The organism is Flavobacterium pectinovorum, assembly GCF_900142715.1.
GTDB lineage: Bacteria > Bacteroidota > Bacteroidia > Flavobacteriales > Flavobacteriaceae > Flavobacterium > Flavobacterium pectinovorum.
The window spans coordinates 346,029-403,699 of record NZ_FRBX01000004.1 but is presented as its reverse complement, the minus strand read 5'-3'; the positions used below and the strand labels follow the sequence as shown (position 1 = coordinate 403,699).

The following is a 57,671-nucleotide window of genomic DNA, read 5'->3' as shown; positions in this document are numbered from 1 at the left end:
AAATCGTGCGGTCTTTTAGAAAACACGTAAGACAATAGTATAAAGTAGTAAAGAAATACTCCGACGTTTTTAGCAACTTAAAATAATTGCTCACACGCAGGTTCAGGAATTTAAAATAAATTAAAGCATATGAACAAGACAGAAATTACCAATGAAGACATTGAGCAAATACTGAATAAACATTTGGGACTGGAATATTGGGAGTTTCAACTTGGTGTGGGCTTACAATATGAAAATGTACAGGGCAATATTAAATATTCTGCTCCGTACCCGGAAATGGGAAAAAAATTGTGGAAGGCTTTTAAGTTTGAGCTTTACGAACTTTTATGCGATAAAAAGCAAGGCACACCGCATGAATGGTTAAACGAACTTGTTTCAGGTGAAATAAGAAATCTGGTCGTTGGAATCAGCTCCGCCATTACTGCAAGGTACGAGGTAACTTTGGGTATAGCTGTACCATTAGCTGCGCTGGTAATTAAAAGTAATGTTTTAACCTATTGTAAAAATGCGCCAAAAAAGTCAAAAAAGAGTGTCGCAGAAATATTGAAAGGTAAAAAATAAAAAAACTGATAAGGCGTGCCTGCATTACGTTTGTATTTAGCACGAAGAGGTAATATACTATTGAACTTGTATTTAAAAGATTCGTAAAAAAAAGATATGTAAATATTATTTTGGTATAAATCTCACCAGGAGATTAAACAAAAAATTTGCTGAGATTCCCAGTTATAAAACAACGACCATGACAACCAATCATATTGAAGAAATATTTAGTGATTACATTACTACAGACAAAACACAGTTCGCAATTTTATTGAACGGGAGCTGGGGTTGTGGCAAAACCTATTTTTGGAAATACACATTAGAAAACATTGCTAAACAAAACGATTATAAAACCATTTATGTATCGCTGAACGGGATTAATAAAATAGAGACCCTTGACCATCAACTCTTCATCAAATTATTACCTTTCATCAGCAATCAGGAAAATAAAATAATAAGAAATGCTACTGCTTTTTTTGGCAATGTTTTTAATAAGCTCAGCAGTCACTACTTAAAATCAAGCTTGTCAGAAGTTTTTAAAGGTGTAAGTATTGACACTTTCAACTTTTCAAAATATATAATTTGTTTTGACGACCTGGAGCGTTGTCAGATCCCTGTTAAAGAAGTTTTAGGTTTCATTAACAATTTAGTTGAGCATAAAAACTTAAAGACAATTATTCTTGCTCACGAACCTGAAATTATAAAGGGGGATGGATATGAAAGAATCAAGGAGAAAATTATTGGCCGTGATTTGAAATTTGAGCTTGATATTGCTTCGACGTTGCCTAACCTTTTCGCAAAATACCAAGACAACACAGCATTTTATGATTTTCTATCTGGCCAAACAGCAGTAATTACGGATATTCTTATAGAGTACAAACAGGATAATCTAAGGATTATCAGCTTCTACCTGGATACCTTGTCGAAAATTTACCCTGGATTAAAAAATGCAGATCCAAAATATATTCAGGAAATAATTTTGTTTTCAGCAGTTATAGCTATTGAATATAAGAAAGGTGGTTTGCCTTCTTCGGATTACTCAGATTTTAAAGATCTAGATATTATTGACGAGCATTATTATTCGATCCACATCGCTAATACAAGCAGGAAATCAGGAAAAGAGGACAGCGATAGAGTCAAGAAGTATGCGGAAGTGTTTTACGAAAGATATTTAGAAAAAAATGTAAAAACATACTTTTTCTATCCCTCCATCTATTCGTATGTGCTGTCAGGCTACTTCGATAAAACACAATTTGAAGACGAGCTTAAAAGACGTTATCCTGAAATTATACCAAAAGAAACTCAGGCCTTTAGGGCGCTGCTGAACTATAAGTTTCGGGAACTTTCAGATGAGGATTTTAAAACCCTTACAAAGAATGTCCTTCAATATGCAGAAGAGGGTAAATATTTTATTTATGACTATGTGCAGATTGCAAATTTCTTTTACTATTTCATAAACAATAAACTTATTTCTGAATCCAAAGAAGAAATTGATGATGTGATAAAAAAAGGACTTGATTTAGCAAAAAAACAAAAGGCAATAAACAGCAAAATTCTTGATAACCTATTACACTTTGCTGATGAAAATCCTGATGTTACCGTTATAAAGAAGCTTGTAAAGGAAATTCATTATGAAATCAAAAAAGAAGAATATGTGGCAAATGGTAATGAGCTGATTGAATGTTTGGTCAATAAGGACGAGCTTGAATTGTCTGCTATTTTTAAAAAGCACGAATTATCAAAAGAATTTTTTCAATATGCTGATGACAAATTACTTTTCGAAGCGTTATTAAAAATTCCTAACAAGCAATTATTTAATTTTACGGAACTTTTGCAAAGCAGGTATACAAGCTCAAATATTGGTGAATTTCTTTTTGAAGACGCTGAGTTTCTCTCTAAACTCAATGTAAGCTTATCAACCTACCTGGATGAAAACGAAAATATCGAGCAACCGAGAAAATATTTACTGTCGTCTTTGGAAACGGGACTAATTGTTATAATAGATCATCTAAACAATACGCGGAAAAAGTAAAGCTGTGGAGTGTACAATTATAAGCCAAGGATTTTATTGTATTGTATTATCATTTTTAATACATTTACATCTATTAGTACATTGACTGACTGAAGATTAAATTGATCAGGGAAACAAAGGGCTCCAAGGTAAGTCATTATAAATGAGACCTATTCGGCTACCCTTTTTGGAAGAACACTTGAGAACACCAATAAAATCAACGAATTAAGGAATAGGCAGGTCGTCCTGCCACCCCGACAAAAGTCTTTTCATATTAATTGAAAAGACTTTTTTTTTGCACTAAAATTAAAATTAATCACGGATAGAACGCTTATCGTGTCCCGATTGAAAATCGGGAAGACCGCAGGTTCGAATCCTGCCACCCCGACAAAAGTCTTTTCATATTAATTGGAAAGACTTTTTTTTTGCACTAAAATTAAAATCACAGACAGAACGATTATTGCGTCCCGATTGAAAATCGGGAAGACCACAGGTTCGAATCCTGCCACCCAACAAAAGTCTTTTCATCCTTCCTATACTTTTTTCGTGACTTCTTGTTTTCTCTCTTTTAAACATTCTATTAAATAATAATCAATTATGTCTTTTTATACAATTAATAGAACTTCTTAAATACATCAGATTTTCACCAATTTATTCTCTTTGTGCAAAATTTTAAAAATGAAAAAAATATTCCTATATATTGTTTTCCTTTTTTCTCTCAGCATTTCGGCACAAGAATGTAGGGATTCGATAGAAGAAAAGACAGAAATTAAAAATCTTAAATTGTTCAAAGAAAATGCTCACGCCTCTTATTATCATGATAAATTTGATGGAAGAAAAACAGCAAGCGGCGTAAGATTTGACAATAGCAAATTGACTGCAGCTCATAAAAAACTTCCGTTTGGTACAAAACTAAAAATTACAAACGAAAAAAATAACAAATCAGTTATTGTGGTAGTTACAGATAGAGGTCCATTTATAAACGGAAGAGAAATTGACCTGAGTAAGAAAGCTTTTATGGATATTACCTCAAACAAAAAAAGTGGGGTCGTTTTCGTAAAAATTGAGATTATAGAAAATTAAATTCCATCTTTTTTTGTTATCCATCTAGATCATTTTTTTTCTTCTTAATTCTTTTTAAGCAAAAAAAACTTACCCTATTAAAATGTTATTATATTTACCAAATCATAACATGTTATCAAATACTATATGGAAGTTTTTCTTTTCGTAGTTTTATTTTGTTTTCTAATTTACATTCTCAATACGATAAAAAGTCGGTTTGATCATCTTGAAGACGACATTCAAAAGTTGAATAAAAAATTAGACCTTTTAAAAATAACTGAAAAACCGGCAGAAAATTTTTCGGTAAAACCTATTCCTGTAGTTAAGGAAGATCCAAAAATTATAAAAACAGAAGAACCTATCGATTTTTCTGCGCCTCTTACAACTGTAGAGAAAGAAATTCCGGAAATAAAAGCAGAAAAAGTTGTTTTTTCTATGGAAACAAAAGCTGCTCCGGTTATAGAAAAACCAAAATCTGTTATTCCTGAAGTTCCCGAAAAATCATTCTGGGAAAATTTCAAAGAAAAAAATCCGGATTTAGAGAAGTTTATCGGTGAAAACCTAATCAATAAAATTGGAGTTTTGATTCTGGTTTTAGGAATTAGTTATTTTGTAAAATACGCTATTGATAAAGATTGGATCAACGAGCCGGCGCGAGTTGGAATTGGTGTTTTATGTGGTGTACTCGTTATGGGAATTGCGCATAAACTGCGTAAAAATTATGCTGCCTTTAGTTCTGTAATTGTTGCGGGCGCTATTGCGATATTCTATTTCACGATCGGAATTGCTTTTCACGATTATCACCTATTCAACCAAACCGTTGCTTTTAGTATAATGGTGGTTATTACGGCTTTTAGCGCCTTGATATCATTATCATATAACAGACTGGAACTTGCTGTACTTTCCTTAATTGGCGGATTTGCAGTTCCGTTTATGGTGAGCACCGGTGAAGGAAATTATGTGGTACTTTTTAGTTACATTATTATATTAAATATCGGAATTCTGGCCATCGCCTATTACAAAAAATGGAATCTGGTTAATGTTCTTGCTTATATTTTTACTATTTTATTATACGGCGGATGGCTGTATAAAGATCTTGAATCTATCAAACCGCATTATATAGGCGCTTTGGCATTTGGTTTTGCTTTCTACTTTATTTTTATTTTAATGAATATCATTAATAATATCAGAACAAAAGGAGAATTCTCAAAAACACAATTGACTATTTTAGCCAGCAACACCTTTTTATTTTACGCAGCCGGAATGGCCATTTTAACGAATTTCCATCCGGAGTTCAGAGGTTTATTCACCACTATTATTGCACTATTAAACTTAACATACGCCTGGTTTTTGTACAAAAAATTCGGTCTCGACAAAAAAGCGGTTTATTTATTAATTGGGTTAACGCTAACTTTTATAACACTTGCTATTCCTATTCAGTTTGAAGGCAATTATATCACTTTATTCTGGGCTGCCGAAGCCGTTTTGTTATTATGGCTTTCGCAGAAATCAAAAATTGCAAGTTATCGTTTTGGTTCTGTAATTGTACAGGGGCTAATGATTATCAGCCTAATCATGGATTGGAATTTATTCTACAATAGCGATTTACCTTTAAAAATCGTAATGAATCCGATATTTACAACAGGCATTTTTGCATTTTCTTCTTTATTGGCAGCTTGGTTTTTATTGAAAAATGAAACCGAAAATATCAACTTTTTAAACATTACTTTTAATCCTGAAAAGTATAAACAATATGCTTTTATTTCAGGAATTATTATATTGTATTTAACTGGTTTACTCGAAGTTATTTTCCAGGCAAATACTCATATTGAAAGTACAAAAAGCGCTGTTGCATTGCCTTCAGTGTATCACTTATTATTCTGTGCGATTTTAACTTTCGCATTAATTAAAAAGAAAACAGAATTAAATTATGTATTGGCGACTATAATTGTAATTATCAATATTGTTTTATTTACTTTCGGATTTTCAAACTATGCTTTTTTCGAACACAAAGAAATCCTGACATCAGGCTACGGAAGACCGATAGCTTATTATTTGCATTATATTTCACTGGCCTTAATTGCATATTCTGCTTATCAATTATTCCAAATCAACAGAAACATAAGTTTTGAATTCTTCAAAAACCGTTATTTTGTTTGGGCAACGGCATTTTTCATCATTTATATCGCCAGTTCAGAAGTGATGCTTCATGGTCTTATTTTAATGAATTCTCCAATTACGCTACAAGATTTGCATGCGAGTGAACTTTATGCAACCAATAATAGCAAAGCTGATTTACTCTACCTTCGTTCATCTATTGCTGATGATATAATTAAAATTGCCAGAATTAAAATCATCAAAACCGGGTTTCCTGTTTTATGGGGAGTTTTAGCCTTTGTGTTTTTAATTATCGGAATAAAAAAACAAGTAAAAACACTCCGAATTATTGCGCTGAGTTTACTTGGACTGACTATTGTAAAATTATTTTTCTACGATATCAGCAACATTTCCGAAACCGGAAAAATTATATCCTTTATCCTCTTAGGGATTTTAATTTTGATAATCTCTTTCGTTTATCAAAAAATCAAAGTTTTAGTTATTGATGAAAACAAACATGATGAAACCAATGAAATTAAATAGTTTTTTTATTCTCTTATTGCTAACAAATCTTTCGTTTGCCCAGTTTCAAACAACGGGAAAAATAAAAGAAGTTACCGAAAATGGTTTTCATGAAATTATTTTGTCGCCCGAAATTCGTTCTTATTCAAAACAGGATTTAAGCGATATCAGGATTTTTAACGCTAAAGGAATAGAAGTTCCGTATTTTATTCAAAGCAATTCAGAAGCGTTATTAAGTACTTTTGAAGAATATGAAATTGTTTCAAAAACAGTTTTCCCGAAGAAAAGCACTTCGATTATTGTTGCTATTCCATCTGTTAAAAACAACAACCAGCTTTCGCTTTTTATTGCAAATGCCGACGTTGTAAAAAACTATTCAATATCTGGCAGTAACAATCAGGCAGAATGGTTCGGAATATCCAATTCACAAATTTTAGACAACTTAAACAGTTCTTCAGAAGCAAGCGTTGTTAAGACAATTTCATATCCGCTAAGTACTTATAAATATTTGAAAATTGATTTTGATGATCGAAAAACACTTCCTATTAATATTTTAAAAGTTGGTAATTTTAATACTCAACTTCAAAAAAATATATTGCAGGATATCAAACCGAAAAAAAACATACGATTTGAACTTCTTCTTCCTCAAAAACACACTCAATTACAGGTTGTTTTTGATGCACCACAAATTATCAATCAAATTGATTTTGAGATTTCGAGACCAACTTACTACAAACGCAAAGCTGTTATTTTCAAAAAAGTAAAACGAGAGTCGAAACGAAAAACTGAAATAATAGAGGAAGAAATTGTTTCATTTGAATTAAATTCAAACACAAAAAACAGCTTTACAATACCGGAAATATTCGAAAAAGATTTCTATATAAAAATCGAAAATAAAAACAATCAGCCTCTGACAATTACATCAGTAAAATACAGTCAAAAACCAGTTTCAGCTATTGTCGAATTATATGCAAATGAAAAATACAGCATAAAAACAGGCAATAAAAATTTGAATGAACCTGATTATGACCTTTCTGATTTTAAAAACAATATTTCCGGAAAATTATCTCAAACCAGCATTTACGATATTAAACAAATTTCTTCTTCAAAAAATCAAGTTGAAAACAAATCTTTTTGGCAGCAAGGATGGTTTATGTGGCTGTGTATAATATTGGGCGGAATTACAATTTTATACTTTACAGCGAGTTTAGTAAAAGATTTAAACGAGAAAAATTAAACCGGGCCAAAACTTTATTTTTGCTTCAAAATCAAAAACTGGAGTTTTATTCCATTTTAAAGACAAAACAGAAAGAATTTTCGGAGTCATTTTTTCTTTATTTTAAGAATTAAAATCCCCGAAACACGCACGAAACAACGGTAAATTAAAGTTTATCGAATGTTAACAAAAAGATTTTCAAAAACCATAAATAATTGTATTTTTACGGTTCAAAATTCAGAAAATAAATGGGCAAAATCATTGCGATTGCTAATCAAAAAGGAGGCGTTGGAAAGACTACTACATCTGTAAATCTTGCAGCCTCATTAGGTGTTTTAGAAAAGAAAGTATTATTGATCGATGCTGATCCTCAAGCGAATGCTACGTCTGGCCTAGGGATTGACGTAGAATCTGTTGAAATCGGTACGTATCAAATACTTGAACATAGCCACACCCCAAAAGAAACTGTTGTTAAATGTTCAGCTCCGAATGTTGATGTAATTCCAGCTCACATTGACCTTGTTGCCATCGAAATCGAATTGGTTGATAAAGAAAACAGAGAGTACATGCTTAAAAAAGCACTAGAAAGTGTAAAAGACGAGTATGATTATATCATTATCGACTGCGCACCTTCGTTAGGTTTATTAACACTAAATGCTTTAACAGCTGCTGATTCTGTAGTTATTCCTATTCAGTGTGAATATTTTGCACTTGAAGGATTAGGAAAATTATTGAACACTATAAAAAGTATTCAAAAAATACACAACCCTGATCTTGATATCGAAGGATTACTACTAACCATGTATGATTCAAGATTACGTTTATCAAATCAGGTTGTGGAAGAGGTTCAAAAACACTTTAATGATATGGTTTTTGATACCGTTATTCAGCGAAATGTGAAATTAAGTGAAGCACCTAGTTTTGGTGAAAGCATCATTAATTATGACGCAACCAGCAAAGGAGCAGTTAATTACATTAATTTAGCTCAGGAAATTATAAAGAAAAACAGTAAATAGTTTTTATGACAAAAGCAATTAAAAAACAAGCCTTAGGAAGAGGATTATCAGCATTATTAAAAGATCCGGAAAACGACATTACATCAGTAGAAGACAAAAATGCTGATAAGGTTGTTGGAAATATCATAGAGCTTGAAATAAGTGCTATCGAAATAAATCCGTTTCAGCCTAGAAGCAATTTTAATGAAGAATCATTACGAGAGTTAGCTACTTCTATTAAAGAACTTGGCGTAATTCAACCTATTACTGTTCGAAAATTAGACTTCAACAAATATCAATTAATTTCTGGTGAGCGCCGTTTGCGCGCTTCTACATTAGTTGGTTTAACTACGGTTCCGGCTTACATTCGTATTGCGAATGACAACGAATCTTTGGTTATGGCTTTGGTTGAAAATATTCAGCGTCATGACTTAGATCCAATCGAGATTGCACTTTCATATCAGCGTTTAATTGACGAAATTCAATTAACACAAGAACAAATGAGCGAGAGAGTTGGTAAAAAACGTTCTACAATTGCCAATTATTTACGTCTTTTAAAACTAGATCCGATTATTCAAACGGGTATTCGTGATGGTTTTATTAGTATGGGTCACGGTAGAGCAATTATCAATATCGAAGATCTTGACATTCAAACTGATATTTATCAAAAAATCGTAAGTCAAAATTTATCTGTTCGTGAAACAGAAACTTTGGTAAAAAATTATCACGAAAGTTTAAAACCAAAACCTGAAGGTGAAGAAAAACCAAAATCAGCTTCTTCATTTGTAGTTAAAGAAACGCAAAAGAACACTTTCAACGATTATTTTGGCGCAAAAGTTGATGTAAAAGTAGCAGGCAATGGAAAAGGAAAAATTACAATTCCTTTTAATTCTGAAGCTGACTTTAATCGAATAATAAAATTAATAAACGGATAGTGAATAAAATTGTCCCCATAAGTCTATTGTTCTTTCTCTTAGGAACCGTCTCTCTTTTTGCCCAGGCAAAAGAAGAAACGGTTTTAGTCGCTAAAGACACTACTAAGATGCAGGAAATAGACCCGCTAACACCAGCAAAAGCTGCCTTTTATTCGGCAATTTTACCTGGTTTAGGTCAGGCATACAACAAAAAATACTGGAAAATTCCGTTAGTATACGGAGCAATTGGAACCAGTATGTATTTTTATATAGACAACAACAGAAAATATAAAGATTATCGAGACGAATACAAACGAAGACTCGAAGGTTACGGCCCTGGAACTGGCGGGAAGTACGATTTCCTAGACGACAGCAGACTTATTGCCGGTCAAAAATTCTATCAAAGAAATCGAGATTTATCTCTACTCTTTGTTGTTGGCTTTTATGCCTTAAATATTATCGATGCCAATGTTGATGCAGCGTTAATTCAATTTAACGTAAACGAAAGATTATCGATGAAACCTGAAATCTATCCCAACGATGTAACATTTAAACCAAATGTTGGACTAACTTTTAATTACCGCTTTTAAATAGAACTCATTTCTATTTAATTCAAAAAAATATACATAATGAAAATTGCACTTTTAGGATACGGAAAAATGGGTAAAGTAATCGAAAGAATTGCTTTAGAAAGAGGTCATGAAATTGTTTTAAAGAAAGATGAATCTAATACCTACGACGGACTTTCAACTGCAGATGTTGCCATCGATTTTAGTGTTCCTACCGCTGCTGTAGCTAATATTTCGAGTGCTTTTCACGCAAATGTCCCTGTAGTATCCGGCACAACTGGATGGCTGGAACATTTTGACGAGATGGTTGCACTTTGTAATGAAAAGCAAGGTGGTTTTATTTCTAGTTCTAATTTTAGCCTTGGTGTAAATATTTTCTTTGAACTCAATGAATATTTAGCCAAAATAATGTCTCAGTTCGATTCGTATAAGGTTACGATGGAAGAAATTCATCATACACAAAAACTAGATGCTCCAAGCGGAACAGCTATTTCTTTGGCAAAAGGCGTTATTGAAAATAGCAACTATGCAAATTGGACTATGGATGAGGCAAAAAATAATGAAATTCATATTGAAGCAAAAAGAATTGGTGACGTTCCGGGAACTCACACAGTCACTTATGAATCAATTGTAGATAGCATCGAATTAAAACATACTGCCCACAACCGTGAAGGTTTTGCCCTTGGAGCCGTAATTGCTGCCGAATGGTTAGCCGGTAAAAAGGGAATTTATAGTATGAAAGATGTGTTAAACCTAAAATAAACAGATTTAAACTTAAGGCAAATTGAAACCTTAAACTTGAAACTTTAAACAACATATTATGACTCTATATCTTTGGTTCGTATTTTTCTTAGCTGTACAAATTATCCACTTTATTGGAACATGGAAATTGTATCAGACTGCCGGCAGAAAAAGTTGGGAAGCAGCAATTCCTGTTTACAACTCAATAGTTTTAATGAAAATTATTGGCCGACCTACATGGTGGACAATATTACTTTTTATTCCAATTATTAACTTAATTATGTTTCCGGTTGTTTGGGTTGAAACTTTAAGAACATTTGGCAAAAAATCGACTTTAGATACCATTTTAGGAATTGTAACATTTGGATTCTACATCTATTATGTAAATTATACTCAAAAATTAGAATATAATTCAAATCGTAAATTAACTCCCGAAAATAAAGCTGCCGATACCGTAAGCTCATTGCTTTTTGCAATTATTGTTGCAACATTAGTACATACTTATTTGGTTCAGCCTTATACAATACCTACTTCTTCATTAGAAAAATCATTATTAATTGGAGACTTTTTATTTGTTAGTAAAGTAAATTACGGTCCAAGAGTTCCCATGACAACGGTAGCATTGCCAATGGTACATGATACAATACCATTCATTAAAAGAAAATCATATTTAAGCTGGCCACAATTACCTTATTTCAGATTGCCCGCTTTTGAAAAAATAAAAAGAACAGATATTGTAGTTTTTAACTGGCCAGTCGATACAGTGCATTATTTTTATGAGCCAAAAGGAAGACCCGGAGTTATTAAACCAATCGATAAAAAATCAAATTACGTAAAAAGATGCGTTGGTATTCCTGGTGATAGTTTATCTATTAAAGACGGATTTGTTTTCATTAACGGAAAAAAATTAGTTTTACCAGAAAGAGCAAAACCTCAATATTCTTATTCTGTAGCTTTAGACGGAAAAACGCCTATCGATTTCGAAACTTTAATGAGAGAAATGGATATTACGGATGGTGCTGGTTTCAAAAGCGAAAAAAGAGACACTTTATATTTTAGTGCTTTAACAGAAGCTAGTGCTGAACGCCTGAAAAACACTCCTGGAATTACTGCAGTGACAAGAGTAATAAAAAGAGATAGTGATGATAGAGTGTTCCCACATATCAATAAATGGAACGAAGATAACTACGGCCCAATTTATATTCCGGAAGCTGGAAAAACAGTTACATTAACAAATGAAACACTGCCATTTTACAAAGAAATTATAACAAAATACGAAGGAAACACTCTTGAATTAGATGGTTCTCATTTTATAATTAATGGAAAACAAACCAATAGTTACACCTTCAAACAAAACTACTATTGGATGATGGGAGACAACCGTCATAACTCTGAAGATAGTCGTTATTGGGGTTATGTTCCTGAAGATCACATTGTAGGAAAACCAGTTTTTATCTGGCTAAGCTGGGACACTAATGGTAAGGGAATCAATAAAATTCGTTGGAGCAGAGTTTTCACGACTGTTGACGGTGAAGGACAACCACAATCTTATTTTAAATATTTCCTTATTCTTCTTGCAGTATATTTTGTTGGAGAATATTTCTGGAGAAAAAGAAGAGAAAACAAAGCATAAATAAAAATAGTTATTTTTTGTTTCAGGTTCCAAGTTTCAAGTTTTATACGAACCTGAAACTTGGAACCTGAAACTTTTAAACAAAAAACAATGAATTCTTTATTACTTCCTACCTATTTTCCATCAATTAGCCATTTTGCAGTTATGGCTCAATCTGAAAATATTACTTTTGAGATGGAAGATAATTTTCAAAAACAAACTAACAGAAACCGTACTTACATCTATAGTCCGAACGGAATTCAGTTATTAAATATTCCTGTTAAGCATTGTAAAGAAGCGCATCAAAAAACGAGAGATGTTTTGATCGAGAATGAATTTGACTGGCAAAAACAGCACTTTAAATCTCTGGAAGCTGCATATAGAAGTTCTCCCTTTTTCGAATTTTTTGAAGATGATATTCGTCCAATATTTGAAAAAAAGTATACTCTTCTAATGGATTTAAATATGGAAGTTTTAGATATTGTAACGAAGTGTTTGAGAATGAAACTTGAATTTAGCAAAACAACTGAATACTTTCATGAAGTAAAAAATATATCTGATTTCAGATATTTGGCAAACGGAAAAAAGGACCCAAATTCATTCGAAAAATATCCTCAGGTATTTGATGACAAACACGGGTTTATAAACAATCTAAGCGTATTGGATTTGCTTTTTAACGAAGGCAAATTTGCCATGGATTATCTGAAAAATCAAAAATTAGAAATAAAATAGAAACAATTTTCCTTTTCAACATCAAATTTGGAGTTCGGAATTTGGTCCCGATGCTTCGGTTAAAAATTTGGAATTTCTTAAGTTTATTCCATCGAAAGTCTTGTCATAATTGGATAATGATCTGAATTTTCAAAATCAGAAAAACTTTCAAATTGCTTTACTTTCATTTTACTATCTGAGAAAATATAATCTATTCTGGCGGGATAATAACGGAATTTATAAGTTGCTCCAAAACCCTCACCGGCTTCTTCAAAAGTATCTTTCAATTTTCCTTTTATGCTTCGGTAAACGTATGAAAATGGACTATTATTCATGTCACCACAAATAATGATAGGATTTTTACATTGCTTGATATTTTCTTTAAAAATCTCAGCCTGTTCTTGTTGCTGCCTAAATCCTTTGCTAATTCTGGTGTAAATTTGTTGCGATTTTTGCTGATTTACATTATCAATATCATCTGAAATTTTATCAACATCAGGCGAAATCTTAATTGACTGTAAGTGCATGTTATAAACACGAATAACGTCTTTACCGCGTTTTATATCAGCATAAATAACATTGTTATCTGATTTAGGAAAAATAATATTTCCTTCATTTATAATAGGAAACTTTGAGAAAATCGCCTGTCCTGTTTTTATTTGATTCCCATCAATAAAAATATAGCGATGCGGATACACTTTTAAATCTAAATGCGCTGAGTTTGAATATTCCTGAATACATAAAATATCAGGGTCCTTTTCATCAATAAAAGCTTTTATATTAGACGGAATATCATCACGATCCAACCATTTAAACACATTAAAAAGACGAACATTATAACTCATTACTGAGAAATCTTTTTCATCTTCAATATATTCTTTAGGAGAGAATTTATAAAATTTACTGATAAACGTGATTCCGGTCAACAAAACCAAACCAGACAAAATAAGACGTTTCTTGAACTGAATTGCCCAATAAACGAAGAACAATCCATTTAAAACAAAAAAGGCCGGCATAAAGAGCGTTAGCACCGATAAAAGCGGAAAACTTTTTGGTGCCAGAAATGGCAGAATGTAGATACTAAATGTTATTACAGTTAGCACTATATTCAAAAAGAACATTATTTTATTAAACCACGACAGGTTTTTCATTTTTTCTTTGTTACACGGATTATTTTCCTGCTTTAAACAAAAATTCTTTCTCTTCTTTTGTCAAACAATCATAGCCAGACTGGCTAATTTTATCCAATATTTCATCAATTTGTTGTTGCGTTTTATCTTTCGTAACAATTTTTGACATTGGCTTCTGTGTAGGTTTATTGTAATTTTTATGAACTTTTTTGAAGGGGGTTGATTCCGATTTTCTGAACAGATTTGTGAAAAAATCTAATATTCTGGAAATCACAATACTCAAATCAGTTCCATTTTGAAGCAATTTAATGAAAATAAATCCAAAAACAGCACCAGCTAAATGTGAAATATGCCCGCCCATATTACCAAGGCGAAATTGCATTAAATCTAAAATTAAAATTACAGCCGTAATATGCCATAATTTTACATTTCCAATTAATAGCAAACGAATATTCATTAAAGGCTGATAAGTTGTTGTCGCTACCAAAATTGCCATTATTGCAGCTGAAGCTCCAACTATCGATGCAGAATAGTTTAAAAAATAATAACTTAATGCAAATACTACTCCTGCAAAAACAGCACTTAAAATGTATAAGCCTAAATATTGTTTTTGAGTAAAATACGTTAGAAACAAAGTACTGGAAAAATTTAGCACCATCATATTAAACAACAAATGCCAAAATCCGTCATGAAAAAAAGCATAGGTTAAAAATGTCCAGGGCTTAAACATAAAAACCTGAGGATCTGACGACAATGCAAGCCAATTTGGAAATTCGAACTGACCAATTGAAAAATTATAAAAAACCAGAGAAATAAGGAAACAAGCAACGTTCCAGTATATAACGCGCATTGCAATTCCACCCAACTTATATTGTAATTTTAAATCATCAAGAATATTCATAAAAGCTTCTTTTGGTCCCGAAACTTCGGGATAATTGATTATCTAAAGTTAAAAATTAATTCCAACGATTTTTATTAAACTGATTTTTTTTCCAGTACCACATAATCATAAATCCAAAAAAAGCTCCGCCAATATGCGCATAATGAGCTATACCAGATTCTATTCCCATAAATGAACTGCCAAAAATCCCAAAGAAGCCATCAAATAAAAGCATGTAAATTGGAACAAAATATTTTGCCTTTATCGGAATTGGAATAAACATAATTCCCAATTCTGCATTAGGAAACATAAAGGTAAAGGCAACTAAAAGACCATAAATTGCTCCCGAAGCACCAACTACTGTTCCTAAATAAGCTTCAGTGAAATGTTTAAATTCAGAAACTGTCAATATTTGCTGCCATCTTGTATCTATTTTACCATCGTTTAATAAGCTCAGAATATCAGCTTTATGAAAACCATTGGCAATTAAGATATTTAAGCTGTCCTGATAAAAATAATAATTAACAGCAAAATTTATCAAAGCAGCACCTAATCCGCATGAAATGTAGAAAAACAAAAATTTCTTTCCGCCCCAAAAATGTTCCAGCGTCGAACCAAATGAATATAAGGCAAACATATTGAATGCAATATGAGCAAATCCGCCATGCATAAACATATGAGTAATTGGCTGCCAAACTTTGAAACCAGGATTTTCAGGAAAAAAAAGTGCTAAATATTCATAAGAAACCGGCACTAACTGAGCACCAATAAAAAATATGATATTAATAATCAATAATTGTTTTACTACGGGAGTTATGTTCATCATAAGGCAAACTTTTTATCTATATCTTCCACACGCATTGTGATGAAAGTTGGTTTTTGAAAAGGTGAAATATTTGGATCTTTACAGGCAAACAATCCGTTTACTAAATTATCCTGTTCTTTTTCGGTTAAATAAGATCCGGTTTTAACTGCTAAACTTTTCGCCATCGACTTGGCAATTGTATCATTTTGGCTGTAACTGCTTGCCGGGATTCCGTCTTGCAAATCACTTAATAATTGTTCGATTACCATCGAAACTTCACTTTCTGTAATATTAACCGGAATTCCGGAAATCACGATATGGTCTGTTTGTGCTTGTTCAAAAACAAAACCTGTTGTTTCAAGAGAAGGTTTCAATTCTTCGATTAATGTCATTTCATCTGAAGAATAAAATAAATCTAACGGAAACAACAATTGCTGGCTTGAAGCCTGATTTACGGTCATGTTCAGCAAAAATTGTTCGTACAAAATACGTTGGTGGGCCCGTTGCTGATCAACAATTACCATTCCTGATTTTATTGGCGAAACAATATATTTTTTATGAATTTGATAGGTTTTCTGAGTCGCTTGTTCTACTTCATCGTCGTTAAATAAAGAAGATGTTACTTCTTCATTTTCAAAAGTAAAAGGTGAACTTTCTATACTTTCTACACTTTCTGTATCTAAACCAACATATAAACTTTCCCAACTTGCCGTTGGTTCTACTCTTTTTGAATATCCTGAATAAGAATTGGAACCTGAACCTGAACTATAGCTTGATCCTGAACTATAACTTCCTGATCCCGAGCCAGAACTTGCTTTAGAATAATGCTGATTTGTTTTATCATCTGTAAATGGATTAAAAGTTCCATCGACTTGAATAGTCGGAGTTTCGGCCTCTAAATCTTTATAATGATAAGGTGTATCTAAATTCGAATCGCGATCAAAATCTAAAACAGGCGCCACATTAAACTGACCTAAACTATGTTTAATAGAGGCTCTTAAAATAGCATACAAAGCCTGTTCATCATCAAACTTAATTTCAGTTTTTGTTGGATGAATGTTGATATCAATTGTGTTTGGCGGAACTTGTAAATACAAGAAATAACTTGGCTGCGAACCATCTTTCAAAAGTCCATCATAAGCCGCCATAACTGCATGATGCAGATAACCGCTTTTGATGAAACGATCGTTTACAAAAAAGAATTGCTCTCCCCTGTTTTTCTTGGCGAATTCAGGTTTGCAAACAAATCCCTGAACGTTTATAATTTCTGTATCTTCACTTACAGGAACCAGTTTTTCATTGGTTTTACCAGACATTATCCCAACAATTCGCTGGCGATAACCTGCAGCTGGCAAATTATACATTTCGCTGCCGTTATGATAAAAAGTAAAATGAATATTTGGATGCGCTAATGCTACACGCTGAAATTCATCCATAACATGTCGAAACTCAACTGTATCTGACTTTAAGAAATTACGACGGGCGGGAATATTAAAAAAAAGATTTTTTACTGCAAATGAAGTTCCTTTTGGTAAAACTGCCACTTCCTGAGAGATAAATTTACTTCCTTCGATAATAATATGCGTACCAAGTTCATCCTGATCTTGCTTGGTTTTCATTTCCATATGGGCAATTGCCGCAATAGAAGCCAGAGCTTCTCCGCGAAAACCTTTTGTACATAAGGAGAATAAATCTTCGGCCTGACGAATTTTTGAGGTTGCATGGCGTTCAAAACACAAACGCGCATCGGTCACACTCATACCTTTACCATTATCAATAACCTGAACCAAAGATTTACCAGCATCTTTAATAATTAACTTAATGTCGGTTGCATTGGCATCAACAGCATTTTCGAGCAATTCTTTGACTACCGAAGCGGGTCTTTGAACCACCTCTCCAGCGGCAATTTGATTAGCAACGTGATCAGGAAGTAATTGGATAATACTCGACATTAAAAAATTTGGGTTTAAGGTTTATGCTTTGATTTTAGTTTATTGTATTGTAAAAATCTCAGATTGATACTATTAATTTATTTCTGGTTTTAAAATCCAAGGTCTACAAATTTAATGAATTTCTATTGGGTTTTAGAACTTCATCAGTCATAAAAAAAACAAAAAACCTATACTATTTTTACACAGTATAGGTTTTAATATTTTTAAAACAATTGTGTTTTATTCTTTATCTATTTTTCTAGGAGTTTCTTCTATTTGAATCGCGCCAGAAGTTAACAACGGCTGATTAAATGGATGCGACATAGAAGCTTGTTGACGAATGTAGGCCATTTTTATTGCAGCGATTGCAGCCTCGGTTCCTTTGTTTCCGTGAATACCTCCACTTCTATCAATAGATTGCTGGATATTATTATCTGTTAATACACAAAAAATAACAGGAATATCTGTCTGAACATTCAAGTCTTTAATTCCTTGTGTAACGCCTTCGCAAACAAAATCAAAATGTTTGGTTTGTCCCTGAATTACGCATCCAATTACAATTACGGCATCGACATTTTGTGTTTGCAACATTTTTTTTGCGCCGTAAATCAGTTCAAAACTTCCCGGAACATTCCAACGAATGATTTGTGTTGCGGGAACTTCGCAGTCAATTAACGCATCAAAAGCGCCATTGTAAAGTCCTTCAGTTATGTTTTCATTCCACTCAGAAACAACAATCCCAAATCGAAAGTCTTTCGCATTTGGGATTGTGTTTTTATCGTATTCTGATAAATTTTTATTTTCAGTAGCCATCTTTTATATTTAAGATTTTAGAATTTTGATTTCAGATTGTAAAAATACAAATCTAAAATCTAAAATCTGAACTCTACAATAAATTTATTGCGCTAATCCGATTAATGCATCAACAGAAGCAGCTTCCGGAGTTGTATCGTAGTTTTCTTTAATATCTGTTAAATATTTTAAAGCGTCTTCTTTTTGACCTAAAGCAATAGCTGTTTTACCGGCTTTTAATAAGAAACGAGGTGTTGTAAAATCGTTTTTATTAGACTCAGCAGCTTTTACGTAATAGTCAAGAGCTTCTTTTTGTTGATTTTTTTGAGAGTAAGCATCTCCAATTGCACCTTTTGCCAAAGCACTTAAAATCAAATCTTCAGATTTAAAATCACCTAAATATTTAATTGCCTCGTCAAATTTACCAGTATTTAAATAAGCCATACCAGCATAATAGTTCGCTAAGTTACCAGCATCTGTTCCAGAATACTCTTCAGCGATTTTAATGAATCCGAATTTACCTTCAGAACCATTCAAAGCCAATTTATATAATGAATCGCTTGCCACACCGTCAGTCGCTTTTTGGAAATTTTGTTGAGCAACAAACATTTCGTTTGCAGCTTCATCTTGCTTAGGAGCTTCGATGAATTTTTGGTAAGCCAAATATCCAATAGTAGCAACTGCAATACCAGCAACTAAACCAATAATGATTTTTTGATTTTTAGCAACCCAATCCTCCGTTTTTGAAGCAGTTTCATCTAATTTTGAAAAAACACCAGCTGTTGTACTGTCTTTTTCATCAATAATTACCTGTGTTTCTTCATTTACTTCTTTAACTTCCTTTTCTTTTGGTGCTTTATATCCTCTTTTATTGTAAGTAGCCATTTAAAATTAATTTAGTGAACGGCAAAAATAAAATTTTTATTGAAACTGAAGTAAAAAAAATCAATTTTATATCTATTTAATATAAAATATTTTAGATAATCTCCGTTTTTTTCTTATCAATCTCGAAATAATAAAAACTAACACATTAAAAATGAATATTTTAAACACAATTTTCAACGATTTGAATGATCCTTTTTTCACTTTTCAAAATAGACTTTTTATTACCTCAGAATATTATTTCGCTATAGATTTTTAAGATTATCGCAGATTAAACGTTTAAAGAATTAAATTTGCCAGACAAATCTTTTTTTATAATTTAATCTGTAGCAGAAAAACTTAATTAAAAAGAGAAATACTCATTATTAAACATCAAATTCTACCATAGAGTTCCTTTAAAAAATGCATTTAAACAAAATTTCTTTATTCAATTATAAAAATTTCTCCGAGGCAAGTTTTGATTTTGACATCAAGATCAACTGTTTTGTTGGAAAAAACGGAATTGGTAAAACTAATGTACTTGATGCTATTTATCATTTAGCTTACGGAAAAAGCTATTTTAATCCGCTTGCAGTTCAAAACATCAAACATGGTGAAGAGTTTTTTGTAATTGATGCCGAACTGGAAAAAAACGGCAGAACAGAACAAATTGTCTGCAGTTTGAAAAAAGGGCAGAAGAAAATCCTGAAAAGAAATGGGAAGGCTTACGATAAATTTTCTGATCATATTGGGTTTGTTCCACTGGTCATTATTTCTCCGGCAGATCGTGATTTAATTATTGAAGGAAGTGAAACACGCCGTAAATTTATGGACAGCGTGATTTCGCAATTAGATTCGACTTACTTGCATCAGCTTATTCAATATCAAAAAATAATTGCCCAGCGAAATGCTTTATTAAAGTATTTTGCACTAAATCACGTTTTTGACAACGACACCTTATCTATATATAACGAGCAACTTGATGGTTTTGGAAAATCTATTTTTGAAAAGAGAAAAGATTTTCTGGAACAATTTATACCTATATTTAATACACATCATCAGGCAATAACAGGATCTGAAGAAACGGTGCAATTGGTCTATGAAAGTCATTTGTATGAAAAAGACCTGTTGACCATTTTACAGGAAAATATTAATAAGGATCGTGCATTACATTATACAAGTGCAGGAATTCACAAAGATGATTTATCGTTTGAAATTGATTCTCATCCGATAAAAAAATTCGGATCGCAAGGTCAGCAAAAATCGTTTTTAATTGCTTTAAAGCTCGCTCAATTTGAATTCCTGAAAAAACAAAGCGGTGTAAAACCACTATTGCTTTTTGATGATATTTTTGACAAACTTGACGAAACCCGCGTTTCTAAAATTATCGAAATGGTGAATAGCGAAACTTTCGGACAGCTTTTTATTTCTGATACACATCCGGAACGTACCGAAGCTATTGTAAAATCGACACATCAGAGTTATAAGATATTTAGTTTGTAATTTTTTTGTTTGCCACTAATTACACGAATTTTCACGAATTAAAGCTTTGACAAAGTTTTAAACTTTGTCAAAGCTACAACAATAAGTAATTTAAAAATTAGTGTGAATTCGTGAAATTCGTGGCGAAAAAAATCATTAATTTAGCTCCAAATAAAACTTAAAAACAACTGCAATAAATACCGAATATGCTTACGAAAGAATCATTGCAATTTTTAGACGATTTAAAAAAGAATAATAATAGAGAATGGTTTCAGGATAACAAGAAACGATATGAGGTTTTCAAAAAAGATTATCATCAGTTGGTAAGTGATTTTCTGGATGCGATGAAACCTTTGGATCCTTCGTTAGAATTACTGGAAGTTAAAAATTGCACTTTTAGAATCAATCGTGACATTCGGTTTTCTAAAGATAAATCTCCTTACAAAGCCCATTTAGGCGTTTGGATGTCGTCTGGCGCAAAAGGTGCTAATCGTTCAGGATATTATGTACATATTGAAAAAGGTGCAAGTTTTATTGCCGGTGGATTTTATTCTCCAGAATCTGAAGATTTGAAAAAAGTCCGCAAAGAAATTGCTTTTTTTCATGATGATCTTGAAGCTATTCTGGCTGATAAAAACTTCAAAAAAGAATTTGGAAGTTTGGATATAAATGAAAACAATTCTCTTAAAAGTATGCCACGTGGTTACGAAAAAGACCATCCTGCAATTGAGTTTTTAAAATTGAAAAGTTTTACTGCGACACAAAAATATGACATCAGCGAAGTGACTAAAAAAGATTTCGTTGCCAAAATGAGTCAAAAACTAATTGCTTTAAAACCTTTAAACGAATTCATCAATCGCGCTTTAGACACTGATGAATTTTAGTTTAATTTAAAAAGTTCGCCTCAAATTTCACGAATTTTCATTAATTAATTCGTGTAAATTCGTGAAATTCGCGGCAAAATAACCACCGAATGAAAAAAAGGAAAATACTTTTTCTGGGAGAATCTTACCGTGCCGATGCTATAACCTGGATGAAAGGTTTAAAGGAATTTGGCGATTTTGAAATTATAACCTGGGAACTCAAAACACCAAATAATTCAAAATTGAATCGTTTTAAACGTATTACAGAATACCTCTTCTCTCCTATTTTGATTCGGAAAATCATTCGACAAGAAAAACCGGATATGGTTATTGCCGAACGAACTACAAGTTATGGCTTTCTTGCCGCATTATCAGGATCTAAAACTATTGCCATTGCACAACAAGGACGAACTGATTTATGGCCGGAAACCTCTGTTTTGTATCCGTTTAAAAAATTCATTCAGAAATATGCTTTCAAAAAAGCGCATTTAATTCACGCTTGGGGTCCGGTTATGACAATTTCCATGAAAGAAATTGGCGTTGATATGAATAAAGTTTTAGTTATTCCAAAGGGAATTGACTTAACTCTTTTTTCTCCATCCATAAATAATTCAAATAAAATTGAAGCTATTGTAACGCGTTCTTTGCAACCAGAATATCGCCATGATTCTATTTTGAAAGTTTTTGCTATTCTACATCAAAAAGGGATTGATTTTTCGTTAACGATTGTGGGCGACGGAACTCGTTTGCAGTTTTTGAAAGATTTAGCCAAAGAATTACAAATTGAAAACAAAGTAATTTTTACAGGAAGAATCCCAAATACTGATTTGCCTAAATTGTTACAGCAATCAAATATTTACATCAGCATGCCTATTACCGAAGGCGTTTCGGCATCATTGTTTGAAGCAATGGCTTGTAATTGTTATCCTGTAGTTTCTGATATTCCGGGAAATCAAAGCTGGATCAAACATCGTGAAAACGGACAATTAATTGAAATTGATAATATTGAAATGCTGGCAGAAGAATTGATCTGGTCTTTTGAAAATGTCGAATCACGAAATAATGCGATTTTAGAGAATAGAAAATTTGTGGAAGAGAATGCAAATTATGATATTAATATGAAGGTTATTGCGGATAAATATCATGAGTTACTGGATTCTCGCGTCATTATTTAACCGCAAAGAGCGCTAAGATTTACGCTATGAACGCTAAGCTAACTTTGCGTAAATCTTAGCGCTCTTTGCGGTTAAAACTACATTTTACTCAATCAACGAGGATATGCTAAAGAAACTTTTTGTTTGATGCTGTTATAAAGAACATAATGAAAATCCTCATCTTTACGCACAAGAAACAGTTCTCCGTATCCTTCTTTTTTTGAGTATACAATTTTGTAATCAGACAAACCAATCAACTTGTTGTCCAGATAATCTTTTACACTTTCCTGCGGAATATTTGCTTTTGCATTTACCCATGAATAATTATATGATTTCCAATTTTCATCAAAAGTCTTAAGCATTTCAGTATACAGCATTTTATCTTTATCATCTTGTAAATTCCCATTACTTTTAATTAATCGGATTGATTTTGAATCTTGATAGATATAAAAAATTCCTAAATCTACATTCGGTTCTTCTTCTGAATTATCCTCTTTACTATAACTACTATAAGAAATTCTATTTAGCATAAACCGAATATGAGTATCATCAATCAATATAAAACTTCCTGAAATATTCTTAAATATACCATTTCCACATTGAGGCAAATTTCTAATTAAAAAAGTCCCATCATGATTTAAAACAAACATATAACCCAAATGATATTTTCCCATCTTAACAATAGAATATTCTTCAAGGTCACGAACACCCATTAAATCATTAATTTGCCAAGTATCAAACATATTGATTTGAGCATTCACACTCATTGAAAAAAATAAACTGACTAAAAGAAGTACAACTCTATTTTTAAGAATTGATTTAGACATAATTATACTATTTTAATTATTTCAAACTTACAAAAAGAAAATATAGAAATCACAGAACTAAAGATTAACAAATTCTTTCCATTTTCAATGGATATTTCTTCAAAATCCAACTCAAATAAATTATAATCCTTACTTTTGAATCAGATTATAAAGCCTTTTATTTATGGAAATCCAATCCAATTTTTCTTTAAAAAACTACAATACTTTTGGCATCGAAGCCAAAGCCAGACAATTTGTTGCCGTTCATTCAGTTGATGAATTAAAAACCATTTTAGAAGAAAACAAAAATGAGAAAAAGTTTATTCTTGGCGGAGGAAGCAATATGCTTTTAACCAAGGATATTGATGCATTGGTGATTCACATTGACTTAAAAGGCAAAAAGATCGTTAAAGAAGATGATGATTTTGTTTGGGTCGAAAGTCAGGCTGGCGAAACATGGCATGATTTTGTACTTTATACCATTGAAAATAATTTTGGCGGTTTAGAAAACATGTCATTGATTCCGGGGAATGTCGGCACAACTCCGGTTCAGAATATTGGTGCATACGGAACTGAAATAAAGGACACTTTTGTTTCGTGCGAAGCCATGAATATTGAAACTCAGGAAATGAAAACCTTCACTAATCCTGAATGTAATTTTGGATATAGAGAAAGTATCTTTAAAAATGAAGTCAAAGACCAATATATTATTACATCGGTAATTTATAAACTAACAAAACGCAATCATAAAATCAATACTTCTTACGGAGATATTACCGCTGAATTAGCTAAAAATAATATCACAACTCCAACTTTAAAAGATGTGAGTAATGCGGTAATTGCCATCAGACAAAGCAAATTGCCTGATCCGAAAGAACTCGGAAACAGCGGAAGTTTCTTTAAAAACCCTATTTTACTGAAATCTGATTTCGAAAAAATTCACCAGAAATTTCCAGAAATGAAATATTATGAAGTTTCTGAAACTGAAGTAAAAGTTCCGGCTGGCTGGTTAATTGAGCAGGCTGGTTTTAAAGGAAAACGTTTTGGTGATGCCGGTGTACACAAAAATCAGGCTTTGGTTTTAGTAAATTATGGAAACGCAACTGGTCAGGAAATTTTAGCCGTTTCAAAAGATGTTCAAAAAACCGTTTTTGAAACATTCGGTATTCATATTGAGGCCGAAGTGAATGTTATCTAAAGCTGGATTTTATCCATTAATTTCTAAATGAAAAAACTTAACTTCAGAGTAATTCTATTTCAAATAATTGGAATAATTTTCCTTATTCACGGCATATTGCAATTAAGGTTTTATACCGTAGCCGAAAAATTTATTTGTGCCACAAATTATTTTCAAAATAAAAAATTAGAATGCTGGAATAGATTATTCCCTAAAAAAGAAGATGTTATTAGTTTTTGGCCGAGTATTTATATTTGGATATTTTTAGGTTTTTTGTTTGGGATTTTTATAGCTTCTTTCCTTAATTGGAGAAACAGATTTTCATCACTAAACACAATTTTAGTCGCAATAGTAATGTATATTATTATGAGATTTAAATTTTTTAGAAAAGGTACATTATCCCGTTTATTTGATTCTTTCATCTCCATATTTTCAGATGATTCTACCACCCAATTTATCGTTGGAGGAATTATTTTTACTTTAATTGGTGTTACAATTTTATGGTTAAGTGTGAAACCCAATTTATTTAATTCCGGAAAAGATATAATTTAAACTTATGACAGAAACCATTTCTATAAAAATCACAAATCCAAATGAAAAAGTTGCAGCAATTATAGACGAATTGTCTGCAAATCTTTATCTTCGTTTTGGAAGTGATGGGAAAAATTCTTTCACAGACTGGCAGCAAAATAATTCAAAATATGTTTTTGTTGTAGCTGAAATAAAAAATGAAATTGTGGGTTGCGGAGCGATTAGACCAATTTCTGAAACTGTTGGAGAAGTAAAAAGGATGTATTCTAAATATCCCCGAAAGAAAATTGGTAAAACAATTTTAGCTTTTTTAGAAGATATAGCCTCAAAAAGTGGTTATGAGGAATTAATTTTAGAAACGAGAATAAAAAATACTGAAGCTACACAGTTTTACGAAAAACAAAATTATAAAGTAATTCCAAATTACGGAAAATATAAAGATCGACCAGAAGCTATTTGTTTTGGAAAATCTTTAAAATAAAACTCACAAAGATGTATACACCAGACTTATACAAAAACGAAGACCCGGAATCAATCAGAACCTTTTTGAAAGAAAATAGTTTTGGAATCCTTATCAATCAGACTAATGGGAAATTATGCGCCACACATATTCCGATAGAACTTGAAATTAATGCTGATGGAAAAGAAATTCTGCAAGGACATATCTCAAAACTAAACCCGCAAGCTGAAGGTTTTGCCGAAAATGATCAGGTTTTGGCTGTTTTTTCAGGTCCGCACGGTTATATTTCTTCTTCCTGGTACGATCACGAAAATGTACCAACATGGAACTACATAGCCGTACATGTTTACGGGCGAATCAAAATTGTAGACGAAACAGCTACAATAGAACAACTTAAAAAATTAGTTGATAAATATGAGGCGGGTTCTGAAAATCCGGTTCGTGTTGAAGATTTATCAGCAAAAACAATGCGTGAGGCCAGAGGAATCTTTGGTTTTGAGATTGAAATTGATGAAATTCAGGCTACAAAAAAGCTATCACAAAACAGAGATGACCACAATTATAAAAATATAATTTCTGAATTAGAAAAAACTAAAAACCCTCAATCTGTCGCTCTTGCAGCCGAAATGTCAAAATGCCGAAAGTAAATAGCTTTTAATCATTGAAAATTAGGAATTCATAAGTACATTTGCATCGCAGATTCAAAAATTAAAAAGACAATTAAATTCAAATGCTTATATATATATTTTACTTTTTTATTGCTATAGTTATTATACAACTTTTTTATTATTTAGGTATTTTTGGAAAATTCGCTTTTAGCAAACCACAAAATATTAAGCAACAAAACATTCCTGTTTCAGTTATTGTTTGTGCAAAAAACGAAGAGGAGAATGTAAAAAAATACATTCCGTTATTAGCTGAGCAAAATTATCCTGACTTTGAAATTGTTTTAATCGACGATGCTTCAAGCGACGAAACGCTGGAAGTTTTTGAAGAGTTTGAAAAACAATATTCAAACATTCGTTTGGTTAAAGTGCAAAATAATGAAGCCTTTTGGGGCAACAAAAAATATGCTTTAACATTAGGAATCAAAGCTTCTAAAAAAGACTACTTATTATTTACTGACGCTGATTGTTATCCAACTTCAAAAGAATGGATTACAGCAATGACTTCACAATTTACCGAAGAAAAAACTATTATTTTAGGTTATGGAGGTTATGAAAAGGAACGTTCTTTATTGAATAAAATTATTCGATTTGAAACGGTTCTTACGGCAGTACAATATTTTTCATGGGCAAAAGCAGGATTACCATATATGGGAGTTGGCCGAAATTTAGCGTATAAAAAAGAAGAATTTTTTAATGTAAATGGCTTTATCGAACACATTCAGGTTCGTTCTGGCGATGATGATTTATTTGTAAATCAGGCAGCAAACAAAGCAAACACTACAATTGCTTATAATCCTGAAGGTTTTACTTATTCGAGACCTAAACAATCCTATAGCGAGTGGTTTATTCAAAAAAGAAGACACGTTACTACGGCAAATCATTACAAGTTTTTTGATAAAATTCAATTGTCATTATTTTACAGTTCACAATTATTTTTCTTCTTATTAGTTATAGTATTATTGTCTTTCCAATTTCAATGGATTGCTGTATTGGCTCTATTGGCGACACGTTATACAATTGCGTGGATCGTAATGGGATTTTCTGCCGGAAAATTAAGAGAAAGAGATCTTAAAATTTGGTTTCCTGTTGTAGAAATGGTGCTTATATTCACACAAATTAATATCTTTATAACTAATATCTTTTCAAAACCTGTACATTGGAAATAAATTCTAAAATAGAAAAAGCAAAAAAAGGCGATCAGATCGCCTTTACTTTTTTATTAGATTTTTATTGGAATGAAGTGTACAGTTTTATGTTAAAACGTACCGAAAACGAAACTACTGCAGAAGATATTACAATCGAAACTTTCTCAAAAGCTTTTGATAAAATTGGATCCTACAATTCTGAATTTCAATTTAATACCTGGTTAATTGCCATCGCAAAAAATGTCTATATTGATTTACTGCGAAAAAAGAAAACCAGTCTTTTTGTTGAAATTACAGATGCTGAAGATCAACAAGCCTACAACATTGCAGACACTACTCCATCTGCAGAAGATGCTCTGATAAAAGAGCAAAATCTATCACGTTTACTACAATGTATTAAAGAACTGAAACCACATTATCAGGAAGTAATTCAATTGCGTTACTTTCAGGAAATGACATATCAGGAAATTGCGCTCAAAATTAATGAGCCTTTAAGCAATGTAAAAGTGAAATTACTTCGAGCTAAAAAATTATTAGCAGAAATCATCGAACGTAATAGATAATTTATTATCTTTAGATAAAGAATAAAAAATCCTCTTATTTATTCTTAAAACATTATCAATTTAACAAACAAGTTCTTTAATTTTCCGTTCTTAGTTACACACTAATTCCATTTGGCTTATGATTTGATGTTTACTTAACCTTAAAATCCAATTAACTATGTCTAAATCCAGTATCTACGAATCCAAGTGGACCAATCTTGTTTTCGAAAACAAAAACAAAGAGTACGGAGCGTATCAATTGCGCCAGGAGAATCCCAAAACAACTATTACAGCACTTTTTATGGCACTGCTATTAATAGCAGGATTAGGAAGCGTATCGATGCTGATTAGTAAATTTAGAACGGTGCCTGTTGCAGGACCTGAAATTATTTGTTCACTCCCAATAACACCGGTAGATCTTAGTCCGATTGATGTGAAACCAGAGCCTCCTGCTCCAGTTACACCTGTTCAACAAACTGCTGCAGCATCGCCTGATGTACAATTGACTAATCCTGTTGTAGTAGCTACAGCTCAAGCAACACCAGATGTTATTGCACCTAACACACAGAATACTTCTGTAGTAGATAATGCTTCTACAGGAACAGGAACTTCTGCAAATGTGCTGCCATCAAATGGCAATGTTGGCGGAGATGCTGTTGAACCTGCAGATACAGGAAATTCGATTGTAAACACGGCTGTTTTAGACAAAATGCCAGAATTCCCAGGAGGAATGGCTAAGTTCTATACCTATGTGGGAAACAATTTTACAAGACCAGAATTAGATGCTGAAAGAACTTTAAAAGTTTATGTTTCTTTTGTAATCGAAAAAGACGGCTCAATAACTGATATCATGGTAAGAAATGACCCTGGTTATGGGGTTGGCAAAGAAGCTATTCGAGTTTTAAAATCATTAAAAACAAAATGGAGTCCGGGAATATTAAACGGTAAAGCGGTCCGAACTGCATATAATCTTCCAATTACAATAAAATCGGAAGTAGAATAAAAAACAAAAAGCAGAATTTAGGTTCTGCTTTTTTTATGGAATAAATCTCTCAATGTTTTTTTTTAGAATAAATTATTTCACGCAGATTTTAAAAAGATTTAAGCAGATATGTGCAGATAAATTTTATAACTATTTTTAATTAAAAAAATCTATTTAAATCTGTATAATCTGCATGAAACAAAAATTTGCATTTTCGAGATTTTGCGAGTAATTAAAACAGCATAAAACTTTCCTTTATTTTTCTTAATCTCTTAATGGTAAAAAAACGACATCTTTTTTTATTTTAATTACTTTTACAGTACAGAACAAATAATTCATTAAAATAAAAAATCAATAAAAATGGGAATATTTTCAGCACTTCTTGGCAACGCAGGTGCGGTTAGTCAGGAAGATTTAATTAAAAAATACGGTCAGCTTTTAACTGATAATGAAGAAGTAGAAATGGGTTTTAAGTTAATCCGCGACACTTTTATCTTTACAAATAAAAGATTAATCTTAGTTGATGTACAAGGAATTACAGGAAGCAAAACAGAATACAAATCAATCGCTTACAAAAGCATTACTCGTTTTAGTATTGAAACAGCAGGAACTTTTGATCTTGATGCTGAATTAAAAATTTGGGTTTCAAGTGAATTACAGCCTAGTATTGTAAAGCAATTTACTAAATCGGTAAATGTGTATGAAGTACAAAAAGTTTTGGCACATCATGTTTTAGGTTAATCCACAAATTAAAAAACCCGACAAATTTTAAAAAACTTGTCGGGTCTATTTTTATTACTTCAAAATATTATTTCTTTTTAGTTGTAGCTTTCTTTGTGGTTGTTTTCTTAGTCGTTGTAGCTTTAGCCGGAACTGTATTTACAATTTTTTGCTGTACATACGCTTTATACACACCATCTTTCTCAGCTCTGCTCTTAGCATCATCAGCTCTTTGTTTAGAATCCGGATGCGAACTCATCATTTTATCAATAAACGAAGCTTCTGTTCCTTCACTCATTTTAGCCAGAATTCTAAAAGCAGATTCTTCAGCATTTACATTGTAACCATTCTTTTTAAGGAAATTATACGAGAACAAATCAGCATCTGCTTCTTGCTTACGGCTAAATTTACTATCGATAATTGAGCTTCCTATTTTTCCTAACTGACTATCTGTAACACTTGCAACTGTTGTTGATTGAGAAGCTGCGGCATCCATTAAAGCCTCTTTTTTATAAGCTGCCTTAATTGCATCTCTGGAATCATTATTAGCAACGTGACCAATTTCGTGACCAATAACCGCCAATAATTCGTTGTCATCCATAATATCCATTAATCCAGAATATACACGAACGCTTCCATCTGCGGTAGCAAAAGCATTTACTTCTTTTAATTTATAGACTTTATAGTTTAAAGTATAACCTTCACCCGCTGTATGTTTTCCAAAAACTCTGTTAAGTCTTATAGCGTATCCATCTGTTGCTGGAGCGATTTCATGTTCTGCATCCATTTTATCCACTGCGGCTTTAGATAATGCTGCAGCATCGGCATTACTAAAGGTAAAACCCGTAACACCTTTTTGAACAGCACCTATTGCTTTTTCTCCAAAATTAATCTGCGCATTCATTTTAGTAAATCCGAAAGCAGCAAAAACTCCCATTACAATTAATTTCTTTTTCATGTTTTTTAATTATTACAATTTAACAACAAATGTACTATTAAGAAAATATCATTTTACCCTTTGCAAACATATTTTTTAACAAATAAAGGTATAATTTTTAAATGACTAAAATTCAACCTAATATCATAATTATTCATTTTATAGCCTTAAAAGAATAAAAAAGCACGGCATTAAATCGCTTCATCATTTTTTTAACGCAATATTTTAACACATTAGCCAAACAATTAGCAAAATGATTTTCTTAAAATCTCTAAAATACAATTTCAAATTAAACTATAAACGAATCTCCAAATAAACTACATTGCTTATCTTTGTCTTTTGAATTTTGATATATGGAAACAGTCATTGAAAATATACCAACCGTAAAACCTAAATGGTTGAAGGTAAAACTTCCAATTGGACAAAAATACACTGAACTACGTGGTTTAGTCGATAAATACAGCTTAAATACTATTTGTACTTCCGGAAGCTGCCCAAATATGGGTGAATGTTGGGGAGAAGGAACAGCAACTTTTATGATTTTAGGTAACGTTTGTACACGTTCATGCGGTTTTTGCGGTGTAAAAACCGGAAGACCTGAAACGGTAGACTGGGACGAACCTGAAAAAGTAGCCCGTTCTATAAAAATCATGAACATTAAACATGCCGTAATTACAAGTGTTGACAGAGATGATTTAAAAGATGGCGGATCCATTATCTGGATTGAAACTGTGAAAGCTATTCGCAGAATGAATCCAAATACTACTCTGGAGACTTTAATTCCGGATTTTCAGGGAATTGAAAGAAACATTGACAGAATTGTAGAAGCGAATCCTGAAGTGGTTTCGCATAATGTTGAAACCGTTCGCCGTTTAACACGCGAAGTACGTATTCAGGCCAAATATGATCGCAGCCTTGAAGTTTTGCGTTACTTAAAAGAAAAAGGAATCAACAGAACTAAATCTGGTATTATGCTGGGTCTTGGAGAAACTGAAGAAGAAGTTTTTCAAACCATGACTGATTTACGTAATGCAAATGTAGACGTTGTTACTATTGGCCAATACCTGCAGCCAAGTAAAAAACATTTACCTGTAAAAGAATTTATTACCCCGGATCAATTTGCTAAATATGAAAAATTTGGTTTAGAATTAGGTTTCCGTCACGTTGAAAGCGGCCCATTAGTTCGTTCTTCATACAAAGCACAAAAACACATTTTATAAAAAAGGTTATTTGTTTAACTGTTTATTCGTTTAATCGTCAAGATATTAAAACGAATAAACAGTTAAACGATTAAACAAATAAACGTAAATCTTGAAAACTAGAATTGCTATTAACGGTTTTGGAAGAATTGGCAGAAATTTATTTCGTCTTCTTTTAAACCACCCTGAAATTGAAGTTGTTGCGATCAATGACATTGCTGATAATAAAACCATGTCGCATTTAATAAAATACGACAGTATACATGGTGTTTTACCTTTCAAGGTAAGTCACGACGAAGAAAGCATTATTGTTGATGGAAAACATTTTTTATTTTTTCATGAAAAAAGCATTTCAAATTTAGACTGGAAAAGTCATAACATTGATTTCGTAGTAGAAGCAACAGGAAAATATAAAACGCACGAAGAATTAAATACGCATATTATTGCAGGCGCAAAAAGAGTAATTCTTTCGGCTCCATCAGAAGTTGACACTATAAAAACAGTAGTTTTAGGAGTAAATGACCATATTTTAGACGGAAGTGAACTTATCGTTTCAAATGCAAGCTGTACGACAAACAATGCCGCTCCGATGATAAAAATCATCGATGAATTGTGCGGAATCGAGCAAGCATACATAACAACGATACATTCTTACACCACCGACCAAAGTCTTCATGACCAGCCACATAAGGATTTACGCAGGGCCAGAGGTGCAAGTCAGTCAATTGTTCCAACAACTACAGGTGCAGCTAAGGCATTAACAAAAATTTTTCCTAAATTGCATGAGAAAATAGGTGGCTGTGGAATTCGTGTACCGGTTCCAGATGGTTCATTAACCGATATAACATTTAATGTAAAGCGCGCCGTAACTATTGAAGAGATTAACAAAGCATTCGAAAAAGCCTCAAATACAAATTTAAAAGGAATATTAGATTATACAGAAGATCCGATCGTTTCGGTTGATATAATTGGCAATACAAATTCGTGTTTATTCGATGCACAACTTACATCTGTAATTGATAAGATGGTAAAAGTTGTAGGTTGGTACGATAACGAAATTGGCTATTCATCACGATTAATTGATTTGATTTTACTGATGAGAAAAACATAAATTCATTGTAAAAGCATTGCAATACATGAAATACCACCTTTTAATTCTAATTAGTTTTTTTACTTCAATTTTGTATTCTCAAACTAAGCAGAATATAGATAGTATTTTCTATTACAACAAGTTAGCCAACACCAATCTAAAGGCTAAAAAATACGATCAGGCTATTTTCTTTACACAAAAATCCATAGATTTTTGCGAGACCAATCACAAATCTGAGGGTTTAGCCAACCAGACTTTTAAGCTTGGAAAAATTTACTACAATCAGCAAAAATTTGACGCAGCATTAAAAAACTTTCATAAAAGCGTTTCATTGTTTGATAACTTAAAACCAACTTGCACCGAAGCTTTGGCACTACATTATATTGGAGTAACCAATACTGCAAAAGGCAATCATAAAACGGCTGATATTTATTATAAAAAAGCCCATAAGCTACTTAAAAGATTAAATATTGTTGATAGTGCCGAAATTTTAAACTATCAAAAAGCGATGGCATTTAAAACCAGTAACGATTTAAAAGCCGCAACAAAAACCTTTCAGACAATAATCAAAAAACCTGACAATTCTTCTGTTTTAAAAACCAAAATCGATTCTTATTATCAGCTTGGTTTAATCGAGACCCAACTTAAACAAAACGACTCGGCAATTATTTATTACGACAATGCCCTGGAACTTAACTCAAAAACAACTGATTTGATTCAGAAGTCAAAAATTGTTTTAGCTATAAGTCAGTATTACAAACAAAACCGAAATTTTGATCTCGCCTATTCTTATCTGGACGAACATTATCAAATAGAAAACTATATTTTAAAGTTAAAAAATGCCAAAATTGATTTGAATGAATTCGAAAGATTCAAAAAAAATCAATCTTTAAACAATACTTTACAACGGGAAAGTGAAGAAAAAATTCAGTTAAAAACTTATCGCTATTCCAAGCTTGTCAGCATTTTGGCAATTGCCCTGATTTCTATTTTATCGCTTTTGAGTTTGGCTTTATATAAAAACAATATTATACGAAATCAGAATAATTTACTTTTAAAAGAAAAAAACAAAGAACTTATTCTGGCCAAAAACAAGGCAGAAAAAGCATCAAAAGCCAGATCTGAATTTTTATCTACTGTAAGTCACGAACTTAGAACACCACTAAACGCTATAAACGGAATCACACATTTACTTCTTGAAGATCATCCGAAGAAAAAGCAATTAAAATACCTTGAATCATTAAAATTCTCCGGAAATTATCTTACTACTTTTATCAATGAAATTCTGGAAATAAACAAAATAGATTCTACAAAAGTTGAAGTCGAACATATTAGTTTTAATTTAAAAGAATTACTTTTTAATATTCAGGGTTCTTTAAAAGAGTTGGCAACTGCCAACAAAAATTATTTTAATCTTGAAATAGACAAAGAAATTCCTGATAGCTTAATTGGCGATTCAACAAAAGTTTCTCAAATTATATTGAATTTAATTAATAACGCTTTAAAATTCACACAAAACGGAAACGTAAATGTGATTGCAAAATTATTTGATAAAAGTGAAGAGAATGCAACCATTTACTTTGAAATTGTCGATACCGGAATTGGTATTCCTGAAGATAAATTACAAACTGTTTTTGAAAGCTTCTCGCAAGGTTCTGTAGAAGTTAACCGAAAATATGGCGGAACCGGTTTGGGACTTACTATTGTAAAAAAACTTATTGAGCTTTTAGGCGGAGAAATTAAATTAAAAAGTGAAGTAGGTAAAGGTTCTACCTTTACTTTTAAACTAGATTTCAGCATTAACAATGAACCAATTGAAAAAGCTGAAGAAGTAAAATCATACAACGATAAACAACTAAAACACAAATCTATTTTATTGATTGAAGACAACAAAATCAATCAGATGATTACTCGAAAAATGCTCGAAAATAAAGCTATTTATTGCGAAATAATCGATAATGGCGAAGATGCCGTAGAGCTTTTAAAAGTAAAACATTTTGATATGATTTTAATGGATGTTCATCTGCCCGGAATCAACGGAACAACTGCCACCAAGCAAATTCGTGAATACGATAAAACAACTCCAATTATTGCATTAACAGCTATTTCACTTGACGAAAACAAGGACATGCTTTTAGCTTTTGGAATGAACGATGTCATTACAAAACCTTTTGTACCTGATGAATTTTACAGTACAATTGCTAAATTTTTCGATTAGTTTTTTTTTAAAGATTCTGAGAGGCTAAGATTCTAAGGTTATTAAACACTTGTCTAAGTATTCTAAAATCGTTGCATCAAAATTTTGTTTGTTATTGATGAACGTGCTTTTTATTGGTAAATAATACAACTGCGAAATCAGTTTTGAATCTTTTAAGCGAACATAATCTTTTTCTGTTGTAATGATCTTTTTGTTTTGAGCTTTATTCTGAATCATTTCTAAATCTTTTTCAGAAAAATGATGATGGTCGGGAAAAGTCAGACATTCGTCGTTTTCGTTTTTTAAGTAATCAAAAAATGGAGTTGGTTTTGCAATTCCGGCCAAAAGTAATTTTGACTCATTTCTAATTTCATTTACAGCAATCTTTTCGTCTTTACCATAGATTGCGTCATCATAATCTATAAAAGTAAAATACAATTGCTGGGAACTGCTTAGTTTTAATTTTTTCCAGATTTCACTTTGCTTTTCGTCAGATAAATTCTTCGGGCATTTTGTTACAATGACAATTTTGGCACGACTGGCCCCGCTCCTGCTTTCACGTAAATTCCCGGTTGGCAGCATAAAATCATCCGCGTACAAATCATCATAGGAAGTTAGTAAAATATAAAAACCAGCTTTTACTTTTCGATGTTGATAAGCATCATCCAGTAAAATTATTTGAGGTTTTATTTTTTGAGAAAGCAATTGTGTAATTCCGTTGGTTCTGTTTGCATCAACAGCAACCTGAACATTGGGGAATTTTTGATAAAACTGAAAAGGTTCATCACCCAATATTTCGGCATTTGAAGTAGCATCTGCCAAAACAAAACCTTCCGATTTACGTTTATAACCACGGCTTAAAGTGGCAATTTTATATTTATCAGATAATAATCGAATTAAATATTCAATTTGAGGAGTTTTTCCTGTTCCGCCAACACTCAAATTTCCAACGGCAATAACGGGAATATCAAATGAAGTTGATTTCAGAATTCCTTTATCAAAAAGAAAATTCCTGATGGAAGTAATGAATCCGTATAAAACGGCGAAAGGAAAAAGTAATATTCGAAGTAATTTCATAAAGTTATTTATCAGAATAATGTCCCGTTTCAGAAATTAAACTTCCCCATATATTTTTTGGATCGACTTCTTTATAATCACCTCTTTTAGCTGATTCTAAAACGATTTTTACAAATTCAGAATTGTAAACACTATCTTTTTTAATAAGTTTATTAGAATTTATTTCTACAATTTCGACACCAACAACCCCGTTATTAATGACGTCGGACAAAATTGCCATGAAAGCTTTTCCTGCTTTTGTACGCTCATTAATTTTCATTGTAACTGTAGTCATGCTAAGTATTTTTTTGAAATACAAATATAAGAAATGTAAATCATTGATTTAAATAATTTAAATTAGACACCGATCAATTTAAACAAGTTGTAGATTTACGAAGTACTTTTTTTTCGTTAATTTGTTCAAGTTTCAGATTATCGAAAAAACCTGAAACCTAAAACTTTGAAACTTGAAACAAAAATTCAAATGAAAATCAAAAATATAATAGAAGTTCTTGAAGAAATGGCTCCTTTGGCTTACGCCGAAGATTTTGATAATGTCGGGCTTTTGGTTGGAAATTCTGAAACTGAAAGTACAGGAGTTTTAGTTTGTCATGATGCTTTGGAAAATGTAATCGAAGAAGCTATTGCTAAAAATTGCAATTTGGTTGTTTGTTTTCACCCAATTTTATTCTCCGGAATTAAAAAGATTACAGGTAAAAATTATGTGGAGCGTGCCATTTTAAAAGCAATCAAAAACGATATTGCAATTTATGCTGTTCACACCGCTCTTGACAATCATTCACAAGGCGTTAATAAAATTTTCTGTGATGCCTTGGGATTGATAAATACAAAGGTTTTGATTCCGAAACAAAATTTCATTCAAAAATTAGTTACTTACACAACTCCCGAAAACTCAGACAAAGTTCGAAATGCAATGTTTGAAGCTGGTGCAGGAACTATTGGTAATTATGATAACTGCAGTTTTAATACCGAAGGTTTTTTTACTTTTCAAGGAAATGAAGACAGTAATCCCGTAATTGGAGAAAGAGGAAAATTACATACCGGAACAGAAATAAAAATCGAAGTTATTTTTGAAAAACACTTGCAATCCAGAATTTTAAAAGCATTATTTGCCAATCATATTTACGAAGAAGTTGCTTATGAAGTTTACGATCTTCAAAATTCGCATCAAAATATTGGCCTGGGAATGATTGGTGAATTTGAAACTGAAATGGATGAAAAAGAGTTTTTAAAATTCGTAAAAGATAAAATGCTTGCCGATGGAATTCGCCATTCTGACTTTTTAGACAAGAAAATCAGGAAAGTTGCCGTTTTGGGAGGCTCAGGAAGTTTTGCCATTAAAAATGCAATTATGGCCGGAGCCGATGCTTTTTTGACTGCCGATTTAAAATACCATCAGTTTTATGAAGCCGAAAACAAGTTACTTTTAGCCGATATTGGTCATTTTGAGAGCGAACGCTATACAAAAAACTATATTGTTGATTATCTTCGAAAAAAAATCCTTAATTTTGCAATCATTTTATCAGAAGAAAATACAAATCCAGTTAAGTACTTATAGAATATGGCGAATACGAAAGAATTAAGTGTTGAGGACAAGTTAAGAGCAATATACGATTTACAGCTTATTGACTCTAGAATTGACGAAATCAGAAACGTAAGAGGAGAACTTCCTTTAGAAGTGGAAGATTTAGAAGATGAAGTTGCAGGTTTGAGCACTCGTTCAGAGAAACTGAAAAGTGAACTTGAGGTTATTGAAGATCTTATCAAAGCTAAGAAAAATGCTATTGATGAGCATAAAGAGGTTATCAAAAAATACACAAAACAACAAGAATCAGTTCGTAATAACAGAGAATTTAATTCTTTGACAAAAGAGGTTGAATTTCAAGAATTAGAAATTCAATTGGCTGAAAAGCAAATCAAAGAAATGAAAGCTTCTATCGAACATAAAAAAGAAGTTATTTCTAATTTAAAAGAAAAACTTGACGCTAAAAGTTCGCATTTAAAACATAAAAAATCTGAATTGGATGCAATTATGTCTGAAACTCAAAAAGAAGAAATCTTCTTATCTGAGAAATCTGCTGAATTTTCAGGTCAAATTGAAGAAAGATTATTAGCAGCTTACAACAGAATCAGAAGTAGTGTTCGTAATGGTTTAGCGGTTGTTTCTATCGAAAGAGGAGCTTCTGCAGGATCATTCTTTACAATTCCGCCTCAAACTCAGGTAGAAATTGCTTCAAGAAAGAAAATCATCACTGATGAGCACTCTGGAAGAATTTTGGTTGACAGCGCATTAGCTGAAGAAGAAAAGGAAAAAATGGAACAATTGTTCTCTAAATTCTAAATAATAAGATCCCGATTAAATCGGGATTTTTTTTGCATAAAATTTTTCGCCACGAATTTCACTAATTTCACTAATTTTTATCTACTAAGAATAAAAAATCGTGCTAAATTTGTGAAATTCGTGGCGATACTTTTTGATCAGGTTTCGAATAATTATATTTTATCATTAAACTATTGGTTTTGGGAATTAAAAAAGGAATTCGCTTCATTACATTGAAATCAGTTGGGCAATATATTAACTTCCTGAGTTATGTGCGTCCGCAAAAAGCTGTAGAACTTTCATATGCACTTTTTAGTCAGCCAAGAATAGGCAGATTACAAAAAGATACTTTACCCAAAGTTTTAAAAAATACAGAAACAGAAACGTTTCACCATAACGAACATCATTTTCAAACTTATATCTGGAAAGGAAATGAAACCAAAATCCTTTTGGTTCACGGATGGGAAAGCAATGCTTCGCGTTGGAAAAAAACGTTACCTCATCTTCAAAAATCAGGAAGTACTATTATCGCCATAGACGCTCCGGCACACGGACAAAGCAGCGGAAAGGAATTTAATGTTCCGCTTTATGCTGAATTTATCAATAAGACTGTCGAAAAATACCAACCAGAAATTATTATTGGTCATTCTATTGGCGGTGCGGCTTGTGTATACCATCAATATTTGTTTCCGAATACCAGCATTAACAAAATGGTGATTTTAGGAGCGCCATCAGATTTAAAAACTTTGATTGATAATTATGTTTCGATGTTAAGTCTGAATACTAAAATGTTTTCACTTTTAGAAAGCAAATTCATGAATCGCTTCAACTTTAAACTCGAAGATTTCTCCGGACAAAGATTCGCTTCAGAATTTAATGTTTCCGGGTTAATTGCGCACGATACATCAGATAAAATTGTTGCTTTTGAAGAAGGTAAAAAAATAGCCAGTAACTGGAAAAACAGTCAATTTATAGAAACCAAAGGTCTAGGCCACGGTATGCATGATGATGAATTGTATGAGAAAGTTATTGCATTTTTGTTTTCTTCTTAAGGTTCAAAGGTGCAGAGCTTCAAAGGGACAAAGGTTTTTAATTAAGTTTTCAGGTAAATGACAAACTTTATTATAAATATAAGTCTAAAAATCTAACAATCTAAAAAGTCTAAACAACAATCTTAAAATACTTTAACAACTCCTTTTCTCCTTTTCCGGTAATAATTATGGCTCTTGAATTTTTAGTTTTTCTGAGCCAGTCTTCGGTTATCATTTTATTTAAAAGCAGCGCACCAATTGAACCTGCCAAATGATTTCGCCTTTCGCTCCAGTCCAGGCAAGGTTTTAAAAATATTCTTTTTTGTTTTTGGGCTTCTTCTATATTAATTCCAAAATCAGAAAACCATTTTTCGCCTTCAGAACTAATTTGAAAAGTATCGTTCGTGTTCAGAATTATTTTTTGTTCTAATAAACTATCGGTCAAAGCAACGCCGATTTTTCCAGCCAAATGATCGTAGCAGGTTCTGCAATATTTTATGGGAGGATAAGTGTCCTTTTCTTTCTTTAATCGAATTTCTGGTTTAGGAATAAGATTTGCCATTGCTTCTATAGCGTAAGCTACTTCTTTATTTGAAAATCTGTAATATTTATGACGACCTTGCTTTTCTACAGAAAGCAAATCTCCTTCTAAAAGTTTGGTCAAATGCATACTTATATTTTGTGGAGAAGTATTGGCCACTATGGCAAGTTCTGTTGCTGTAAAAGCTCTTCCGTCGAGCAATGTCCACATTATTGCCGCACGTGTCGGGTCGCCAATTAAGGTCGCTGTTTTTATAAATTGATCTTCCATATAGATTTCATAGTTAAATACAAACTGAAGTATTCGCTTGTAAAGTTAAATAACTTTGCTAAAAACAAATCAAATATGTCTTCTAGTTTATTCTTTCAATCTGATGTTAAAGATCCGTATTCTATTTATAAATTAATGTTGGATAAAAATCCGGTTTATTGGGATGAAACCAATCAAAACTGGGTAATTTACTCTTACGAATATTGTGTTGAGATTTTAAAGAATTCTCAAGTTGAAATTCCGATTGTAAATCCGAATAATGAACACAACCTAAATGATTCTGCTTTACAAATCCTGAATAATCTAACTCGTTTATCAAACGGTATTCAACATGAAATTACGCGTGAAATTGCTATGTTGGTGTTTTCAAACCTGAAATCTATTGCGATTGATCAAATTATTTCTCAATTAATTCAAAAGGATTTAAGCGATAACAAAATTGATTGGGTAAATTCTGTTTGCAAAAAATTACCCATTCTTAGTGTTTTAAAAAGTTTTGGTTTTGAAGAAATAGATTGTGATTTTATTATTGAAAAAATAGATTCGTTCAGCAAAATAATGCTTCCAAAAAAGACGGAGGAACAAGTAAAGTTAATTAATGAAAATGCAGAAAAATTATACTCCATTATAGAAAAACATCTTTCTTTATTACCGTTTTACAAGTCTTTATTAATCAAAATTTCAGAAAAACACAGCATTATTGCTGAAGAAATTACTGCAATGCTAATTAGTAATTTCATTGGTTTATGCATTCAAAGTTATGATGCCGGGCGCGGAATCCTGAGTAATTCTTTATTACACATTTTTCAGAATAAAACTTTTTCAAATAAAACAGAAATAGAAAAATCGGTGATAGAAACTTTGCGATTTGACCCGCCAATTCATAATACAAGAAGAATTTCGATCGAAGATTTTTATATCGGCGAAAGCCAAATTAAAAAAAATGATTCGATATTGATTGTTCTGGCTTCGGCAAATCGTGATTCTCAGAAATTCGAAAATGCAATGGATTTTAGTATTGAAAGATTTAATAATCATGAAAACCTGACTTTTGGAATTGGCGGACATATGTGCCTGGCTAAATATTTTTCTATCAATTTAGCAACAGAAGCTTTATCTTATTTAGTAAATGAGTACAAAACGATTGCATTATTAGAAAATAAGATTGAATATGAACCTTTAATCAATGCCAGATTGCCAAAAAATATCTGGATTAGAATAAATAACTAAAACACAAAATATGATAGCTGTAATTTTTGAAGTAGTTCCCAATGAAGGAAAAAAAGAGGAATATCTTGACATCGCTGCCAATTTAAAACCTGAATTAAGTCATATTGATGGATTTATTTCGATCGAGCGTTTTCAAAGTTTTACTGATCCCAAAAAAGTTTTGTCTTTATCATTTTGGAGAGATGAAGAGAGTATTCAACAATGGAGAAATCTTGAAATGCATCGTTATGCCCAAGCAAAAGGAAGAAATGAAATTTTTAAAGATTACCATTTGAGAATCGCACATGTTGTTCGTGATTACGGAATGTTTGACAGAAAAGAAACACCTCAGGATAGCTCTGAGTTTCATTCTTGAGAAAGGTTCAAAGCTGCAGAGGCTCAAAGAGGCAAAGGTTTTCTTTTAAGGTTCTGAGATTCTAAGGTGCTAAGGTTTATTCTCTTTGATTAAAAAACTAATCTTAATTCTGAGAAATGTGTAAATTCTAAGAAGTCCAACAATCTAAAATCTAAATTCTAAAGTCTAAAATTGAATTTTTCCTTACTTTTGCAAGATGGAAGAGAATTTAAAACGTCTAAATAAATTTATTGGTGAAACAGGTTATTGTTCCCGTCGTGAAGCCGATAAATTAATTGAAGAAGGACGTGTAACAATAAATGGCGTTGTGCCGGAAATGGGAACCAAAGTTTCGCCAGATGATGAAGTACGCATTGATGGAAAATTGATTGTTGAGAAACATGAAAAAATGGTTTATCTGGCATTTAACAAACCCACCGGAATTGAATGCACGACCAATTTAGAAGTTCGAAATAATATTGTGGATTATATTAATTATCCTAAACGTATTTTTCCGATTGGAAGATTGGATAAAGCCAGTGAAGGATTAATTTTTATGACGAATGATGGTGACATCGTAAACAAGATTTTGCGCGCCAGAAATAATCACGAAAAAGAATATACGGTTACGGTAAACAAACCTATTACGGATCGTTTTATTGAGCGAATGGGAAATGGTGTTCCGATTCTGGATACTGTTACACGAAAATGTAAGGTAGAGCAGATTAGTAAATACACATTTAAAATTATCCTGACGCAGGGATTAAATCGTCAGATTCGTAGAATGTGTGAATATTTGGGCTATGATGTAACGGCTTTAAAACGTATCAGAATTATTAATATTTCATTAGATATTCCGGTTGGCCGTTATCGCGATTTAACCGATGCAGAAATTAAAGAATTAAATCGTTTAATTGAACCTTCGAGCAAAACTGAGGAAGCAAGTCTACCAAAAGAAGAAGCCCCAAGACGAAGAACAGAATTTATATCCAAACACGATCCCCGATTTAAGAAAAAAGGAGATTATTAGTTTTAGAATTTCATATAAAACCCCGAATAATTCGGGGTTTTGTTTTTGATTACCGGAAAGTAAATTACGGGCAATTTGGTGTTTTGTTCCAGTTCCCTGCTCCGTTCCAGTCATTTACAAGATCTCCTAATAAATCAATATTAGACTGCTGCTGAAAAGCATACACCATAACACCTTCATAGCCATTTTCTTTTAACCAGGAAACATCTTGTGAGGGAGAAGATGTGTGTGAAGGCTGTCCTGACCAAAAACCGCAAACAAGCGTATTTTTTGCCATGCCAAAAGTGGTATAAACAGGAAGACGATCTTTTGGTTTTCCACCATAACCCATTTCCCAGCCATAAGTCAGGTTATCTGCCAGTGTTCTGTTTTGATATTTTGGCGTAAAATAGGCAAAATCATCCCATAAAGCTTTTGAAATAATTTTATCGGGCATAATTTCCTGCATTTTTGTAGTAACCGTCACTAACGAAGACGGATTTGGTTCCGGATTATCGCTATACTCATCATCAATATCTATTCCGTCTAAACCTATTCTGTCTACCACTTCTTTTAATTGCTGGGCAAAATTGACTGCTGTTGCTTCATCTGGAAACTCAGACCAACCTGTTCCATCATGATTGTTTAATACAGAAAGTAATACTGTAATTCCTTTATTTTGCAATTTTTGAATATCTGCAGCTGTAAGTGCCGCATAATCTGAAGTTCCTACTATATATGGATATCCGGCAGGAACTTGTGTTTTTGGAGCCAATTCTACCTGTCCTTGCGGAAAAGGTTTTTTATTAATATTTGCCGAAAAAAGACAAACAACATCAACTGCTGCACTACCATCTGCCATAGTGTAGCAACCCGGTGTTTGCAATTTTTCTATGCTTACATATGCAACAGACATTCCTGTTTTTTCGTATGAATCACATTGAGGTGCGCTACCGTACCAAGGTTCACCACTAAAGAATACGGCATCTCCGGGGTTGAAAATCCCCTTATCTCCTAAAGTTTCAAGAACCATATATTCTCTACAAAAGAAAAAGAAACTAATATCAGGATTTTTCAAAGCGATACGTTTGGCTTGTTCAGGCGAGCAATTTGGAACTCTTTTGATTAAAGTATTCCAATTGGCACCTTTAAACATTGCCACATTTGGTTTTTTTATCCAGGCCATTTTATAAATTTTTAAATTATTTTTGGTTAAACAAAAAAACTAGAAATACAATAGAAGCATTTCTAGTTTTATTTACTCAAAATGAGTGTAATTGAGATTAGAATGTATATTTAATCTCAATTACACTCATTTGCCCTTCTACAATTGTAGACCATTGTCCTGTAAATTCAGCACCATATGATGCAGCAATTACAGATCCTACTTTTTGAGCTTCATCATTACTCCATAACGGACCAGCCAAAACGTTGGTTTTGTATTCGTTTTTACCTCCGTTTTTAACGTTTAGTTCTAATTCAACTACACTCATTTGACTGTCTACAACAGTATTCCATTGTCCTGTCCATTTTCCTTGGTGTGCAGCTGCTACTAAAGGAGCTTTTTCGTTTGCGTCTTGTTGGCTCCAAATTGGGCCTGCCGGGATATTCACTTTAAATGTTGCCATGATATTAAATTTTAATTTATTGATTTGTTTGTTCCTACTCTTTTGGCTTTTCAGATACTCCTCGTTTTTTAGGTGGTTACAGAACTCCACTTTTACAAATGATTAATTTGTAATTAACTGATTACTAGTAATGAAAATCAAACACGCTAGCTTTATTTAATTTCTGTAGTAAAAGTATTGCAGAACTTTATCTGACATCGCAAATATGTTACAAGATTGATAATCAATGTCATAAAAAACAAAAACCGAGGTATGGGAGCAAAAAAAAACCTTCGCATCTACGAAGGTTTTTTCATTGTAAATCAGTAATTTAAATAATTTATTACTTTAAGATTCTGAAGTTTTTCACGAAATCTTTGTATTTATCACTTAAGGTAACTTTGTGATTACCTTTTAAGATAACCAAATTATCATTGACTATTATTTCTTCTATTTTACTTATGTTCACGATATAATTACGATGTGTTTGGCAAAATTTAGCCGGATCTAAAAGATGGATGATTTTAGTCAATGAAATTAGAATTACAAATTTTTCAACATCTGTAATAATATTACAATAGCGATCTTCGACCTCGATGTAAACAATATCTTCAATTTTGACTTTCTTTAAAGATTTATTTTTTTTGATAAAAAGTGTATCGTTACTTATTACGGTATTCTGATCTTCACTGTGAAAAACATTCGTCTGTTCGTAAAATTTTTCGACAGCCATTTCCAGCGCATACAAAATCTCAAGTTCATTAAACGGTTTCATTAAAAAACTAAAAGGTCTTGTCAATTTTGCTCTTTCAAAAATTTGACGGTCTTTTGAACTCGTTAAAAAAACAAAAGGCTTTACACCGTTTGGAACGATATTTATAGTTTCTGCAAAAGTAATTCCGTCTGGTTTTCCATCTAGGAAAACATCAATAACAACAATATCAACCGTGTTTTGGTAAAACATGGTGAGCGCGTCCTGATAAGTCCGTGCAATTCCCACAATGTTATAATTATTTTCGGTAAGTACTTTTACAAGTGCATCACTTTCTGCAACAGTATCTTCTATGATGAGGACATTAATATTATCCATGATTTTTAAACTTTGGCAATATTATAATCATTTTTGTTCCAACATTTTCTTCACTTTCTATTTCGAGTTTTCCGCCATTTTTACGAATCAGGCTTTTGCATAACTGCATTCCTAATCCGGTACCTATTATGTCGTCATTTTTCTTTTTCGAAAGCAAAAGTGTTTCTTTTAATAATTCTTGTCGCGTTGTTTCATTCATTCCCAATCCGGTATCTTCGATCACTAAATAACAAAATTCTTCTGATGAAGGTCTGGAATAAATCGAAATTGTACCGTTTTCTTTTGAAAATTTAATCGCATTATCTAACATGTTTCGAATAATTATTTTAAGCGAATCCATATCTGCAAAAACGTAATCTGTTTTTGAAACATCGCTTTTAAAATTGAGGTTTGCGTTTAACATCAATGGTTTATAATTGTATTCTACATGCTGTACAATGGTAGCCAAATGCAATGATTCCTGATAAAAATAAGCCTGTTTGGTTTGCAATAAAGCCCAATTAAGCAAGTTATCCAGCAAATTATAAGCTCCATTTGCAATTGTACTATTGTTATGCAGCAAAACATCGAGTTCTGTAAAATTTTTATTTTCCAGATTCTCCATCAATTTACCGTTGCTTGTTTTTAGTGCGTTTACTGATGATCGCAAATCGTGGCTAACAATAGAAAATAGTTTATCTTTTGTGGCATTTAATTCGTCCAGCTCATTTTTCTGAGCGAGAATGATTCTATTGTTTCTAATTTTCTGTCTGTAAAAATAAACTCCGGTTCCAAACAAAATTAAAAGCAAAACCGAAGAAATGAGAAACCCATTTCTTTCGGCAATTTTTGCTTTATTTTCAGCTGCAAGAACATCTACTTCTTTTTGTTTTTGTTTTACAGCAAACTTCTTTTCTACTTGGGCAACAGCCCAAACTTTATTTTGATCGTTTAAGGAATCCTTCCATGTTTCGTATTCTTTTCTGTAAACTAATGCTAATGGAAAATTTTTTCTATTTTCCTCAACTGCCGCCATATTTAAAGTAGCAACTCTTTTAAGCTCAAATGATTTTACTTTTTTTGATAAATGATACGCTTTCTCAAAATAAGGAATAGCCTGATTATCCTTATATTGTTCATAATACAGATTAGCAAGATCAATATAAGATCCAATAAGTAATAATGTATCTTTTTCTATCTCTTGTAATTTTGAACTTTTGAATAAATATATCTCTGCTTTATCAATTTTTTTAAGATGTAAATAACACAATCCAATATTATGTAAAACGATACTATTTATTATATCATAGCTATCCTTATCAGATAACTTTTCTATCTGTTGAAAATAAAACAAAGCTTTTTTAAAATCCTTTTGCTCTAATGCAATTTCACCAAGATTATTTTTTACTTTATAATTGAATTGAAAAGCTATAGAGACCTTTCCAAATTCATTTTTTGATTCATTTATAAGTTTTTTTTCTTTAAAACTTATCCCTCTAAAATAATGACAATAATCTAAAAGCTTAATGTTTTTGGTTAAAGCAATTTGTCTCATAGAATAAACCAGAGTTGAATCCCAGTTTTTTTCCAAAAAAGAAGATGCTGCTTTATTAAAATTAACCTCCTCTTTAAATCTAATTACCGTGGCTTTTATTTCATTCCTAAACAAATTATTTTCATGAATATTTTCTTGTGAGAAGATAAAAAATGAATTAAACAACAATGAAAAAAATAATAATAATTTAATATTAAGCATTTTTTATATATAGGTTAAATTATTGTAAATATATACTAGCAAAGTTTTTGCTAGTATATATTTCGCAATCTTTTTTGAAGACTATATTTCTAATTTGGGAAATTTAAGTATAAAAAAATACTATCCTCCATGTTGAACAACCGTTTCTGTTCCTCTCGAAGTTTCAGGATCTATATCCCACAGAAAAGTTTGAATTGTTTCTATTTCTGCAAATGTATCTTTTCCATAAGGGTATGGTTCAGCTTTAAAACTTGCTTCATAAACATCAAACTCTTTTTCTGGGTCATCCAGTATATCATAAGCTATAAAAAATTGCAGTTGGCGCTTTCCATGTAGATCTACATACCAATTTTGATAAATATCAAAATCTAATTCGCCTTCTTTATCGTCCTCAACTTCTTTTTGTCCTTTTGGTTTACGAGCAACCAAAAAAACTGCCCTAACCTGAAACGTTCCATCCTCCTTTAATGTAGCCTGAACAATTGGAGCAAAAGGAATTGGTGATTTATTCTCCGGAAAACTTATAGGTGTTTTTTTTGTTATTCTACTTTGGCTTTCAGGTTTCATGCATTTACCTGGTGGATAAATTTTGCCTTCTGGTCCTGGTCCTGTAAGAGTAGTTTTTGTCATGGGTTTTGTTTTTAGGGTTAGATTTATTTATTGATTAATTATATTTTTAAGAAACATCTCACTTTATTCAATTAAAAACATATAAAATTTCAAGTTTTTGGAAACCAAATATAGTAAACATTTTCTTAATAAGTTTTAAGCCTTTGTAATAACTGTATTAATTAACAATTATTAACCGCAAACCTTTATAAAACTTGACTTACAATTATAACTATCAAAAAAAATCCCATTCAAAATTGAATGGGATTTAGTAAACTTATTTTTTCTCGTTTAAAAATTCGTAATACAATATCTTCGATAAAACAGTTTCGTTTTGATATCTTTTAATTTCATTTTCTCGCTGTATCTCGCTGTATTGTCCATCCAGATTATGAAGTAAAAAATATTCTCTACGGGTTTCGTCATTAAAATTTAATTCGCTTAAAAATTTTGGTTCGACTCCCTTGTTTACAGCGATGTTATAATTTGTAATCAGACCTCCCCAATTAAAAAAGCTGCACAAAAGTACCGTTCCATAAAAATACCAAACCATTTGATTGAAAAGATAGGCGTTTGTTTTTTGTTTGGCAATTTTTAAAAAGGCGTATACTAAACCAATAATAGCCAGTATTAAAAATGCATAAACGCCCAATCTTTTATAAGTCAATCCGAAGAATGAAACGTATTCTGAGTTTTTTACGGCTGTACTCAAAATCAAAGCTCCGTTTAATACAATCCAGATTTTAGACAGGCGTTTTAGATTTGTTGCTTTTTCATCAAAATTGAATCCGCCCTTAAAATAAAACAGAATTACTCCAACAGCCATAATGATAGAAAAAATGATTGCATTTACTCTTTCATGTGTATCTGCGCTTAATTTTGAGGTTTCGATTACTTCAAAAAATTGTTCGTAATTATACGTTACTATAAAAATTAAGAGCATTACGTTTAAAAGTAATAAAGTGATTTCGCCGCTTTTTCGCTCGAAATTTAAATCCAGAAATGAGAATGTGTTTTCGTTTACTGCTTTCTCATTGTTAGAAAACTCATTGTTTAATTTTGGATTGAGATCGTAACAAACTTCGGGAATCCAGTAATTCCAAAAAGTAAACGAAATATAAAACCCTAAAATAGTAATTACGAGCAACTGCCAAATATCAAGATCTAATTGATAATCTGTAAACAGAGAAGAAAAATGATCACTTCCAAAAGAATAGACCGTAAAAAATAGCGCTACAAAAACAACCGGAATGATAAAGTAGGCTATTAATTTTTTGGCAAAATTATTATGTATTTTCTTTTCCGGAAGCCATTGGCTAAACATAAAAACACGCCCTAACGAAGTAACTCCGTTTACAAATACAAGCGGAAAAACCTGCATTATTTTAAGCTGTACGTCATGCGTTTTAAACTGTAAAAAAACAATTGACATGAACATAGCAAGGAATGACACAAAATCGCCGTACCAGGCAAAAGCAAAACACGATAGAACAGATGTAAGCACTAAAACTAAGTGTGAGCGGTCTGTGAATCGATCCTGAAAGAAATAACAAATCAAGCCTGTTAAAACCAGTCCAAAAATAGCGAGGTTTACTCCTATTGACTCTTTGTAAAAAAGCAGTGTAAAAATAATACTGCATGCTAAAATAAAATGATGTTTTTTCATGATTTAAATTTTAAAAGTACTTTGTATTTCAAAGTATTTAGATAAAAAAATTTTACTTGTTAGATTTCATTAATTTTTCAAGACTCGATAAGTGTTCATTAAAGGCCGCGCGTCCTCTATTGGTCACTCTATATGATGTTTTGGGCTTTTTGCCTACGAATTCTTTCTTAACTTCAATATATTCTGATTTTTCTAATGCCGAAGAATGGCTTGCCAAATTACCATCTGTTATATCCAAAAGAGTTTTCATTTCGGTAAAATCAATCCAATCATTGACCATCAGAATGGACATGATTCCCAATCTGACACGGCTTTCAAAATCTTTATTTAGTTTATCAATGATTCCCATTGGATTATTTGTATTTTTTGAACATGATTAGTCCGTACAAGATATGCAAAATTCCAAAACCTATGATCCAAAAAATTAAACCATATCCAATGAAAAACAAAGAAATGCATCCTAAAATAAGCTGGCTAAAACCAAGATATTTAACATCTGAAAATGTATATTTTTCTGCATTTATCAAGGCTAATCCGTAAAAAATTAAAGTTGTTGGTGCTACCAGAATAAAAATCTTATGGTATATAAGTGCCAGACAAAATATGCCGCCAACTGCTAATGGAATTGCCAAATTGAAAAGCATTTTTTTTGTTGCCGTTGTCCAGATTGGTAAATTGTACTTTTTACTTTTTCTGATAGTAAAAAAGATTCCGAAAACAAAAGCAAATATCAAAATGATTAATCCGCTGGAAATTAATTCAGAAACTAAGTTGCCATCCAATAAAATATGTTCTCCATCAAGATAATTTATCCCGTTTATTTTGAATAACTGATAAACATACAATCCGCCAATTAAAGCAGAAAGTCCGGCAAAAACTCCTGAGAGCCCGCTTAATGATATAAATCTGGAAGAACGCTCCATCATGGAACGAATGTGTGATAAATCTTCTTGATGCTTCTGATTCATGATTAAAGTACTTTGAGTTACAAAGTTATTATTTATTTTGGATTGACAAATAAAAAAAGTGATTTTTTAAAGATGTATTTAGTTTTTAATTCAAATATTATAAATAATAAGCTCCAAAGGAGCGTAATATTTATAGTAAATATGTTCGCCAGACAAGAGAGTTCCGTCGGAACGATATATTATTCACCGCATTTAACTTAAAGATGTCACCCAGCTGGGGTTTGTTATTCTTTACACTGAAAAATTCTATAAATATTGCATCCCTCTGGGATTTGAGATTATAGATAATTTGGGAATGATATTATGAATAAAAGGTTTTGAAAACCATACAGGAACGAGATTTGTTATTACCGGAGAGCCGCGTGAGGGATAGGAGCTGTCCGCCGCCGCGGAGCGGATAGCCCGACCGTATTTGCAAAAGGCGCACATATGCGACAAGATTGGAGCGCCTTTTGCAAATACGGTCACGCCCAATGCATAAAAACGAAAAAGCCTAATCGATTGAATAGGCTTTTGTATATGAATTAGAAATTTTAATTTATCAGAACCATCTTCTGCGTTTGAATAAAAACACCCCGAAAGAAGACAAAATAACTGAAACAAAAAGAAGAATCCAAATACCGTATTTACTTTCTTCTAAACCGTTTGGCACGTTCATTCCGTACAAACTTGCGATTAAGGTTGGAATCATTAAAATGATCGAAATGGATGTCATTTGTTTCATAATATTGTTCATATTATTGGATATTACTGAAGCATACGCATCCATCATTCCGGTTAAGATATTGCTGTATATATTAGCAGTATCCTGCGCCTGGCTTAATTCGATTTCGACATCTTCGAGCAAATCTAAATCGTAGTTTGCTTTATATGCTTTTAGGTTTTTTATGCGATGAAACAAAACATCGTTGGCTTTTAATGAGGTAATAAAGAAAACCAAACATTTTTCGATTTGAAGCAATGCTTGTAATTCTTCATTTTTGATTGACTTTTCTAAATTGTCTTCGGCCAATTTTATCTTTTGATTAATTTGCTTTAGGTATTTTAAATACCAAACACTTGAAGAGAGAAGCAATCTCAAAACCCAGTCGGAATTATCCTTAACCTGAATGTTTTTTCGTCGTGAATACAACATAAAATCATGTATGATTTCTGTTTTGTAAAATGTAATGGTTACGCAGATATCATCTTTAAAAATGACACCAAGCGGAATAGTTTGAAAAGGTAGTTTAACATCGTCACTTTTTATAGGAACGCGCATGATGATAAGCGTCCAGCCATCTTCGATTTCGATACGGGGTCTTTCGTCGATATCTTCAATATCGTTGTAAAATGCTTCGGGAATTTGGAGTTCTTCGAGTAAATATTTTTTTTCTGTTTCTGATGGAGATTCGATGTTTATCCAGCAGTTTGGAGTCCATTTTGAGATTTCGATTAATCCGTTGTTGTTTGTGTAAAAGGCTTTCATTTCAAAATACAGGGTTTTATCGCAGCATTTTGAAATTTTCAAAAGCTGTTTTTAATTTAATACTAACGAATAATAATCGTCCATTTGGAGAAGTGTTTTTTAAAGTGTGGCAAAAGTATCCTTTATTTTTAAGAACCGAAACTTTAAAGTATTAATTAAATATTAAAAGGATACTTAAATTCCAAATTTAAAAATTCCAAATTCCAACTTTTCAACTGAAAAAGAACACAAGTCATTTGTTTTTAATTCCTTACACATTTTAAGTTCGCAAAGCTTTGAAGTTTAAAATTGTTTTAGAACTTAGATTTTATGTATCTATGTTTTGGAAAATTTTTAGTTGTGTAATACAAAAAAGCCTGTTCAATAGAACAGGCTTTGTATATATTAGAAAGAGAATTATTTTCTTGCGCTTCTCATTTTTCTTGCTAAAAGCGTGTTTTGAAGTAACATGGCAATTGTCATTGGTCCTACTCCACCTGGAACTGGTGTAATGAATGATGCTTTTTTGCTAACTTCGTCAAAATCAACATCGCCTTTTATTACATAACCTTTTGAGTTTGATGTATCTTCAACACGGGTAATTCCAACATCTACAATTACAACTCCGTCTTTAACCATATCACCTTTTAAAAATTCAGGAACTCCCAAAGCTGTAATAATGATATCTGCATTTTTAGTAAATTCTGCTAAGTTTTTAGTACGGCTGTGTGTCAACGTAACGGTTGAATCTCCAGGATTTCCTTTACGACTCATTAAGATACTCATTGGTCGGCCTACGATGTGGCTTCTTCCAATCACTACAGTATGCTTTCCGGCAGTTTCTACTTTGTAACGCTCTAACAATTGCATAATTCCGAATGGAGTTGCAGGAATAAAACTTTCCATTTCCAAAGCCATTCTTCCAAAATTTGTTGGATGAAAACCATCTACATCTTTATCCGGATCGATTGCTAATAAGATTTTTTGTTCGTCTATATGCTTTGGCAATGGCAACTGAACGATATACCCGTCAAGATTATCATCTTCGTTTAGTTCTGCAATTTTAGCTAATAAATCTGCTTCGGTAATATCTTCTGGTAAAGCGACTAAAGTTGAATCGAAGCCAATTTGCTGGCAAGATTTTACTTTACTTCCTACGTAGGTTAAACTTGCTCCATTTGTACCAACTATAACGGCTGCTAAATGAGGTACTTTTCCTCCGGCTGCTTTTATTAATTGAACTTCGGCTGCAATTTCGTTTTTAATGTCTTCAGATGTTTTTTTACCGTCTAGTAGTTGCATTTCTTAATTTTTCAGGTTTAATTTTTGTTTCAAGTTTCAGGTTTCAAGTTGGGGCGAAACTATTTTATCGAAAAAAGTTTCAAATTTCTGTCTCATAAACTGAAACCTGAAACTTGAAACTTTTTATTTTATTATCTCGGCATTCCGCCTGGCATTCCTTTCATGCCTCCCATCATTTTCATCAGGTTTTTTCCGCCCGGACCTTGCATCATTTTCATCATTTTGCTCATTTGGTCAAACTGCTTCATTAACTGATTTACCTGCTCGACTTTCGTTCCCGAACCTTTTGCGATTCTGGCTTTTCTTTTTACGTCGATAATGGCAGGTTTGCTTCTTTCGATTGGCGTCATCGAATGTATGATTGCTTCTATATGTTTAAAAGCGTCATCTTCTATTTCTACATCTTTCATGGCTTTTGAAGCTCCCGGTATCATTCCTACCAGGTCTTTCATATTACCCATTTTCTTTACTTGCTGAATTTGCGTTAAGAAATCATCAAAACCAAATTCGTTTTTAGCGATTTTCTTTTGAAGTTTTCTGGCTTCTTCTTCGTCAAATTGTTCCTGCGCTCTTTCTACAAGAGACACAACGTCTCCCATACCTAAGATACGCTCGGCCATACGATCTGGATAGAAAACATCAATTGCTTCCATCTTCTCGCCTGTACCCACAAATTTGATTGGTTTGTTTACAACCGATTTAATCGAAATTGCAGCTCCACCACGAGTATCTCCATCTAATTTGGTTAAAATAACTCCATCAAAGTTTAAGATATCGTTGAAGGCTTTTGCTGTATTTACAGCATCTTGTCCTGTCATTGCATCAACAACGAACAATGTTTCCTGTGGCTGGATTGCTTTGTGAACACGAGCAATTTCATCCATCATTTCCTGATCTACTGCCAAACGACCAGCTGTATCGACAATTACGACGTTAAAACCGTTTGCTTTGGCATGTTTGATTGCATTTTGAGCAATTTCAACAGGATTTTTATTTTCCGGCTCTGAGTAAACCTCAACACCTATTTGGTCTCCCACAACATGCAACTGATTGATCGCCGCAGGACGATAGATATCACAAGCAACAAGAAGTGGTTTTTTGTTTTTCTTTGTTTTTAGAAAATTGGCTAATTTTCCTGAGAAAGTTGTTTTACCAGAACCTTGCAATCCTGACATTAAAATAACTGAAGGAGTTCCAGAAAGATTAATTCCTGCAACATCACCACCCATTAATTCGGTCAACTCATCTTTTACCAGCTTCACCAATAATTGTCCTGGCTGAAGCGTAGTTAATACGTCCTGACCTATTGCTTTTTCTTTTACTTTGGTTGTAAAATCTTTGGCAATTTTAAAGTTAACATCGGCGTCTAATAAGGCACGACGAACTTCTTTTAAGGTATCGGCAACGTTTACTTCTGTAATTTTACCGTGTCCTTTTAATATATGGAAGGCTTTATCTAACTTATCACTTAAATTATCAAACATACTATTTTCTTTATTTGAAGTGCAAAGATAATCTAATTAGATATTTTAGGCAATTTTTATTTAAGGGCATTTTTGCCACTAAGGCACTAAGGCGCGAAGTTTTTTTTGCTCGTAAAGTTTATTGGTTTCACGCAGATTTAGTAGATTAGGCAGATTATTTTTTAGATTAAGTATGAAAAAATCTGCGAAATCTGTGTGAAAAAAAAGCGCAAAGAAATAAATCCTTGCGCCTTTGTGCCTTCGTGGCAATATCATTAGAATTGGAAATAAATAAATGGCTGTGAGCCTGCAACGGCTGTCGCATAAACTATCCAATAAACGAATCCCAGAATTATTGCTTTTGCCACTAATGGTGTATTGTCGAAAGCCCATTTCATTTTGTCGGTAATAATTTCCGGTAAAAAATGCCAAACGTAACCAAACAGCATTAATAAAAATACATTTTTGTATCCTAAAGCTATCACTTTCCATTGTTCTGGTTCGAATGTTAACTGACCAATATTATTAATTACCTGCAAAGCTGTTTCAAAATCTCTGGCACGGAAAAAGATCCAACAGAAAACTACAAAATGAAAAGTAATTACGATTGAAAAAAATTTCCATAAGAAATTAGAACCTTCTTTTTTGGAAGGGAATAGTTCCATAAATATTTTATGAACTGCTAATGCTAATCCGTGTAATGCTCCCCAGATAATAAATTGTGCTCCTGCTCCGTGCCACAACCCGCCTAGAAGCATTGTGGTGAATAAATTGAAATTGGTTACAAGTGTTTGATTTTTTTTCTTCGAAAGTAAAAATGTCAAACAGAAAACTCCAATTGATCCAATTGCTATTGCTAACGGAATAAAGCTTTCGTTTACATTTGAAATTCCCCAAAGCAATAATCCAAAGAAAAATAAACTTGGAAATAAATATCCTGCGAATGTGCCTTCTCTATTTCCACCAATAGAAATATACAAGAAATCTTTCAGCCAGGTTGATAATGAAATGTGCCATCTTCTCCAGAAATCTGTAATCGATACTGATTTATAAGGCGTTCTAAAGTTGGCTGGTAATTTAAATCCTAATAACAAAGCGATTCCGATTGCCATATCTGAATATCCAGAAAAATCACAATAAATCTGAATGGCATATCCGTAAGAAGCCATTAAATTTTCGAAAGAAGTATAGGTCATCGGTGTATCAAAAACACGATCTACGAAGTTTATCGAGATGTAATTTGAAATTACGGTTTTCTTAATTAATCCGCCAATAATAAGAAACAAAGCGTTATTTACATCTTGTTTGGTAAGGTTTAATTTTTGGTAAATCTGTGGTAAAAAATCTTTTGCCCTAACAATTGGTCCGGCCACTAATTGCGGAAAAAACGAAACGAAAAATAAATATTCGATGTAGTTTTTTGTTGGCTTGATTTCTTCACGGTAAATCTCGATAATATAACTCATTGACTGAAAAGTATAAAACGAAATTCCGACAGGAAGAAAAATATTATGCAAAGCAAAATGACCGTTGAACATGTCATTGTACGTAACAATCATGAAATTCATATACTTGAAATAACCAAGCAATCCTAAGTTCAGGATCACACTTATAACCAGATATATTTTCTTGGTGCTGTCTTTTGTTTCTCTATAAATAATCTGACTCAAGCCATAATCTACGACCGAAGAAAGCAATAAAAGTAAAAAGTAAATTCCGCTTGACTTATAGTAAAAGAAAAGCGAGAACAGAATAACGTAGGTTAATCGTAAATAAAATGTTTTACGTAAAAAGGCGTAGACAAAATAGAAAACTAAAAACAACCCAAGAAACAATCCTGTATTGAATAATAATTTTTCGTCGGGATTATATATGAACCAACTTTTGACCTGCTCTAATGTAATTTCTCCAAAATTCTGAACAAACCAATTATTTATGCTATTACTTGTTATCAACTTACTTTTTTGATTTAAAATTATCGTATGCTTTTAAAAATGCTTCGGCAAACAATTTTGCTTGTTTTTCGTATCCTTTTTTAGAATAATGGACAAAATCGGGACCTATTAATCCTTCTGCTCTTAATTTTCGAACTCCTGTTATTCCACCAAATTCATCGTACAAATCCCAAACTGCAAAATCATCTTTTTCTGCAGAACTATTAATTCGTTCTGCATAATCTTTAACATACACATTTGGTTTTCTTCCTCTGTGCAATGATGGCGGAGGTGTCATAACAATTATCGGAACATCAATTTTTTGATCTTTCAGATTACTTATAAATTCGCGCAATTGTCTGATATAAGCCGAAGCTTCCATATTGTCGTAACTTTCATTTGTTCCGAGAGAAAAAATCAACAAATCAGGATGCAAAGATTTTAACTGCTCAAAAAACAAAGGATATTTATTGTAATCAGAGAATTTAGCGCCGTTTACTCCAATTCCGCTGTAGGTTATTCCCGGAGCATCTTTCTCTAAAACAAGTCCGTTAAGCTCAAATTCTGATGCATTTTTATTTGGAATCAGGTAAATTTTATCTAATGCTTTCTCTGATTTATAATAATGAGAAAATGCGTCAGATTCCAGATTTAAAGGAACAAATTCAGAGTTTTTAATCTCTTTCGGTTTTGTTT

55 protein-coding genes (2 of these 55 cut by a window edge) are annotated in these 57,671 nt (G+C 32.2%); 31 read left to right on the top strand and 24 right to left on the bottom strand.

Going from position 1 to position 57,671, the window contains the following annotated elements; genetic code table 11:
• The 12 genes from BUE22_RS15525 to BUE22_RS15470 all read left to right on the top strand — a co-directional run.
• On the top strand, positions 1-38 hold the final stretch of the coding sequence (locus BUE22_RS15525; RefSeq protein ID WP_073396187.1) for a hypothetical protein. 1,483 nt of this gene lie to the left of the window's left edge; only the last 38 of its 1,521 coding nucleotides appear in the window; its start codon lies off the left edge, out of view; its stop codon occupies positions 36-38.
• Between the two features lie 91 nt (positions 39-129).
• Complete coding sequence (locus BUE22_RS15520) at positions 130-561, top strand: hypothetical protein (RefSeq protein ID WP_073396184.1); 432 nt, start codon at positions 130-132, stop codon at positions 559-561.
• Positions 562-739: 178 nt separating this feature from the next.
• Positions 740-2,572 carry a P-loop NTPase fold protein gene (locus BUE22_RS15515; protein WP_073396181.1) on the top strand — a complete coding sequence of 611 codons (1,833 nt, stop codon included), beginning with the start codon at positions 740-742 and terminating at the stop codon, positions 2,570-2,572.
• Positions 2,573-3,229: 657 nt separating this feature from the next.
• On the top strand, positions 3,230-3,634 hold the full coding sequence (locus BUE22_RS15510) for a septal ring lytic transglycosylase RlpA family protein (protein WP_052483721.1): 405 nt from the start codon (positions 3,230-3,232) through the stop codon (positions 3,632-3,634).
• A gap of 225 nt (positions 3,635-3,859) precedes the next feature.
• Positions 3,860-6,253: a DUF2339 domain-containing protein gene (locus tag BUE22_RS15505; protein WP_317043542.1), complete on the top strand. Its 2,394-nt coding sequence runs from the start codon at positions 3,860-3,862 to the stop codon at positions 6,251-6,253.
• Positions 6,216-7,469, top strand: coding sequence for a hypothetical protein (locus BUE22_RS15500; protein ID WP_073396175.1), 1,254 nt, complete (start codon positions 6,216-6,218; stop codon positions 7,467-7,469). Before BUE22_RS15505 ends, BUE22_RS15500 begins: the two co-directional genes overlap by 38 nt.
• A 227-nt stretch (positions 7,470-7,696) precedes the next feature.
• Positions 7,697-8,464 carry a ParA family protein gene (locus tag BUE22_RS15495; RefSeq protein ID WP_042566029.1) on the top strand — a complete coding sequence of 256 codons (768 nt, stop codon included), beginning with the start codon at positions 7,697-7,699 and terminating at the stop codon, positions 8,462-8,464.
• Between the two features lie 5 nt (positions 8,465-8,469).
• Positions 8,470-9,378 (top strand): ParB/RepB/Spo0J family partition protein, encoded by a 909-nt coding sequence (locus BUE22_RS15490; RefSeq protein WP_042566028.1) that lies wholly within the window; start codon positions 8,470-8,472, stop codon positions 9,376-9,378.
• Positions 9,378-9,947, top strand: coding sequence for a DUF5683 domain-containing protein (locus tag BUE22_RS15485; protein WP_042566027.1), 570 nt, complete (start codon positions 9,378-9,380; stop codon positions 9,945-9,947). The genes BUE22_RS15490 and BUE22_RS15485 overlap by 1 nt, the downstream gene beginning before the upstream one ends.
• Positions 9,948-9,986: 39 nt before the next feature.
• Positions 9,987-10,688 (top strand): 4-hydroxy-tetrahydrodipicolinate reductase, encoded by a 702-nt coding sequence (gene dapB / locus BUE22_RS15480; protein ID WP_073396172.1) that lies wholly within the window; start codon positions 9,987-9,989, stop codon positions 10,686-10,688.
• 58 nt (positions 10,689-10,746) lie between these two features.
• Entirely contained in the window at positions 10,747-12,300 is a 1,554-nt protein-coding gene (gene lepB / locus BUE22_RS15475) for a signal peptidase I (protein ID WP_073396169.1), read from the top strand.
• Positions 12,301-12,390: 90 nt separating this feature from the next.
• Complete coding sequence (locus BUE22_RS15470) at positions 12,391-13,011, top strand: WbqC family protein (RefSeq protein WP_042566065.1); 621 nt, start codon at positions 12,391-12,393, stop codon at positions 13,009-13,011.
• A gap of 83 nt (positions 13,012-13,094) precedes the next feature.
• Here the strand turns inward: BUE22_RS15470 and BUE22_RS15465 are convergent, their stop codons facing one another.
• The 6 genes from BUE22_RS15465 to BUE22_RS15440 all read right to left on the bottom strand — a co-directional run bounded on the left by BUE22_RS15465 (position 13,095) and on the right by BUE22_RS15440 (position 19,413).
• Positions 13,095-14,141 (bottom strand): endonuclease/exonuclease/phosphatase family protein, encoded by a 1,047-nt coding sequence (locus BUE22_RS15465; RefSeq protein ID WP_042566024.1) that lies wholly within the window; start codon positions 14,139-14,141, stop codon positions 13,095-13,097.
• A gap of 19 nt (positions 14,142-14,160) precedes the next feature.
• Positions 14,161-15,021 carry a rhomboid family protein gene (locus BUE22_RS15460; RefSeq protein ID WP_073396166.1) on the bottom strand — a complete coding sequence of 287 codons (861 nt, stop codon included), beginning with the start codon at positions 15,019-15,021 and terminating at the stop codon, positions 14,161-14,163.
• Between the two features lie 55 nt (positions 15,022-15,076).
• Positions 15,077-15,826, bottom strand: a complete 750-nt coding sequence (locus BUE22_RS15455; protein WP_042566022.1) for a rhomboid family intramembrane serine protease — start codon at positions 15,824-15,826, stop codon at positions 15,077-15,079.
• Positions 15,823-17,757 (bottom strand): DNA mismatch repair endonuclease MutL, encoded by a 1,935-nt coding sequence (mutL, locus tag BUE22_RS15450; RefSeq protein ID WP_073396163.1) that lies wholly within the window; start codon positions 17,755-17,757, stop codon positions 15,823-15,825. The genes BUE22_RS15455 and mutL overlap by 4 nt, the downstream gene beginning before the upstream one ends.
• 219 nt (positions 17,758-17,976) lie before the next feature.
• A complete protein-coding gene (ribH, locus tag BUE22_RS15445; protein WP_042566020.1) occupies positions 17,977-18,549 on the bottom strand; it encodes a 6,7-dimethyl-8-ribityllumazine synthase in 573 nt (190 codons plus the stop codon).
• 84 nt (positions 18,550-18,633) lie between these two features.
• Positions 18,634-19,413 carry a tetratricopeptide repeat protein gene (locus BUE22_RS15440; RefSeq protein ID WP_042566019.1) on the bottom strand — a complete coding sequence of 260 codons (780 nt, stop codon included), beginning with the start codon at positions 19,411-19,413 and terminating at the stop codon, positions 18,634-18,636.
• Between the two features lie 399 nt (positions 19,414-19,812).
• On the opposite strand from BUE22_RS15440, the gene recF reads away from it, so the two are divergent.
• The 3 genes from recF to BUE22_RS15425 all read left to right on the top strand — a co-directional run bounded on the left by recF (position 19,813) and on the right by BUE22_RS15425 (position 22,909).
• Complete coding sequence (gene recF / locus BUE22_RS15435; RefSeq protein ID WP_073396161.1) at positions 19,813-20,892, top strand: DNA replication/repair protein RecF; 1,080 nt, start codon at positions 19,813-19,815, stop codon at positions 20,890-20,892.
• A gap of 185 nt (positions 20,893-21,077) precedes the next feature.
• On the top strand, positions 21,078-21,755 hold the full coding sequence (locus BUE22_RS15430) for a DUF2461 domain-containing protein (protein ID WP_073396158.1): 678 nt from the start codon (positions 21,078-21,080) through the stop codon (positions 21,753-21,755).
• Between the two features lie 89 nt (positions 21,756-21,844).
• Entirely contained in the window at positions 21,845-22,909 is a 1,065-nt protein-coding gene (locus BUE22_RS15425) for a glycosyltransferase (RefSeq protein WP_073396155.1), read from the top strand.
• Positions 22,910-23,001: 92 nt separating this feature from the next.
• Here the strand turns inward: BUE22_RS15425 and BUE22_RS15420 are convergent, their stop codons facing one another.
• Entirely contained in the window at positions 23,002-23,631 is a 630-nt protein-coding gene (locus tag BUE22_RS15420; protein ID WP_208611234.1) for a hypothetical protein, read from the bottom strand.
• A 247-nt stretch (positions 23,632-23,878) separates the two neighbouring features.
• Here BUE22_RS15420 and murB point away from each other — a divergent pair, with 247 nt between their 5' ends.
• The 7 genes from murB (at position 23,879) to BUE22_RS15380 (ending at position 29,940) form a co-directional block, all read left to right on the top strand.
• Positions 23,879-24,892 carry a UDP-N-acetylmuramate dehydrogenase gene (gene murB, locus BUE22_RS15415; protein ID WP_073396150.1) on the top strand — a complete coding sequence of 338 codons (1,014 nt, stop codon included), beginning with the start codon at positions 23,879-23,881 and terminating at the stop codon, positions 24,890-24,892.
• 535 nt (positions 24,893-25,427) lie between these two features.
• A complete protein-coding gene (locus BUE22_RS15405; protein WP_073396144.1) occupies positions 25,428-25,883 on the top strand; it encodes a GNAT family N-acetyltransferase in 456 nt (151 codons plus the stop codon).
• Between the two features lie 11 nt (positions 25,884-25,894).
• A complete protein-coding gene (locus tag BUE22_RS15400) occupies positions 25,895-26,509 on the top strand; it encodes an FMN-binding negative transcriptional regulator (protein ID WP_073396141.1) in 615 nt (204 codons plus the stop codon).
• A gap of 83 nt (positions 26,510-26,592) precedes the next feature.
• On the top strand, positions 26,593-27,696 hold the full coding sequence (locus BUE22_RS15395) for a glycosyltransferase (protein WP_042566010.1): 1,104 nt from the start codon (positions 26,593-26,595) through the stop codon (positions 27,694-27,696).
• Complete coding sequence (locus BUE22_RS15390; RefSeq protein WP_042566009.1) at positions 27,687-28,238, top strand: RNA polymerase sigma factor; 552 nt, start codon at positions 27,687-27,689, stop codon at positions 28,236-28,238. Before BUE22_RS15395 ends, BUE22_RS15390 begins: the two co-directional genes overlap by 10 nt.
• A 157-nt stretch (positions 28,239-28,395) precedes the next feature.
• Positions 28,396-29,220, top strand: a complete 825-nt coding sequence (locus BUE22_RS15385; protein ID WP_073396138.1) for an energy transducer TonB — start codon at positions 28,396-28,398, stop codon at positions 29,218-29,220.
• A 339-nt stretch (positions 29,221-29,559) separates the two neighbouring features.
• Complete coding sequence (locus BUE22_RS15380; RefSeq protein ID WP_042566006.1) at positions 29,560-29,940, top strand: PH domain-containing protein; 381 nt, start codon at positions 29,560-29,562, stop codon at positions 29,938-29,940.
• A gap of 67 nt (positions 29,941-30,007) precedes the next feature.
• Here BUE22_RS15380 and BUE22_RS15375 read toward each other — a convergent pair whose 3' ends face one another.
• Positions 30,008-30,877, bottom strand: a complete 870-nt coding sequence (locus BUE22_RS15375; RefSeq protein ID WP_042566005.1) for a M48 family metalloprotease — start codon at positions 30,875-30,877, stop codon at positions 30,008-30,010.
• A gap of 332 nt (positions 30,878-31,209) precedes the next feature.
• Between BUE22_RS15375 and lipA the strand changes: the two genes are divergently transcribed.
• The 3 genes from lipA to BUE22_RS15360 all read left to right on the top strand — a co-directional run bounded on the left by lipA (position 31,210) and on the right by BUE22_RS15360 (position 35,363).
• Positions 31,210-32,076, top strand: coding sequence for a lipoyl synthase (lipA, locus tag BUE22_RS15370; RefSeq protein WP_042566004.1), 867 nt, complete (start codon positions 31,210-31,212; stop codon positions 32,074-32,076).
• 91 nt (positions 32,077-32,167) lie between these two features.
• Positions 32,168-33,166 (top strand): type I glyceraldehyde-3-phosphate dehydrogenase, encoded by a 999-nt coding sequence (gap, locus tag BUE22_RS15365; RefSeq protein WP_073396136.1) that lies wholly within the window; start codon positions 32,168-32,170, stop codon positions 33,164-33,166.
• Between the two features lie 25 nt (positions 33,167-33,191).
• A complete protein-coding gene (locus BUE22_RS15360; protein ID WP_073396133.1) occupies positions 33,192-35,363 on the top strand; it encodes a tetratricopeptide repeat-containing hybrid sensor histidine kinase/response regulator in 2,172 nt (723 codons plus the stop codon).
• Between the two features lie 24 nt (positions 35,364-35,387).
• Here BUE22_RS15360 and lpxK read toward each other — a convergent pair whose 3' ends face one another.
• Together lpxK and BUE22_RS15350 are read right to left on the bottom strand one after the other, a co-directional pair.
• Complete coding sequence (lpxK, locus tag BUE22_RS15355; protein WP_073396130.1) at positions 35,388-36,419, bottom strand: tetraacyldisaccharide 4'-kinase; 1,032 nt, start codon at positions 36,417-36,419, stop codon at positions 35,388-35,390.
• Between the two features lie 4 nt (positions 36,420-36,423).
• Positions 36,424-36,693, bottom strand: coding sequence for a DUF2683 family protein (locus BUE22_RS15350; protein WP_073396127.1), 270 nt, complete (start codon positions 36,691-36,693; stop codon positions 36,424-36,426).
• A 189-nt stretch (positions 36,694-36,882) separates the two neighbouring features.
• Between BUE22_RS15350 and BUE22_RS15345 the strand changes: the two genes are divergently transcribed.
• The 3 genes from BUE22_RS15345 to BUE22_RS15335 all read left to right on the top strand — a co-directional run bounded on the left by BUE22_RS15345 (position 36,883) and on the right by BUE22_RS15335 (position 39,791).
• Complete coding sequence (locus tag BUE22_RS15345) at positions 36,883-37,977, top strand: Nif3-like dinuclear metal center hexameric protein (protein ID WP_073396124.1); 1,095 nt, start codon at positions 36,883-36,885, stop codon at positions 37,975-37,977.
• A 3-nt stretch (positions 37,978-37,980) separates the two neighbouring features.
• On the top strand, positions 37,981-38,760 hold the full coding sequence (locus tag BUE22_RS15340; RefSeq protein ID WP_026982834.1) for a zinc ribbon domain-containing protein: 780 nt from the start codon (positions 37,981-37,983) through the stop codon (positions 38,758-38,760).
• Positions 38,761-38,939: 179 nt separating this feature from the next.
• Entirely contained in the window at positions 38,940-39,791 is an 852-nt protein-coding gene (locus BUE22_RS15335) for an alpha/beta fold hydrolase (protein ID WP_073396716.1), read from the top strand.
• 109 nt (positions 39,792-39,900) lie between these two features.
• On the opposite strand, the gene BUE22_RS15330 is transcribed toward BUE22_RS15335, so the two are convergent.
• Complete coding sequence (locus BUE22_RS15330) at positions 39,901-40,581, bottom strand: ArsR/SmtB family transcription factor (RefSeq protein WP_073396121.1); 681 nt, start codon at positions 40,579-40,581, stop codon at positions 39,901-39,903.
• A 75-nt stretch (positions 40,582-40,656) separates the two neighbouring features.
• Between BUE22_RS15330 and BUE22_RS15325 the strand changes: the two genes are divergently transcribed.
• The 3 genes from BUE22_RS15325 to rluF all read left to right on the top strand — a co-directional run bounded on the left by BUE22_RS15325 (position 40,657) and on the right by rluF (position 43,175).
• The gene (locus tag BUE22_RS15325; RefSeq protein ID WP_073396118.1) at positions 40,657-41,811 is read left to right on the top strand and encodes a cytochrome P450; all 1,155 of its coding nucleotides are present in this window, start codon (positions 40,657-40,659) and stop codon (positions 41,809-41,811) included.
• Positions 41,812-41,821: 10 nt separating this feature from the next.
• Positions 41,822-42,166, top strand: a complete 345-nt coding sequence (locus BUE22_RS15320; RefSeq protein ID WP_073396115.1) for an antibiotic biosynthesis monooxygenase family protein — start codon at positions 41,822-41,824, stop codon at positions 42,164-42,166.
• A gap of 196 nt (positions 42,167-42,362) precedes the next feature.
• Positions 42,363-43,175 (top strand): 23S rRNA pseudouridine(2604) synthase RluF, encoded by an 813-nt coding sequence (gene rluF / locus BUE22_RS15315; protein WP_073396112.1) that lies wholly within the window; start codon positions 42,363-42,365, stop codon positions 43,173-43,175.
• 64 nt (positions 43,176-43,239) lie between these two features.
• On the opposite strand, the gene BUE22_RS15310 is transcribed toward rluF, so the two are convergent.
• The 13 genes from BUE22_RS15310 to BUE22_RS15250 all read right to left on the bottom strand — a co-directional run.
• Positions 43,240-44,340 carry a glycosyl hydrolase family 18 protein gene (locus BUE22_RS15310; RefSeq protein WP_073396109.1) on the bottom strand — a complete coding sequence of 367 codons (1,101 nt, stop codon included), beginning with the start codon at positions 44,338-44,340 and terminating at the stop codon, positions 43,240-43,242.
• 97 nt (positions 44,341-44,437) lie between these two features.
• On the bottom strand, positions 44,438-44,782 hold the full coding sequence (locus BUE22_RS15305) for a mannan-binding lectin (RefSeq protein WP_042565995.1): 345 nt from the start codon (positions 44,780-44,782) through the stop codon (positions 44,438-44,440).
• A 322-nt stretch (positions 44,783-45,104) separates the two neighbouring features.
• Positions 45,105-45,851, bottom strand: a complete 747-nt coding sequence (locus BUE22_RS15300) for a LytR/AlgR family response regulator transcription factor (protein ID WP_073396106.1) — start codon at positions 45,849-45,851, stop codon at positions 45,105-45,107.
• Positions 45,844-47,586 carry an ATP-binding protein gene (locus tag BUE22_RS15295; RefSeq protein WP_073396103.1) on the bottom strand — a complete coding sequence of 581 codons (1,743 nt, stop codon included), beginning with the start codon at positions 47,584-47,586 and terminating at the stop codon, positions 45,844-45,846. The genes BUE22_RS15300 and BUE22_RS15295 overlap by 8 nt, the downstream gene beginning before the upstream one ends.
• A gap of 120 nt (positions 47,587-47,706) precedes the next feature.
• Entirely contained in the window at positions 47,707-48,216 is a 510-nt protein-coding gene (locus tag BUE22_RS15290) for a hypothetical protein (RefSeq protein WP_073396100.1), read from the bottom strand.
• A gap of 256 nt (positions 48,217-48,472) precedes the next feature.
• Positions 48,473-49,861 (bottom strand): DUF4153 domain-containing protein, encoded by a 1,389-nt coding sequence (locus BUE22_RS15285; protein WP_073396097.1) that lies wholly within the window; start codon positions 49,859-49,861, stop codon positions 48,473-48,475.
• Between the two features lie 52 nt (positions 49,862-49,913).
• The gene (locus tag BUE22_RS15280; protein ID WP_042565991.1) at positions 49,914-50,210 is read right to left on the bottom strand and encodes a winged helix-turn-helix domain-containing protein; all 297 of its coding nucleotides are present in this window, start codon (positions 50,208-50,210) and stop codon (positions 49,914-49,916) included.
• A 4-nt stretch (positions 50,211-50,214) separates the two neighbouring features.
• On the bottom strand, positions 50,215-50,829 hold the full coding sequence (locus BUE22_RS15275; protein ID WP_073396094.1) for a hypothetical protein: 615 nt from the start codon (positions 50,827-50,829) through the stop codon (positions 50,215-50,217).
• 541 nt (positions 50,830-51,370) lie between these two features.
• Positions 51,371-52,297 (bottom strand): magnesium transporter CorA family protein, encoded by a 927-nt coding sequence (locus BUE22_RS15270; RefSeq protein ID WP_073396091.1) that lies wholly within the window; start codon positions 52,295-52,297, stop codon positions 51,371-51,373.
• Positions 52,298-52,693: 396 nt separating this feature from the next.
• Positions 52,694-53,578: a bifunctional 5,10-methylenetetrahydrofolate dehydrogenase/5,10-methenyltetrahydrofolate cyclohydrolase gene (locus BUE22_RS15265; protein ID WP_042565988.1), complete on the bottom strand. Its 885-nt coding sequence runs from the start codon at positions 53,576-53,578 to the stop codon at positions 52,694-52,696.
• Positions 53,579-53,709: 131 nt separating this feature from the next.
• The gene (ffh, locus tag BUE22_RS15260) at positions 53,710-55,062 is read right to left on the bottom strand and encodes a signal recognition particle protein (RefSeq protein ID WP_042565987.1); all 1,353 of its coding nucleotides are present in this window, start codon (positions 55,060-55,062) and stop codon (positions 53,710-53,712) included.
• 254 nt (positions 55,063-55,316) lie between these two features.
• The gene (locus tag BUE22_RS15255) at positions 55,317-56,996 is read right to left on the bottom strand and encodes an MBOAT family O-acyltransferase (RefSeq protein ID WP_073396088.1); all 1,680 of its coding nucleotides are present in this window, start codon (positions 56,994-56,996) and stop codon (positions 55,317-55,319) included.
• Between the two features lies 1 nt (position 56,997).
• Positions 56,998-57,671 carry the 3' portion of a GDSL-type esterase/lipase family protein gene (locus tag BUE22_RS15250; protein WP_243396755.1) on the bottom strand. The gene runs 658 nt beyond the window's last position, so only the last 674 of its 1,332 coding nucleotides appear in the window; its start codon lies off the right edge, out of view; its stop codon occupies positions 56,998-57,000.

Coding starts and splice junctions, on each gene's coding strand:
- BUE22_RS15345 (WP_073396124.1), top strand. CDS start 36,883: ATGAAAATCAAAAATATAATAGAAGTTCTTGAAGAAATGGCTCCTTTG.
- recF (WP_073396161.1), top strand. CDS start 19,813: ATGCATTTAAACAAAATTTCTTTATTCAATTATAAAAATTTCTCCGAG.
- murB (WP_073396150.1), top strand. CDS start 23,879: ATGGAAATCCAATCCAATTTTTCTTTAAAAAACTACAATACTTTTGGC.
- BUE22_RS15470 (WP_042566065.1), top strand. CDS start 12,391: ATGAATTCTTTATTACTTCCTACCTATTTTCCATCAATTAGCCATTTT.
- ribH (WP_042566020.1), bottom strand. CDS start 18,549: ATGGCTACTGAAAATAAAAATTTATCAGAATACGATAAAAACACAATC.
- rluF (WP_073396112.1), top strand. CDS start 42,363: ATGGAAGAGAATTTAAAACGTCTAAATAAATTTATTGGTGAAACAGGT.
- ffh (WP_042565987.1), bottom strand. CDS start 55,062: ATGTTTGATAATTTAAGTGATAAGTTAGATAAAGCCTTCCATATATTA.
- BUE22_RS15320 (WP_073396115.1), top strand. CDS start 41,822: ATGATAGCTGTAATTTTTGAAGTAGTTCCCAATGAAGGAAAAAAAGAG.
- BUE22_RS15385 (WP_073396138.1), top strand. CDS start 28,396: ATGTCTAAATCCAGTATCTACGAATCCAAGTGGACCAATCTTGTTTTC.
- BUE22_RS15285 (WP_073396097.1), bottom strand. CDS start 49,861: ATGAAAAAACATCATTTTATTTTAGCATGCAGTATTATTTTTACACTG.
- BUE22_RS15510 (WP_052483721.1), top strand. CDS start 3,230: ATGAAAAAAATATTCCTATATATTGTTTTCCTTTTTTCTCTCAGCATT.
- BUE22_RS15395 (WP_042566010.1), top strand. CDS start 26,593: ATGCTTATATATATATTTTACTTTTTTATTGCTATAGTTATTATACAA.
- lipA (WP_042566004.1), top strand. CDS start 31,210: ATGGAAACAGTCATTGAAAATATACCAACCGTAAAACCTAAATGGTTG.
- BUE22_RS15340 (WP_026982834.1), top strand. CDS start 37,981: ATGGCGAATACGAAAGAATTAAGTGTTGAGGACAAGTTAAGAGCAATA.
- BUE22_RS15290 (WP_073396100.1), bottom strand. CDS start 48,216: ATGACAAAAACTACTCTTACAGGACCAGGACCAGAAGGCAAAATTTAT.
- BUE22_RS15330 (WP_073396121.1), bottom strand. CDS start 40,581: ATGGAAGATCAATTTATAAAAACAGCGACCTTAATTGGCGACCCGACA.
- BUE22_RS15500 (WP_073396175.1), top strand. CDS start 6,216: ATGAAAACAAACATGATGAAACCAATGAAATTAAATAGTTTTTTTATT.
- BUE22_RS15295 (WP_073396103.1), bottom strand. CDS start 47,586: ATGCTTAATATTAAATTATTATTATTTTTTTCATTGTTGTTTAATTCA.
- BUE22_RS15405 (WP_073396144.1), top strand. CDS start 25,428: ATGACAGAAACCATTTCTATAAAAATCACAAATCCAAATGAAAAAGTT.
- BUE22_RS15265 (WP_042565988.1), bottom strand. CDS start 53,578: ATGCAACTACTAGACGGTAAAAAAACATCTGAAGACATTAAAAACGAA.
- BUE22_RS15300 (WP_073396106.1), bottom strand. CDS start 45,851: ATGGATAATATTAATGTCCTCATCATAGAAGATACTGTTGCAGAAAGT.
- mutL (WP_073396163.1), bottom strand. CDS start 17,757: ATGTCGAGTATTATCCAATTACTTCCTGATCACGTTGCTAATCAAATT.
- BUE22_RS15375 (WP_042566005.1), bottom strand. CDS start 30,877: ATGAAAAAGAAATTAATTGTAATGGGAGTTTTTGCTGCTTTCGGATTT.
- BUE22_RS15310 (WP_073396109.1), bottom strand. CDS start 44,340: ATGGCCTGGATAAAAAAACCAAATGTGGCAATGTTTAAAGGTGCCAAT.
- BUE22_RS15325 (WP_073396118.1), top strand. CDS start 40,657: ATGTCTTCTAGTTTATTCTTTCAATCTGATGTTAAAGATCCGTATTCT.
- BUE22_RS15515 (WP_073396181.1), top strand. CDS start 740: ATGACAACCAATCATATTGAAGAAATATTTAGTGATTACATTACTACA.
- BUE22_RS15275 (WP_073396094.1), bottom strand. CDS start 50,829: ATGAATCAGAAGCATCAAGAAGATTTATCACACATTCGTTCCATGATG.
- lepB (WP_073396169.1), top strand. CDS start 10,747: ATGACTCTATATCTTTGGTTCGTATTTTTCTTAGCTGTACAAATTATC.
- BUE22_RS15360 (WP_073396133.1), top strand. CDS start 33,192: ATGAAATACCACCTTTTAATTCTAATTAGTTTTTTTACTTCAATTTTG.
- BUE22_RS15460 (WP_073396166.1), bottom strand. CDS start 15,021: ATGAATATTCTTGATGATTTAAAATTACAATATAAGTTGGGTGGAATT.
- BUE22_RS15490 (WP_042566028.1), top strand. CDS start 8,470: ATGACAAAAGCAATTAAAAAACAAGCCTTAGGAAGAGGATTATCAGCA.
- BUE22_RS15420 (WP_208611234.1), bottom strand. CDS start 23,631: ATGTTTGATACTTGGCAAATTAATGATTTAATGGGTGTTCGTGACCTT.
- BUE22_RS15465 (WP_042566024.1), bottom strand. CDS start 14,141: ATGAAAAACCTGTCGTGGTTTAATAAAATAATGTTCTTTTTGAATATA.
- dapB (WP_073396172.1), top strand. CDS start 9,987: ATGAAAATTGCACTTTTAGGATACGGAAAAATGGGTAAAGTAATCGAA.
- lpxK (WP_073396130.1), bottom strand. CDS start 36,419: ATGAAATTACTTCGAATATTACTTTTTCCTTTCGCCGTTTTATACGGA.
- BUE22_RS15400 (WP_073396141.1), top strand. CDS start 25,895: ATGTATACACCAGACTTATACAAAAACGAAGACCCGGAATCAATCAGA.
- BUE22_RS15430 (WP_073396158.1), top strand. CDS start 21,078: ATGCTTACGAAAGAATCATTGCAATTTTTAGACGATTTAAAAAAGAAT.
- BUE22_RS15305 (WP_042565995.1), bottom strand. CDS start 44,782: ATGGCAACATTTAAAGTGAATATCCCGGCAGGCCCAATTTGGAGCCAA.
- BUE22_RS15350 (WP_073396127.1), bottom strand. CDS start 36,693: ATGACTACAGTTACAATGAAAATTAATGAGCGTACAAAAGCAGGAAAA.
- BUE22_RS15455 (WP_042566022.1), bottom strand. CDS start 15,826: ATGATGAACATAACTCCCGTAGTAAAACAATTATTGATTATTAATATC.
- BUE22_RS15380 (WP_042566006.1), top strand. CDS start 29,560: ATGGGAATATTTTCAGCACTTCTTGGCAACGCAGGTGCGGTTAGTCAG.
- BUE22_RS15520 (WP_073396184.1), top strand. CDS start 130: ATGAACAAGACAGAAATTACCAATGAAGACATTGAGCAAATACTGAAT.
- BUE22_RS15495 (WP_042566029.1), top strand. CDS start 7,697: ATGGGCAAAATCATTGCGATTGCTAATCAAAAAGGAGGCGTTGGAAAG.
- BUE22_RS15425 (WP_073396155.1), top strand. CDS start 21,845: ATGAAAAAAAGGAAAATACTTTTTCTGGGAGAATCTTACCGTGCCGAT.
- BUE22_RS15440 (WP_042566019.1), bottom strand. CDS start 19,413: ATGGCTACTTACAATAAAAGAGGATATAAAGCACCAAAAGAAAAGGAA.
- BUE22_RS15280 (WP_042565991.1), bottom strand. CDS start 50,210: ATGGGAATCATTGATAAACTAAATAAAGATTTTGAAAGCCGTGTCAGA.
- BUE22_RS15270 (WP_073396091.1), bottom strand. CDS start 52,297: ATGAAAGCCTTTTACACAAACAACAACGGATTAATCGAAATCTCAAAA.